Genomic DNA, 57,422 nt, shown 5'->3' with positions numbered 1-57,422 from the left:
TCGCCCGACATCATCCAGGTCGGCGTCGACCACCCGTTGGTCGTGATCACCGCCCTGAGCCCGGGACTCGAGCGGGTGCTCGCGGCCCTGTTCGTGGGGGTGCCCCGCTCCGGAGCACTGATGATCGGGCGGGAGGGCGGGGCCTCCGACGAGGCCATCCTGGCGCTGCTCCGCGCCCTGCGGCCGGCTCTTCTGGTCACCGCCGAGAATGTTCCGGGCCCGGCCCGGATGCCCGAACCGGTCGCCGTGGCACCGCCGCCCAGAATCTGCGTCGACGGGTGCGGGCTCACGGCGGACCTGATCCGCACCCTGATCGGCACCCTGGGTCTGACCCTGGCCAAGACCGACAACCCCGGCACCGGGCTGGCCGTGGTCCTGGGTCACTACGCCCTGGAACCGGAGCGGCACGGGCGCTGGCTGCGCCGGGACATCCCGCACCTGCCCGTGGTCTTCAGCGACAGCGAGGTGCGGATCGGACCCCTGGTCGAGCCGGGGGTCGGCCCCTGCCTGTACTGTCTGGAGCTGGCGCACATGGATTCCGACCCGTCGTGGGCCGCCCTGGCCTGCCAGCTGCTCAGCCGCCGGGCACCCACGGAGACCCCGCGGGCCGGCATCGATGTGGCCGCCCTCGTCGCCGGGATCGGCCACGACCGGCTGGTCCTCGGGCGGTCCACCCTCACGGAGACCGCGCTCATCTTCGACGTGGCGTCCGGCACCCTCAAACGTCGTGGCTACCGGCCGCATGAGTCGTGCGGCTGCCGCACCGTTCCCGGGAACGTGACCGCGCTGCCCGGGGCCGGGCGCCCCGTCCGCGACTGAACGGACAGGTCCAGGTCAGACCCGGTCGCAGACCGGGGCCCAGATCAGGCTCGGGCGAGCCGGATGCCCCACTCCAGCCCCACGACCAGGGTCAGGTCGAGCAGCGGCCGGGCTTCGGCCCAACCGCCCTCGCCGTGCAGCAGGTAGTTGCCCTCCACCACCACGAGGCGCCGGCGTTCAGCCGGGCGACCAGCGCCTCCCCCACGGTCGACTTTCCGATCCCGGGGCGCCGGCCAGGCCGACGAGGGTGCGCGAGCCGGCATCCGTCGCCTGCCGGGTGCGTTCGAGTTCGACCGCCCGGACGACCGCGACAACCTCGTCCAGGCTACGGAGCAGGGCCATCAGGTGCTCTCAGCCGACCGGGCGGTCGAGTCGGAGGCCGGGCGCGGAGTCGAAGACGAACCGGGCCCAGAGGCGGTAGCCGCGCGCGCTCGGGTGGAACTCGTCGCTGGCGAAGAAGCCCTCGACGTAGGGCGGCGGGGTCGGGATCGCGACGACCCCGTCGAGACCCTCGACGGCCAGGCGGGCGCCGGTGTCGAGGCTCGCGGCGTGCCGCGCGAGGGTGGCGCGCAGGGGTTCGGGCAGCAGCGCGAAGCGGTCGAAGCGCGGCATCAGCGACACGAGCACGGCCGCCTGCGGCGCCGCGGCCCGCAGGGCGAGCACGATTCGACGCACATCGTTCGTGAAGGCGTTTCGGGAGCGCAGCCCCAGCGCATCGTTCGCGCCGATGGTCAGCAGGGCCAGGTCGAAGGGCACGGCGGCGGCGTCCGTCAGGAAGCGCTCGCGCACGTCCCGGGCCGTGGCGCCGTTCTCACCGATCGCCCGCCACGTGCTGCCGCGGCCCCAGCGCTCGGCCACCTCGTGGGCGATCCAGCCCGGAAGGGCCTCGCTTTGGGTCTCGGCGCCCACGCCGGCGGCGGTCGAGTCGCCGAGCACGAGGATGCGCAGCGGGTCGGGGCCGGGCCGGGAACCGGTCCACGGGAGGGCGGCGTCGGGCAACCGGGGCGTGTCGCGGCGCAGCCGGCGTGCCTGCGTCACCAGCAATGGCGCGTAGGGCACCGCAGCCAGGCGGGTGAACGGAAAAGTGGGCACGCCCCGAGGCTACCCCGCGCCGGTCTCAGGAGCCGCGGGCGCCGATCTCGGACAGGAACCGGGAACGCTCTCTGGGGCTGCGCTGCTGGTGGCCCGCAGCAGACCAGCTCAGGGACAGCCGTTTGCGTGCCCGGGTGATGCCCACGTAGAGCAGCCGGCGTTCCTCGTCGATCTGCTCGAAAGTGCCTGCGTAGCTGATCGGCACGAGTCCCTCGGACAGACCGATCAGGAAGACGGCGTCCCATTCGAGGCCCTTCGCCGAGTGCAGCGTCGCCAGGGTCACCGCGGACACCGTGGGTTCGTGCTGGCCGGCCTGGCGCTCCATCAGCTCGTCGGTGAACTGGCGGAATGTGGTCTCCGGGGCTGCCTGGTCGACGAGGCCCATGATCGCGTTAAGCGACTCCCACCGGTCGCGCACCGCGCCCTGGGCCTCCGGCGCACTCTGGCTCCAGCCGAGGGAGCGCAGCACGTCACTGACGGATTTGAACAGCGGTTCGCCGATGATCGAGACGGATGCCGCGCGCAGCTGCATCACCGCCTGCTTGACCTCGGCCAGGTCGAAGAAGCGCTTCGACCCGCGGATCTGGTAGCTCACCCCGACGTCGCCGAGGGCAGTTTCGAGGAAGGCGGCTTGCACGTTCACCCGGAACAGCACGGCGATGTCCTCCGGGCGGGTGCCGCCCTCGATCAGCTCGACGATGTTCTGGGCGACGCCGCGGGCCTCGGCCATGTCGTTCGGGTATTCGCGCACACCCGGCTCGGTGCCGATTTCGCTGGCGTGGGCGCGCAGGGTGAGGGCGCCGGTCCGCCCGCGCATGAGCTGGTTGGCCGTGGCGACGATCGACCCCGTCGACCGGTAGTTCTGCTCGAGGCGCACGACGGTGGCGTCCTCCCACCGCTTGGGGAAGTCGAGCAGGTAGTCGCTGCGGGCGCCCGCGAAGGAGTAGATGGTCTGGCTGGCGTCCCCGACGACGCAGAGGTCGCGGCGCTGGCCCAGCCAGAGCGAGAGCAGGTCGTGCTGAAGCGGGGAGACGTCCTGGTATTCGTCGACGACGAAGAAACGGTACTGCTCGCGCACCTGTAGGGCGACGGATGGCTCGGCCTCGATCATCCCGGCCATCGCCAGGAGCACATCCTCGAAGTCGATCTGCTTGCGGTCGTCCTTGAGGCGCTCGTAGGACTCCATCATGGCCAGCACCTGGTCCACGTCGAGCCGGCCGGGCAGGCTGCGCTTGGCGATGCCGGCCCCATACGCCTCAATGCCGATTCCGGAGGTCTTTCGCCACTCGATCTCCGCGGCCAGGTCGCGCAGGGTGGCCGTGTCCAGCTTGAGCTTCAGGGTTTCGGCGGCGTGCCCGAGCAGACGGCCCTTGCCGTCGAGGATGCGGGGCGCCTGGCCGCCGACGACGTGCGGCCAGAAATAGTTCAGCTGCGACAGGGCCGCCGAGTGGAACGTGCGGGCGGCGACGCCCCCGGCGCCGAGTTGGCGCAGCCGGCCGCGCAGCTCCGCGGCGGCGCGCGCCGTGAAGGTGAGGGCCATCACCCGGTTCGGCGAGTACGCGCCGGTCATCACGCCGTAGGCGATGCGGTGGGTGATGGCCCGGGTCTTGCCGGTGCCGGCGCCGGCGAGCATGCACACCGGACCCACGAGCGCCTCGGCCGCCACCCGCTGCTGGTCGTCGAGGCCGGCCAGCAGGGAACCGGCGGTCAGCGCCATCCGTGCACCTTGTCGGGGCCGAAGTCGAGGGGTTCGCCGAGCCAGTGCTCGATGATCGCCCGGGCGATCGAGGAACGGCCGGGCAGGATGATGACGTCGCCGGAGGCCCGTAGCTCGTCGCGGCTGAACCAGCGCAGGTCGAGGATCTCCTCCCCGTCGGGGAGCAGGGCCGCCGGAGCCTGGCCGTCGGCGAGCCGGGCCGTGAAGCCGAACATGATCGAGGCCGGGAACGGCCACGGCTGGGAGCCGAGGTAGACCGGGTCGGCCACGCGCAGGCCGGATTCCTCGAACATCTCCCGGATGACGGCCGCCTCGAGCGACTCGCCCGGTTCGACGAAACCGGCCAGGAGCGAGTAGCGGTTGCCCTCCCAGAGGGCGTTCGAGCCGAGCAGGATGCGGTCGTCGGCGTCGGTGATCAGCACGATCACGGCCGGGTCGGTGCGCGGGAACACCTGGCCGCCGCAGTCGGGGCAGCGCCTCGTCCAACCGGCGTTCTCGATCAGGGTGGCCGTGCCGCAGCGCGGGCAGTGGGCGTGGGAGTCGTGCCAGTTCACGACGCCGAGCGTCTCGGTGAACAGTCCCGCGTCGCGGTCGGACAGGGTGGTCGCCACAGGGCGCAGGGACACCCAGAGGGACTCGTCGGGTTCGAGCGCCAGGGCCTCCTCGTCGGTCAGCACGGCCGCGACCAGCGGGGTGCCCACGGGCTCCGGCGCATCTTCGGCCAGGGAACGGCCGAGGTAGAGCCGGAACTCGCCGGCGGGAACTCGGTCGGGAGCCAGCAGGCGCAGTCGGGCGGGGGCGGCGGCCTCCATCAGCGCGGAGCCTCGCCACAGCACGAGCAGGCGCGTGCCGGCATCCGTCTGCAGCGTGTTGAGCAACCCGGGGGTGGCGCGCGCCTCGCCGTCACGGTCGACCGCGTGACGGGAAAGCGGCAGACGGGAGGTGAACGCAAACGACATGGTGCTCCTCGGTCTCGGACAGACTGCCGAAGTTGTGTCGAGGCGTGGCGAACAACCGCGCCGAGGGGAAGTCGACCTAACCTAGAAGTATGGTCAGATCCCCTCTCACTCTAGCCGCGCTGGCCACTGCCGCCGTCCCCGGTCTCGACGTCGTCCAGGTGCGTCTGCACGGCACCGTCGCGCGTTCTCGAGGAGCCAGCGGCGCGTTCGAATCCGCACTGCTGATCGACCGCGACGACCGTGCCCTCATCATCCGGGTCCCCGCCTCGCAGGCCGCCGAAACCGAGCAGTCCGCCGATCTGGTAGCCCTGCGCGCGCTCACCGTCGGCAACCGCAGCCGGCTCCCCTTCGACGTGCCGCAGTTCGTGGGCCAGGCGCCGCTCAGCGGCACCCGGGCCGTCGTCTACGAGTTTTTGGAGGGCGATTCCTTCGACGCGGATGCCCTCACCGGCCACGCGGGCGTGTCCGGTTCGATCGGCCGCGCCATCGCCGCGGTGCACTCACTGCCGACGGCCTTCGTCGGCACCGCCGGGTTGCCTCAGCAGAGCGCTCAGGAATGCCGTACCGGAACCATCACCTTGATCGACCGGGCGGCCACCACCGGCTACCTGCCCGCCGCGATCCTGCGCCGCTGGGAACAGGCCACCGACGACGACGGGCTCTGGCAGTTCGCGCCCTGCGTGGTGCACGGGTCGTTGTCGGCTGACTCGTTCCTGATCACCGACGACTCCGTCTCCGGGGTTCTCGGCTGGTCCGCCCTGAGCGTGGGCGACCCGGCCCGCGACCTGCACTGGCTGCTTTCCTCCCGCGGGGCGGCCGGCGAGACCGCCGTCGCGTCGTACGCGTCGGCCCGCCAGGGCAACGACCCGAGGATCACGCAGCGCGCGATGCTCTACGCCGAGCTGGAGCTGGCCCGCTGGCTGCTGCACGGCACGGACACGCGCAGCCAGGGGATCGTCGACGACGCCGTGGCCATGCTCGACGGTCTGGTGGACAACGTGCACCAGGCTACGTCGCATCCGTTGTCACCGGCCACCGGCCCGATCCTCGATGTTGCCGGGGTGGAGAGCATGCTCAAGTCCACACCGCGCGGCATCCCCCGCCGCGACCTGGGTGGTTCCATGCACACCGACGCCTACAACCTGTCGGAGTTCGGCGGCGAGTTCGAGGACGACGACGAGACCGGCTCCGGTTCGGGTCCAGGCTCGTCGTCATCGTCATCGTCATCGGCCGACGATGCCACCACCGGCGCGCTCGACACCGTGGGCGATACCGCCTTCAGTCGAACGGACGACCAGGCCCGCACCAGGTCCTCCTCGGAGTAGAGCCGGTCGGGGGCGACGATCGTGTCGTCCGCGACGAAGTAGAACACCGCGTCGACGATCTCCGGGTCGATGCCCTTCCAGCGCGCATAGGCGAGCCGGTACAGGGCCAGCTGGGTCTGCTTGAGCTCGAGGTCCGCGGCGTTCGAAGGCGCCCGGCCGGTCTTCCAGTCGACGACCTGGTAGCCCGTCTCGGTGCGGTAGACCGCGTCGAGCTTGCACACGAAGACCTGCCCGGCCAGCACGTGGTGGATCTCGATCTCGACCTCTTCGGGCTGCACCGACGCCCACGGCGAGTGCTCGAAGGTGCGCTGCAGCCGTTCGAGCTGGGCCTGCTCCAGCGGCTGGTTCTGGTCGAGGTCGAGGTCGAGGTCGTCGGGGCCCTGGTCACCGAGGTCCAGTTCGCTCTCGTCCGCGTCGATCAGGTCGCCGCCCGACGCCCCGCCGGCGCGCTGTTCCACCCAGGAGTGGAACAGGGTGCCCAGCCGGGTGGCCCGGTACGGTCGCTCGGGCATGGGGCGGCGCAGGGCGGCGGCCACCCCCACCGGGTCGTCGATGTAGTCCTTGAACCGGGAAGCCGGAATGCGCGTGGGCAGCGGGACGGCGCCCGCGCCGGCGAGGCGCAGCATCCGTTCCTCGAGCAGCAGGGTGACCGCGTGGGACCACCGGGTGTCGCGTTCGCTCTGCGCTTCGGCGCGCACCCGGGCGGCCGCGGCCTCGACGAGGGGCCGCCGCGTGCCGAGCGGGTCGAAGGGCCAGTGCTCGTCGACGCCCTCCCCGGTGTCGGGTTTCTCGTCGTGCTCGCTGCCCTCCGGCAGCGCGGCGATCAGCCCGGCCTCGGCGAGCTCTTCGAGGTACCGACTGGGGGCGCGCACGGTGCTGCCGCCGCCCCAGTACGATCCGGTGAGCAGCAGCTCCTCCTGGGCGCGGGTCGTGGCCACATAGATCAGGCGCCGCTCCTCGTCGTCGTGGCGGGCGGCGAGCTGCTCTTTGTAGGCTTGAAATTCTGTGTCGAACGACAGCTGGGTCTCATGCTCCTGCCAGGCGAGCTCGGGCAGCTCGGCCCGGTCGCCGCGGAACGGGTAGGGCAGCTCGCCGAACTTCAGCCAGCCGGCCCCGTCCCGGGTCTGAGCCGGCAGGCTCTTCTCGGTCAGGTTGGGGATGGCCACATAGTCCCACTCGAGCCCCTTGGCCCCGTGGATGGTGAGCAGTTGCACGGTGCCGCTCTCGCCCGGCTCGATCCGCGGGCCCAGGTCGTCGTGGGCGGCGGCCCTGCCCAGCCAGCGCAGGAAACCGGCGAGGCTGCCGACCTCGTCGCTGGCAAGGAAGGCGGAGACCGTGTCGTGGAAAGCGTAGAGGTTCGCGAGGCCCAGGCCGTTGGCCTCGTTGGCGACGAGTTCCACGTCGAGCAGGAGCTCCTGCTCGATCAGCCGCACGAAGTCCAGCAGCGGCAGGCCGGCCCGCGCGCGCAGCCAGGCCAGCTGGCGGCCGGCGGCCCGCACCCGGGCCCGGCCGGTGTCGCTGAAGCCCGCGAGCTGCCCGTGGGTCTCGGGGGCGGCAGCCACGAAGTCGAGGGCGTCGACGAGCGACGCGCCCTCGTCGACGGCGACGGATGCCCGCATCCTGTCTTTGAGTTCCTGTGTCACCGCCTGCTGGGCCCAGTCGTGTGCCGCCAGCCAGCGCGCCACGGCCGCGAGGTGCTGCAGGTCGCGGGGGCCGACCCGGTAGCGACCGCTGGCGAGCAGTCGCACCAGTTCGCTGCCGGCGGCGGGATCGTGCACGACCCGCAGCACGCAGATGACGTCGGTGACCTCCGGGGTGGAGAGCAGGCCGCCGAGGCCGAGCACGTGGGCGCGGACGCCTTGCTCCCGCAGCACCTCGGCGAAGAACTCCATCTCGCGCCGGGCCCGGAAGAGCATCGCGCCGGACTTGTCGGTGCCGCTGGTGAGGCGCGTGGCGAACCAGTCCGCCACGACCCGGGCCTCGTCGGCGATGGTCTCAAGCATCGACGCCTCGACCCGCCCGTTCGCCTTACCGGCCGGCACCGCGAGGGTGTCGACCTGGATGCCGTCGGGCCGGGCCCGGAGCGCCTCGCTCAGCGGCGCCACCAGCGCGTTCGCGGTGTCGAGCACCGTGACCGGGTTGCGCCAGGTGACGGAGAGGCTCATCGACGGCGACTGGCGGTTGGAGAGTCCGGCGAAGCTCTGCGAGAAACCCAGCAGGTTCGCCGAGCTGGCCCCGCGCCAGCCGTAAATGGACTGGTGCGGGTCACCGACGGCCATCACCGGATGCCGGCTGAAGAGGGTGTGCAGCAGCTCGGTCTGCAGCACCGAGGTGTCCTGGTATTCATCGAGCAGCACCACCCGGTACTGGTCGCGGTAGCGAGCGACGACCTGCAGGGTCTTCTGGCAGACCTGCAGGGCGAGAGCCACCTGGTCGGAGAACTCGATCAGCCCGAGCCGGCGCTTCTCCACTGCGAAGCGTTCGGCGAGCTCGAACAGAACCGGCAGCGGCTCCACCGCCGCGAGTGACTCGGCGACCGAGGCATACGGGATCTTTTTGCGCGGGTTGCCGTAGGGCAGGTCTCGCAGATAGCCGAAGCCGGCGGAGAGGCCGGTCAGGTCGTGCGGCGCGGCCGGAACGCCCGGAACAACAGGCGGGGGGTTCTCGGCGAGGGAACGGCTGAAGGCGAGCACGGCATCCGTCACCGCGTCGAGCTTCTTGCCGAAGGGTACGAGCCGGCTGTCGCCGTGCTCGATCACCACTCGGCGGGCCAGCAGCCAGGCGCTGGTCTCGCTGAGAAGCACCGACTCGGGTTCGCGCCCGAGGAGCAGGGCGTTGTCGGTGAACAGGCGGCTGGCGAACGAGTTGTACGTCGACACCGTGGGCATGTTGAACAGGTCGGAGGAATCTATCGTGACCACCCCCGCCGCGGGCGCCGGCGGCTTCGGCAGCAGCCCCTGCGCGTCGAGCTGGTCGATGCGGTCGCGGATGCGCTCGGACAGTTCGCCGGCGGCCTTGCGGGTGAAGGTGAGGCCGAGGATCTGGTCGGGCCGGGCGTGCCCGTTGGCGAGCAGCCAGAGCACCCGGTTGGCCATGGTCTCGGTCTTGCCGCTGCCGGCCCCAGCCACCACGAGGGTGGGCGTCAACGGCGCCTCGATCACGGCCTGCTGTTCATCCGTGGGGGGGAACATGCCCAGCGTCGCAGCGATCTGGCGGGCCGAGATGGGCGGCGGGGTGACGGACTGGTTCATGAGCTGACCTGCTTGATGACGTGGATTCGGCAGGACCCGTGCGAGCGCGGGTCGAGGCAGTGGGAACTGATTTCGGCGAGGAAGGTGGCGCCGCCCATGCCGGCGGCGTCCCAACCGACCCGGCTGCGGAAGGCCGCAAGCTCCTCAGGGGTGAAGGTGGACTGGGTGGGATTGCGGTAATTCTGCTTGACCGTGCCGCTGGACACGATCAGGAGGCGAGCGCCGGCGAGCGGCATTCCGGCGGGGATGCCCTCGATGGCACCCTCGCTGAACGCGAGCTGGTAGGCGCCGAGCTGCGGATGCAGGGCCACCCCGGCGTCGCTGATCGGGTCGCCGCGGCCCGTCTTCAGGTCGACGATGACCGCCCGCCCATCGCCGAGCCGCTCGACCCGGTCGACCGTGCCGGACAGCACGGCGCCGTCGACGTCGATCTGGAAGGTGCACTCCGCGCTGAGCAGGCTGCCACCGCCGTGTTCGAAGTCGAGCAGGTAGGAGGCGAGCCGGTCGGTCAGCGCGCGCGCCTCGACTTTCTGCACCCGGGACTGCCAGTCGGCGTCGAACTGAAGCTCACCCCAGCGCGCCTCGACGCCCTTCCAGAGCGCGTCGGGGCTATGAGTGGTGGAGTCCTCCATCACCTTGTGGATGATCGTGCCGAGGTTCGCGGCGGTGTTGGACGTGCCGCCGCCGACCTGCCCGATCACCCAGTGCAGCGGGCAGGTCTCGAAGGCCGCCATCCGCGACGGCGAGACGCGCACCGGGGCGTCGCCGGCCTCCGGGTCGTTGAGCGGGCGCACGGTGCTGGGCTCGTTCAGGCCGTACCACTGGTCGGGGGCGGCACCGACCACGTTCTCCCGGGCCAGCCGGGCCAGGGTCGCTGCGGCATCCGTGGCCCGGCTCGCGGCCTCGTCGCCGTGGGCCGCGGTGCCCCGGGTCAAATCCCGGCGGAGCCGGCCCACCAGGCCGCGCAGGGAGAGCGGGTAGCGGCTGATGTCGCCGGGCTCCGGAGCCGTGCGCGGTGCGGGCTTCGGCAGCAGCCGTAAAAAGACCGACGGCTGGTTCTCCTCGTTGTCGATGGCAGTCACCAGCAGTTCGCTGCGGGCGCGGCTGGTCGCCTGGGCGAACATGCGCAGCTCGTCGTGCAGCACGGTGGTGCGGGCGCCGGCCTCCTCCGGGCGCCGGCCGGCGGCGAGCGCGGCCAGGTCGTCGGCTCCGAGCAGCGAACCACGGATGCGCAGGTCGGGCCAGACGTTCTCCTGCACCCCGGCGATGACGACGACGTCGAATTCGCGGCCGATCAGGCCGCTCGGGGTGGACACGATGACCGCGTCGCCCAGCGCGCGCGGGGCGAGGGTGTCTTCGGGCACGTCGGTGTCGACAAGGTGTTCGAGGAACAAAACCGGCGGGGCGGTCGGGGTGCGCTCCACGTAGCGCTGCGCGGCGGAGAAGAGCTCCACCACGGCGTCGAGGTTGTGGTTGGCCTCGTCGGCGACGATGCCCGTGCCGGTGGACTGGTCCTTCCACTCCCGGGCGAGGCCGCTTCGTTGCCAGAGACCCCAGAGCAGTTCCTCGATTGTGGCGCCGGCAGCGTATTCCACGGCGGCCGCCCGAAGGCTCTCCCCGCAGCTGGCGGCCCGGCGGGCCGTGCGGTTGTCGATGGCGGCGAACAGGCCGGGGTCGCCGAGGGCCTCCACCAGGAGCTCGTCGGCGGAGCGGTTCCGGTCACTGCTGAGTTCCTGTTGGCGCAGCGCGGCACGCAGGCGCCGCAGGGTGATCGGGTCGAGGCCGCCGAGCGGGCCGCGGAGCAGCAGGGTCGCCTCCTCGGGCCCCAGGGGTGTGCGGCCCAGGGTCACCTCGAGCGCGAGGATGAAGGCCCGCACGGCGTAATCGTCGCGGAGCGCGGTCTGCGCCGACGACACCTGGGTGGGCACCTCGAGCGCGGCGAGCCCCTTGGACAGGGCGGGCACGAGCGAGCCGCTGCGCACGACGACCGCCATCTGACCCCACGGAATGCCGCCGAGCACGTGCCGCTCCCGCAGCCGGCGGGCGATCACGGCGAGCTGGTCGGCGGGGCTGTCCGCGAGCATGGTCTGCACGGGTTTCGGCTCCCCGGCAGGCTCGGCCTGGTCCGCCTTCCCTCCGGGCTGGACTGCCTGCGCGGCCGGGTCAGCCACGCCGACGGCGAACCGTTGCGTGCCGGCCGAGGCCGCGCCGATGCGGTGCGTGAGACCCCGCACCACCCCGCGGATGGCCGCGTCGTGCCGGTACACCGTGCTGAGAACCAGGGTCGGCAGCACGGCGCCGGACAGGTACGCGCCCAGCCGGCCGAGGGCATCCGGGTGGGCGCCGTGGAAGGAACCGGTGCTGATATCGGGGTCGCCGAACGCAATGACGCCCACGCCGCGCGCCGCGAACTGGGCGAGGAGGGTCAGGTTGGCCTGGGTAAGTTCTTGCGCATCGTCGAGCAGGATCAGGCGCAGGCTGCCGAGCGAGCCGAGCGCCGCGGAACCGGCCGGGGCCCGGGCCACGATGGCCGCGGCGAACTGGGCCAGTTCGGTGGAGTCGTACTGGCCGGGGCGGGACTGGTCTTTCACGTCGTCGTAGCCGCGGATGAACTCGGCCGCGGCCACCCACTCCGGGCGCTGCTCGCTGCGGCCGAGAGCCGCGAGCGCCTCCGGGGTGACGCCGTATTCGACGGCGCGCATCATCAGGTCGCGCAGCTGCGTGCGGAACCCGCGCAGGCTGCGCACGTCGGCGCCGAGGCTGTCGGGCCAGTCCGGTGCGGCGTGCCGCGACTCAGGGTGTGACTCGATGTGCTGCGACCCGCCCTGCGCTTCGGCCTGCTGCGCTTCGGCGTGGTCCTGCCGGTGCCCCTCGAGCAGCTCCGCGATGATCTGGTCTTGTTCGCCGCCGGTGAGCAGGGTGGGAGCCGCGCCTCCCGCCCGGGCCAGGGCATCCCGCACGATCTGGAACGCGACCGAGTTCGCGGTGCGGGCCAGCGGGCCGTTGGTGGGCACGCCGAGGCGCAGCGCAAGCCGGTCACGCAGGGCCGTCGCTCCCGTGCGAGTGGGCACCAGCACAAGCACCTCGCTGGGCGAATACCCGTGGCCCCGCACGCACTCGGCGACGAGTTCGACCAGCGTGGTGGTCTTGCCGGTGCCGGGTGCGCCGATCACGGAGGCGCTGACTCCCGAGGTGTGGCGTCGACCACCGGGCAGGGCAGGCTGCGCTACCAGCGCAAGAACGGCGCGTTGCGAGTCGTCGAGAACGACCGTTTCTTGCTCGGTACGGAGCGGGAGTCCCAGGGTTGTCACGTTTTCAAACGTAACGGGTTGCGCCGACAGTGAACGATGTCGGCCCGGTGCGCGGTTCTGTCGTAATCTGGGCGCTTAGGCAACGAAAGGCGCATCTGGTGGATATCCGCATTGGCATCTTCAATTCTCCCCGTGAGATTGGCTTCGAGACCTCACAGCCCGCGAACGAGGTCGAGGAAACGGTCGCTGCCGCCCTCGCCGGGCAGACCGGGTACCTGAAGCTCTCCGACAGCAAGGGCAAGGTCTACATCGTTCCGACCGTCGGGCTCGCGTACGTGGAGCTGGGCTCCGAGGAGTCCCGCCGCGTCGGCTTCGTCGCCTGACCAACCGTGGAACTGCTCTTCATCGCCCTCGGCGGTGCGGTTCTGGGGATTGCCGCACGGTATGCCATTCCGGGGCGCCGCGCACACGGTGCAGTCCTCGTCCCGGCGATCGGCACCATGGTCGCGTCCGTCGTCTGGGTGGCGCTGAGCTGGCTAGGCGCGCCCTTGGACGGTGGCTGGATCTGGTGGGTCACCCTCGGGGTGACCGCACTGGCATCCGTCGCAGCCGACCTGGCCCTGGTGCGCACGCGCACCGCCGGCGACGAGCGGATGCTGCACACCCTGATGCGCGACGGGCACCCGGCCCGCGCGTGACGAAGGCTCCCCGTGCGGCCGGCGGTCAGGCGGTCAGGCCGAGTCCGTCCATGCGCCGCGTGTGCGCGGCGATGAGCTCAGTGAACACGGGTTCGATCCGGGACTCCGCTGCGGTGATGCCCTCCATCGGCAGAGCCGAGCGGGCGACCAGCAGGGTGTCCCCGACCAGGCGTCGTCCCCACAGGGCCAGGTGCGACCCGAGCGCCGGGGCGGCGCCGATAGCGGCCTTCAGGTGGGTGACGAGAACCTCCGTGCCGGCGTCCTGGCCGAGCAGGTGCGCCACCCGCGGGCCCACATCGCCGGGCAGCCCGTCGGACAGCCGGATGAAGAAGTCGTCGAGCAGTCCCCCGGCGAGATAGCAGCTGAGCAGCAGTTCGTTCCAGTCGGCGCCGGCCGTCTGCTCGCGGAACGCGTCGAGGTGGGGCGCGAACGGGGCCATCACCTCGGACGGCTCACCGCCGCGGCGGCGGATCTCGGCCACGAGCCCCTGGTGCTTGGCGAGGGCCCGGCCGGCGGCGACGCTCAGCGCCTCCTTCGCGGTGAGGTCCGGAGCGATCGCGATGGCCAGGGCGAGGTTCTCGAACATGCCGAGTTGGAAGTATGCCGCCTGGCCGAAGTAGGGCAGCAACTCCGGCGTGAAACCGGCGATGTCCATTTTCGTGGTCGACTGACGTGCCCGCCGCGCCGGTTGCCGGGGTGCCTCCACGCGCTTCTTGCGCCCATCGGTCCACATGATCACAGGCCCAGCTTAGAACAGTGTCGTGCCGCCACCGCGGGTTCCGGCCCATGCTGGGCGAATCGGCGCGTCCGGGTCCGGTATAAGAGACTTCACAGGGCCGCCCGATAGGCTGGGACCACGCCATCGGCATGGATCGATGGCCAGGTGCCCGAAGCAAAAGACGGGCGCATCCCGCTTCCAGCTAATGACAGGCAATAATTCGTGACTTTCTCCGAACTCAACATCGACCAGGACATGGTTCAGGCTCTCGCTGATAAAGGCATCATCGAGCCCTTCCCCATCCAGGTGCAGACCATCCCCCTCGCCCTGAGCGGCCAGGACATCATCGGTCAGGCCAAGACCGGCACCGGCAAGACCCTCGGCTTCGGCCTTCCGATCATTCAGCGACTCGGGCTCGACCCCGCACCCGGCGTGCAGGTACTCGTCGTCGTCCCGACCCGCGAGCTGTGCGTGCAGGTCTCCGAAGACCTCGAGATGGCTTCCAGCAACCGCAACACCAAGGTTGTCTCCATCTACGGCGGCAAGGCGTACGAAGGTCAGATCGAGGCGCTCAAGGCCGGCGCGCAGATCGTCGTCGGCACCCCCGGCCGGCTCCTCGACCTCGCCAGCCAGCGCCTGCTCAGCCTCGCCAACGTAAGCGAGATGGTGCTCGACGAGGCCGACAAGATGCTCGACCTCGGCTTCCTCGCCGACATCGAGAAGCTGTTCTCGCAGACGCCGCCCACCCGCCACACGATGCTGTTCTCGGCCACGATGCCGGGCCCGATCGTCGCCCTGGCGCGCCGGTTCATGAACCGCCCGATCCACATCCGTGCGTCCGACCCCGACGAGGGCCTGATGCAGGCCAACATCGAGCACCTTGTCTACCGCGCACACAACATGGACAAGGACGAGGTGATCGGCCGCATCCTGATGGCCGAGGGCCGCGGCAAGACCGTGATCTTCACCCGCACCAAGCGCGCCGCCGCCAAGCTGGTCGAGGAGCTCGGCGATCGCGGCTTCAACGCCACGGCCGTGCACGGTGACCTCAACCAGGAACAGCGTGAACGCGCCATGGCCTCCTTCAAGGCCGGCAAGAAGGACATTCTGATCGCCACGGATGTCGCCGCGCGCGGCATCGACGTGGACGACGTCACTCACGTGATCAACCACACCATCCCCGAGGACGAGAAGGCCTACCTGCACCGCGTAGGACGCACCGGCCGTGCGGGCAAGACCGGCATTGCGGTCACGTTCGTCGACTGGGACGACATGCACAAGTGGACGCTGATCAACAACGCGCTCGACTTCGGCACGCCGGTTCCGATGGAGACCTACTCGTCGTCGCCGCACCTCTATGCCGACCTGAACATCCCGGCCGGGTCGAAGGGTCGCCTCCGCGCCTCGCCCATCCGGGAGACCGCCGCCTCGGCTGCACGCACGGGTGGCGCAGGCCGTACCGGCGGCGCCGGCCGCTCCGACTCGGGCCGCTCTGACTTCGGCCGTTCCGGCGGGGGCCGCACCGGTGGCGACTCCTCGCGCTCGGGCGCCGGTCGCTCCGGCGCCGGTCACACCGACGCCGCACGCTCGGGCGCGAGCCACTCCGGCGAACTGGCCGGCAGCCGCCCGCCGCGCTCGCGCACCCGGGTCAGCGCGACCACCAACCCGGATGCCCCGGTCATCACCCCGGCCGCCGGCACTCACGACGGCGGCGGCGCCGAGCACCACGACGGCAACAGCGCCCCGCGGCGTCGAAGCCGCACGCGTCGCCACGCCCCGCAGGCCGGCACCCCCAGCTAGGCACCCCCTGCACGGCAGTTTCGGCCGTAAGCGCCTCCGCTTCGGCGGGGGCGCTTTTCGTTTGACTCCGCGGTGGCTCACGATAGGGCTCGCGGCGCATGGTAGACCGCGCGCCCGGTTCCCTAGGGTGGGCGGCGTCAGCCGTAGACGGGCGGCGAGCCCGTTCCCTGTCCGATGATGCGCTCGAGCACCTCGGGCGTCGTCGTGTTCTCGCCCAGGCGGTTCGGCTTGCCCTCGCCGTGGTAGTCGCTGGACCCGGTGACGAAGAGTCCGTACTTCTCGGCGAGCGCGTAGAGGTGGGCCTTCGCCTCGGGCCTGTTCTCACGGTGCTCGAGTTCGAGCCCGAAAAGGCCGGCCTCGGCCAACCGGGCCAGTTTCGCTTCAGGGATGACGTCGACCGCCCCGCGCGTCGCCGGGTGTGCGATGACCGGCACCCCACCGGCCGCGCGCACGAGGGTGATGGCCCGCAGCGGGTCCGGCGCGTAGTGGGGCTGGTAGTAGCCGGCCTCCCAGTGCAGTATTCCCGCGAAGGCCTCGCTCCGCGTGAGCGCGAACCCGCGGGCCACCAGTGCGTCGGCGATATGCGGGCGGCCGACCGTCGCATCCGGCGTGGTCTGTGCGAGCACGTCTTCCCAGGTCAAGGCGTAGTCGACGCCGATGCGCTCCACCATCTGCTCGGCGCGCACCAGCCGGGCCTGCCGCACCCGGGCGGTTTCGGCCACGATGCCGGCGTTGGACGGGTCGAACAGGTACGCGAGCAGGTGCACGCTGGAGAAGCCCACCCGGGTGCTGAATTCCATGCCGGGGATGAGTGTGAGTCCGGCGGTGCGGGCGGCAACACCGGCCTCGGCCCAGCCGGCGGTCGAATCGTGGTCGGTCAGTGCGACCGTGCCCAGGCCGGCCGCGGCGGCGGCCCGCACGAGCTGCGACGGGGTCTCCGTGCCATCCGACACGCTCGAATGCGTGTGCAGGTCGATCGGACCGCGGAATCGTCGAGCACCAAGCATTCCCCCATGTTAGTCGTGCGGCGGACCCGGACCGTCCCGCGGGGTTCCCAGCCGCCGCCATCGCCGACTCGCCCTCGGCCAGAACGCCGACATCGTCACCCTGCCGGAAACCACCGAGGCCACCGGTGAGGCCATCGCCGAAGCCATGCGCGAGGGCGGACGTCCGATGTGGGTACACACCATCGCCTTCGACCAGATCTCCAAGGCCCGCTCCACGACCCTAATGATCAGCTCCGACCTGGGCGACTACACGGTCAGCGACGAGGCCGGACCGGCGACCGGTGCGGGCGCCGTCGGCACCTGGCCGACTTTCGCGCCGGCCCTGCTCGGCTCGCCGATCGACCACGTGTTGGCCACCGCGAACTGGCAGGTGCAGGGCCTGCGCGTGATCGAGGCGGAGGACGGCGCAGGCAGCGATCACCGCCCGATCGTGGCCGCCCTCGCCCCGACCTCCTAGCTCAATGGGACAATGGGCCATGGCCACTTCCAGCGAAACCGCGATCCCTGCTCCCCGATCGAACGAGAACCGCTCCACCACCCCCGGTTCGGCCGGGTTCAAGGCGTACATCTCCAGCGACTGGGCCGAGCGCACCGAAGAGCTACCGCTCGCCCGCGAGCAGGCGCACTTCGCGGCCGCCCGCCGCGAACTCCTTTCCGCAATGCACCCCGGACAGCGTTTGATCATCCCCGCCGGTCGTCTCAAGCAACGCTCCAACGACACCGACTACGCGTTCCGCGCGCACTCGGCCTTTGCGCACCTCACCGGCTGGGGCAGCGACGCCGAGCCCGGCGCCGTGTTGGTGCTCGAACCCACAGAGACCGGCCACGACGCCACCCTCTACTTCCGAGAGCGGGCCGGCCGCGACTCGGACGAGTTCTACGCGAACCCCGATATCGGCGAATTCTGGATCGGCCCACGCCCCGGGGTCGCCCAGGTTGCCGCCGACCTCGGCGTGCCGGTGCGCGGCATCGCCGACCTGGCCCTGGTCATGAACACGATCGACACCGAGAGCCTCGTGCTGCGGGAGGCCGACCCGCTCTTCACCACCGAGGTCGACGAGGCCCGCCTCCGATTCGCGGCGGAGAAGGTGCTCACGACCGACGCCTCCGACTCGCCGTTCAGCCTCGAGATCAACGGCGACCATGCCGCCGACGAGCAGTTCGCCCGCTGCCTGTCGGAGCTGCGCCTGGTCAAGGACTCCTACGAGATCGCCCAGATGCGCCTCGCCGTCGCCGCCACGGCCCGCGGCTTCGAGGACATTATCCGGGACCTGCCCCGCTCGAGCACCCACCACCGCGGCGAACGGCTCGTTGAGGGCGTGTTCAACACCCGGGCCCGGTCCGACGGCAACGCGGTCGGCTACGACACGATCGCCGCGTCCGGCCCTCACGCCTGCATCCTGCACTGGACCCGCAACGATGGCGCCGTCGTGCCCGGCGACCTGATCCTGATCGACGCCGGCGTCGAGGTCGACAGCTACTACACCGCCGACATCACCCGCACCCTCCCGGTGAACGGCACCTTCACCGACGTGCAGCGCCGTGTCTACGACGCCGTGCGCGAGGCAGCGGATGCCGCGTTCGCCATGGCGCGTCCCGGCGCCGTGTTCCGCGACGTGCACGCCGCGGCGATGGCGGTCATCGCGCGCCGCACGGCCGAATGGGGCATGCTGCCCGTCACCGCCGAGGAAGCCCTGCTGCCCGACAACGGCCACCACCGCCGCTATATGGTGCACGGCACCAGCCACCACCTCGGCCTCGACGTGCACGACTGCGCGCAGGCGCGCCGCGAGATGTACATGGACGGCGTGATCGAGCCCGGAATGGTGTTCACGATCGAACCCGGCCTCTACTTTCAGCCCGATGACCTGACGGTGCCTGCGGAGTACCGCGGCATCGGCGTGCGGATCGAAGACGACATCCTGGTCACCGCGGACGGCCCGGAGAACCTGTCGGCCGGCATCCCCCGCACCGTCGAGGAGGTCGAGGCCTGGATCGCCGCCCTCACCACCTAAACCTCGATCCACCGGTCGAGTTGAGGAGTTAGCGGCGCGTTAAACAGAGAATGCCCTTTTGATCAGGAAAAATAAGGCTTACCACGGCGTTTATTCACCACATCAAGAGGACATCTCGTAGATGCAATCGTTCCATAGATCCACGTCCCTGTCAGCGATCTTCGACGACACCAATCTCGTGTCGGCTGCCGGGCTCATTCCGGCGATGGCCTTGGCGGTCTCGACGGGTCTGGCCGAGCTGGCTAATCGGTGGTTGACGTTGCCCGGCTACTTCGGTGCGAACGCCGGGTTAAAGGTCACCGCTTTGGTCGCGGGGATGCTCGCCGGCGCCGATTCCATCGACGATATGGCCCTGCTCCGGCACGGCGGGATGAAGAAACTCTTCGTCGGCACCTACGCACCCTCCACTCTGGGCTCGTTCCTGCGTGCGTTCACTTTCGGCCACGTCCGCCAGCTCGACGCAGTCGCCAGGCGGTGGCTGGTCAACGTCGCCCAGGTCGCACCGATCGTAGCCGGGATCGATGACTACGCCCTGGTCGATATCGACGACACCATCAAAGAAGTCCACGGTTACAAGAAACAGGGCTCCGGCTACGGATACTCCGGAGTGCGCGGGCTAAACGCGTTGATCGGAATCGTCTCGACTACATCTGCCGCGCCGGTCATCATCGGCGCCCGGCTCCGGAAAGGCGCCGCCGGGTCCCCGCGCGGGGCGGGGAAGTTCGTGGCCGATGTCCTGGCGACCGTGACACGGTTGCGCTCAGGGACCGCGTCCGGGCTGGTGCTGCTGCGCGCCGACAGCGCGTTCTATGGCCATGCTGTGGTCTCGGCCGCGCACCGGGCCGGCGCGAAAGTCTCCATCACCGCCCGCATGGATCCGGCCGTGAAACGCGCTATCGCCACGATCCCTGATGACGCCTGGACGACGATTGATTACACCGACGCGATCCGGGACGAGACCACCGGCACCTGGATTTCCTCCGCCGAGGTCGCCGAGGTGCCGTTCACCGCGTTCAGCTCGAGGAAGATCAGCGAACGAATCACGGGACGCTTGGTCGTGCGGCGGATCCCGGAACTGAACCCGTTCGAAGGCGCCGGACAACCCACCCTCTTCGACACGCACCGGTTCCACGCGTTCTTCACCACCAGCACCCTGGACACCGTCACCGCAGACAAAACCCACCGGCAACACGCGATCATCGAGCAGGTCAACGCCGACCTCAAAGACAGTGCGCTGGCGCACCTGCCCTCCGGGAAATTCACCGCCAACGCCGCCTGGCTGGTGCTGGCCACGATCGCGTTCAACCTCGCCCGCGCCGCCGGCACCATCGCCGGCAGCACCCTCGGCAAGGCACGCACCGGAACCATCCGCCGCAAACTGATTCAGATTCCGGCCCGTATCTCGACCTCGGCCCGGAAACACGTCCTGCATCTCCCGGCCAGCTGGCCCTGGGAAACCGGATGGACAGCCCTGTTCGCGGCGGCCTGCGGCCCGCCACGAACAGCCACCATCTGACCACCCAGCCCCACGGCGCAACCAAACCAGGAACACCACCGGCAGCAGGGCCGGCCGCACCGCCATGCCCACCACCAGAAACCTCAGATCAAACGCCGGTGACCCGGATCAGCCAGGCTGACCGGTGGATCGAGGCTAAACCTGACCGCGGACTGTCAGGGCAGCGGATGCTGCGGAGCCGCGGGCGGCTCTTCGACGCGAGGGGGCTCCGACGGATGCGGCGGGGCCGGCACCGTCTGCTCGGCCTCAGCGAGCCCGGCGAGCAGGTTCCGGGCCCGATTGACCAGGGTGCCGTCGACGATCACCTGATAGGTACTGGCAATCACCTGCATGGTCGATGTGAAGTCGCGGCGACGTCGATTGAGCGCGGCGCTGACGACCCCGAACAGCATGCCGAACCCGGCGCCGATCATCACCGCGGCGAATACGAACGGCAGGCCCGCGCCATCCGGCGAGAAGATGAAGAACAGCAGCCCGAAGAACACGCCCAGCCAGGCGCCGGAGGCCGCACCGGCGAGAGCGACGCGCCCCCAGGTGAGTTTGCCGGTGACCCGCTCGACGGTTTTGAGGTCGTTGCCGAGGATGGAGACCTGCTTCACCGGGAAGTCGGACTTCGCCAGAGTGTCCACAGCTTCCTGAGCCTCGCCATAGGTGGCGTATGTCGCGAGCACCTCCCCCTTGGGTAAAACGGGGAACAATGCGGCCCTGCGCCCGCCGAAGGGGTTCTGATTGCTCATGAGTCCATTCTTTCACAGGACCGATCTGCCCTGAAGGTGGCCTAGATTTGATCTGTGTCTGCCACCAGAGTCTTCGTTGCCCGTTTGGCCGGGTGTACCGTTTTCGACCCCGCGGGAGACCGTGTGGGCAAGGTCAGGGACGTGCTGGTGGTCTACCGAAAAAACGACCCGCCCCTCGTCGTCGGCCTGATCGTGGAGATCCCGGGCAAACGCCGCGTTTTCGTGTCCATCGGGCGCGTCACCAGCATCGGTTCGGGTCAGATCATCACCACCGGCCTAATCAACGTGCGCCGCTTCGAGCAGCGCGGCGGAGAGGTGCGCGTCATTGCCGAGATGCTTGGGCGCACGGTGGTCTTCAACGACGGTTCCGGTGAGGCGACCATCGAAGACGTCTCGATCGAGGAGCTCCCCCAGGGCGGTTGGGCGATCAGCCAGCTCTTCGTGCGCCGCCCCAAGACCAGCCTGTCCCTCTTCGCGAAGGGCGCCACGACCTTCACGGACTGGGCCGAGGTGCGCGAGCAGACCACCGAGGGCCAGGCCCAGTCGGCCGAGCAGCTCATCGCCACCTACTCCGACCTCAAGCCCGCCGACCTCGCGAATACCCTGCTCGACCTCCCGCCGGAGCGCATGCACGAGGTTGCCGGCGAGCTACCGGACGGCCGTCTCGCCGACGCCCTCGAGGAGATGCCGGAAAGTGAGCAGGTCAGCATCCTGACCCGGCTCGGCGACGCCCGCGCCGCCGACGTGCTCGACCACATGCAGCCCGACGACGCCGCCGACCTGATCGCGCAGCTGCCGGAAGAACTCGGCGAACAGCTGCTCGACCTGATGGAGCCGGAGGAAGCGGACGACGTACGCTTCCTGCTCACCTACGCCCCCGACACCGCCGGCGGCCTGATGACGACCGAACCGATCATCGTCTCGGCCGATGCCACGGTCGCGGAGGGGCTCGCGCTCATCCGTCGCCACGACCTGGCGCCGGCCCTCGGTGCGGCCATCTGCGTCACCCTCCCGCCCTACGAGCCGCCCACCGGCCGCTTCCTCGGCATGGTGCATTTCCAACGGATGCTGCGCTACCCGCCCCACGAACGCCTCGGCACACTGCTCGACCAGGGTCTTGATCCTGTCACCGCCGACACCTCGGCCGCGGAGGTCACCCGCATCCTCGCCAGCTATGACCTCGTCTCCGTGCCCGTGGTCGACGAGAACCACCGACTCGTCGGGGTGGTGACGATTGACGACGTCCTCGACTATCTGCTGCCCGACGACTGGCGCAGCCACGATGGCAACGACGACGTGCGCCGCCGGGCCGAGGCCCGCACCGAACTGACCACGGGAAGCATCCCGCTGCACCACGGACGGAGGACCGGCAATGGCCCGAGCTAACCGAGCGGATCTCCGCCTCGACTCCCCCAAGGGCGTGCGCACGCCCGCCCTCGGTCGCAAGCGCCGGCGTAGCCGCGACCGCCCCAGCCGCGACCGCTTCGGCCGGTTCACCGAGGCCATCGCCCGCGGCATGGGCACGCCGTGGTTCCTGCTCGGGCTGACGTTCTTCGCCGTCAGCTGGATCGCCTGGAACACGCTCGCACCGGTGCAGTGGCGCTTCGACTCCGTGTCGCTCGGCTTCATCGCACTGACCCTGGTCTTGTCGATGCAGGCCTCCTACGCGGCCCCGATGATCCTGCTGGCGCAGAACCGCCAGGACGACCGAGACCGGGTGCAGTTCGAACAGGACCGGCAGCGCGCCGAACGCAACCTGGCCGACACCGAATACCTCGCCCGGGAGGTGGTGGCGCTACGCCTCGGCATGAAGGACCTCGCCTCCCGCGATTTCCTCCGCTCCGAGCTGCGCGCCCTTCTCGACAACCTGGAAGAGCGCGAAGACCCGGACAAGCAGACCCGTAAACGCCTCCGCAAGGGCGACCGCGAGCGAGACCGCGACCGCGAGGAGCGATCGCCCAGTGCCTGAGCCCCTCTTTTCCGCCGACCAGGTGCTCACCGCCCTGGCCCGGGTGATCGACCCGGAGATCCGCAAGCCGATCACCGACCTCGACATGGTCGCCGGGGTGCGGATCGTCGACGGCCGCGCCCTCGTGGGGATCCGTCTCACCATCGCCGGCTGCCCGGCGGCCCGGCAGATCGAGCGCGATGTGTTGCGCGCCGTGGAGTCCGTGGCCGGCCCCGGCAACGTGACCGTGGATGTGAGCGTGATGACGCGCGAGCAGCGCCGAGCGATGACGGAGAAGCTGCGCGGCGGCAAGGAAGCCCGCAGCAACCAATTCGGCCCGGACTCGCTCACCCGGGTCTACGCCATCACCAGCGGCAAGGGCGGGGTCGGCAAGTCCACAATCACCGCGAACCTGGCCGTGGCCCTGGCCGAGCGCGGCCTGCGGGTCGGCATCGTCGACGCGGATGTCTACGGGTTCTCCATCCCCGGACTCCTCGGCCTGGTCACCCCGCCTTCCCCCGAGACGGGCAAGTCCGCCGCGGTCAAGCCGACCCAGGTCGGCGAGATGATCCTGCCGCCGATCGCCTTCGACGTGAAGGTCATCTCGATCGGCATGTTCGTGGAGGACGGCTCCGTCGCGGTCGCCTGGCGCGGGCCGATGCTGCATCGCACGATCACCCAGTTCCTCACCGACGTTTACTTCGGCGACCTGGACATCCTGCTGCTGGACCTGCCGCCGGGCACCGGCGACGTGGCCATCTCGGTCGGGCAGCTTTTGCCCCAGGCCGAGGTCATCGTCGTCACCACCCCGCAACCGGCCGCCGCCGACATCGCCGAACGCAGCGGTGTCGTGGCCCGGCAGACCGGCCAGACCATCTACGGCGTGATCGAGAACATGGCCGGGATCGTGCAGCCCGACGGCACGGTGTTGGAGCTGTTCGGTTCCGGGGGTGGCGCCGAGGTCGCGCGCCGGCTCGGCGCCGGGCACGAGTTCCCCGTACCGTTGCTCGCCCAGGTTCCCCTCAGCGTGCCGCTCCGCAGTGGCGGGGACACCGGGGTGCCCGTGGTGCACGGCGACCCGACCGACCCCGCGGCCGTGGCCATCCGTTTGGTTGCCGACCGCCTCGCCACCCGGGCGCGCGGCCTCTCCGGATTGAGCCTCGGCATCACCCCAAAGTAGCGTCGCCGCACCGGCGCCGCGGCGGAGCGCACGCGCCGCCCCCACCTAGACTTTCGGCATGCCTGCCTCCCCCCTCGACCCTGCCGGGATCACGACTCTCACCCGCTCCATACGTTCCACGACGAGAGCCACGGTCACCGTGATCGCGCCCTTCACCGGGGAGGTGCTGCACGAGCTGCCCGTCAGCGGGCTGCCCGACGTGCAGGCGGCCTACGCGCAGGCGCGCCTGGCCCAGCTGGCCTGGGTGCGGGCCGGGTTCGCACGGCGCCGAGCGATCCTGTTGCGCGCGCACGACCTGATCCTCGAGCGACGCGGGCTGCTGCAGGACACCGTGCAGGCGGAGACCGGCAAGACCCGCGGCCAGGCCTTCGAGGAGGTCTTCCAGGCCGCCGGCGTCACCCGCTTCAATGCCCTCGCCGCGCCGCGCGTGCTGCGCGGCGGGCGCCGCCACTCCGCGATCCCGCTCGTCATCACGGCCACTGTGCGCTACCGGCCCAAGGGCATCGCGGGCGTGATCACCCCGTGGAACTACCCGCTCAGCCTCGCCGCCATGGATGTCGTGCCGGCCCTCGCCGCCGGCTGCGGCGTGGTGCAGAAGGCCGACGACCAGGGTGCGCTGAGCATCCTCTCGTTGCGTCAGGCATTCATCGACGCCGGCGTGCCCGAGCAGCTCTGGGCCGTGGTCGTCGGCGACGGCGCGGAGATCGGCGGGGCGGTCACCGCGGAGGCCGACTACGTCTGCTTCACCGGGTCGACCGCGACGGGCAAGCGGGTGGCGGCGCAGGCGGCCGGCAACCTCACCGGCGTCTCGCTCGAGCTGGGCGGCAAGAACCCGCTGATCGTGCTTGACGACGCCGACCCGGCCCGCGCGGCCGCCGACGCGGCCCCGGCCTGCTTCACGGCGATGGGCCAGCTCTGCGTGTCGATTGAGCGCATCTTCGTGCAGCGAGGTGTGGCCGACGCGTTCCTGCACGAATTCGTGGCCGTCACCCGGTCGCTCCGGCTCGGCGCCGACTACGACTACACGACGGACGTCGGTTCCCTCACCTCGCAGGCCCAGCTGGACCGGGTGAGCGCGCAGGTGGCCGACGCGGTCGCCCACGGCGCCACGGTCGAGGTCGGGGGCCGTGCCCGCCCCGACCTGGGACCGTTCTTCTACGAACCCACCGTGCTGACCGGGGTCACCCCGGCGATGGAGTGCTTCGCCGGCGAAACGTTCGGCCCTGTGGTCGCGGTCACCGTGATCGACTCGGAGCAGGAGGCCATCCTGGCCGCCAACGACAGCGACTACGGGCTGAACGCGTCGGTGTTCTCCGGTTCCGTGCGGCGGGCTCTGCGCGTGGGCGGGGCCCTCGAGGCCGGCAGCGTGAACATCAACGAGGGCTATCGCGGGTCGTTCTCCTCGGTGGCGGCCCCGATGGGCGGCCTGAAGCAGTCCGGTCTCGGCCGACGCAACGGCCCGGAGGGACTGCTCAGGTTCGTGGACGCCGTCACCATCGCGCGTCCGACGGGTCTCGTGCAGCTGCCGCGCACCGGCCACGACTTCGAGCGGCTGGCCGGGCCGATGCTGCTGCTGGCGGCCGTGCTGAAGGGCATCCGCCGCCGCTGACCCCGGGCAGCAGAGCCGTGACCCGGCTCCGCGAACCCGGCTCAGACGAACAGCTTGGCCGACGCCGCCGCCTGCTGGGCCGCCTGCTGGGCCGCCTTCTCCGGCGCCAGCTTCGCCGCCTCCGCCTTGGTCGCCTTCTTCGCGTTCTTGTTGATCTTGGCCTTGCCCTTCGGCTTCGCCGTGGGCTTTCCCAGCGTGGTCGTGATGTCCGGCACTGGCCGGTTCAGCTCGCGCGGCGGGCGCTCGTACTCCGAGCCGGCGGGGCGAGTCGGAATGGTCACCTGGGGCGGCTCGCGATGCGTGTAGGGGACGATCGACAGCAGGTGGCTGATCATGTTGAGGCGCGCGGCCCGCTTGTCCTCGCTCTCGACGACCCACCATGGGGCCTCCGGCAGATCGGTGTGCACGAACATCTCGTCTTTGGCGCGGGAATAATCGACCCACTTCGTGATCGAGAAAAGGTCGGTCCCGGACAGCTTCCAGCGGCGCATCGGGTCGTTCAGCCGTGACCGGAACCGCCTCTCCTGCTCGGTGTCGGACACCGAGAACCAGTACTTGACGAGCAGAATGCCGTCTTCGACCAGCATCCGTTCGAAGAGGGGCGCCTGGTGCAGGAACCGGCGGTACTCGTCGGGGGTGCAGTACCCCATCACGTGTTCGACGCCGGCGCGGTTGTACCAGGAGCGGTCCATCAGCACGATCTCACCCGTGGAGGGCAGGTGTTCGATGTACCGCTGGAAGTACCACTGGCCGCGCTCGCGCTCGGTCGGCACCGGCAGGGCGACGATCCGGGCGACGCGGGGATTGAGGAACTCGCTGACCCGCTTGATCGCGGACCCCTTGCCGGCCGCGTCCCGGCCCTCGAAGATCACGACGATGCGGGCCCCGGACTCCTTGACCCATTCCTGCATGGCGACCAACTCGGTCTGCAGATTGCGTAACTCGGCGGAGTAGACGGGCAGCGGCACCCGCTTGGGCTTCGCGTGGGTGTTCGACGGCTTCGACACGGTCACACTCCTCAGATACGTGGGTTCAGCGTAGCGTGCACGCATCGCCCGTATGGCCCGGCCTGCATATTCTGGTGCGCACTGCGCCGCTCACCGCCCGGCCCTCGGCCTCAGCCTCGGGTGGCACATATACCTGTTCGACCCCGGCACGCATTTCTCCTGCTCGAGAATCATCGCCGACGATCTACCGCCCGCCGTCGGACAGGCCGTCGTCTTTTCCCGGCTGGGCGACGACCGAGTGGCCGTGGCGGACACCGGCGAGGGTGCGGCCAACCAGGGGACCTTTCGCGCATCGCTCTTTCCGGCCGGGCGCCTGATCGTGGTCGACGAGGACTTCTCGTCATTCGGGCTGTCCGGCGAGGTCATCGCAGCGGTCGGGAACACGATCCGAGCGCACTCGGCCCGTGTCGCGGGTCTACGTGCCCGACCTGCCCGACCTGCCCAACGTACCCGTTCCCGACGTCCGCCAGCTCGAATACGCCGCGTCCGGTGTGCTCGTCACCTGGTTCGTTTGGCCGCGTGGCTGCGTGGCCGCGTGGCTGCGTGGCCGCGTGGCTACGTGGCTTCGGAGTCGAAGGGCGCCGGCAGTGTGGCGGCCTCCCTGGCGCGCTTGCGTTGCAGATAGGCGCCGTCGGGGTTCGGCACCGCCCGCGACACGGTCGCCGATTGGCCTTTCAGCTCGTCTTCGTCGGTGAGAGCTTCACGGATGATGCGGCGCGGGTCATACTGACGCGGGTCGAGTTTCTTCCAGTCGACGTCGTCGAAATCCGGGCCCATCTCGTCCCGCATCCGGTCTTTGGCCCCGTTGGCCAGGTTCCGGAGCTGCTTCACGAGGCGGGCGAGCTGGGCGGCATAGTGGGGAAGCCGTTCGGGTCCGAGCAGGAAGACGGCGACAATCCCGATCAGTAATATCTTCTCGAAGGTCAAACCGAACATTCCCCCAGAATAACCCCCGGCGAGGCCTCCCCGGACCATGCTCGGCCCCCCTTAGGCTTGACCCATTCATCTACTGGAGTTGCGCTGTGTCTGACAAAGATCTGAACTGGAAATTCTCCGACGACTCAGTCGTGGAGTCCGACGCTGTGGCGCGGGCCAGACAGCAGTCCCTCGAACTCGGAATCGACGCGATTTCTCCGGCGGTCGGCGCTCAATCGGCCGTGATCGCGGCCGCCACCGGGGCCCGGAGCATTCTCGAGGTCGGCACCGGTGCCGGCGTCTCCGGCATCTGGCTGCTCACCGGCGCCCCCGGCGCCACCCTCACCTCGATCGACACCGAGGTCGACCACCAGCAGCACGCCAAAGCCAACTTCGCCGAAGCCGGCATCCCCGTGAACCGGGTACGCCTGATCACGGGCCGGGCAGCGGATGTACTGCCGCGCATGAACGAGAACTCCTACGACATTGTGTTCGTCGACGCCGATCCGCAGTGTGTGATCGAGTATGTCGAGCATGCTCTGCGCCTGGCCCGTCCGGGCGGAACCGTGCTCGTGGCCCACGCGCTCTGGCGCGGCCGAGTGGCCGACCCGGCCCAGCGCGACGATGTGGCGACCGGCTTCCGCACCCTGTTGACCGTCATCGCCTCGTCTACCGCAGTCATCAGTGCCCTCTCCCCTGTGGGCGACGGCCTGCTGCAGATCACCAAGCTCCGCGCCTAGACGGTCGAGCACACCCTCCGGTGGTCGAGCCGATCGGTGGTCGAGCCTGTCGGTGGTCGAGCCTGTCGGTCGTCGAGCCTGTCGAGACCCGGTGCGCCGGCTCCGGAGGCCCACACACCGGCATCCGTTGTCGCCGCCCGCGCTAACGGATGCCCCGGGCCGGGTTCGGAAGATGGCCCGCCTGGTTTCGACGACCTCGACCACCGGGCTCAGGTCGCTCGCGGCCGGGGATTTAAGCTGACGTCGGTCGAGCCGGACGAGACCGGTGACCCGATCCCGGGGACTCACCCTGACGTTGGTCGAGCCTGCCGAGGCCGAGACCGTGCCCGTGCCCGTGCCCGGTTGGCCGGGTTCCCTTCCGCGGCCCGCCAGGTGCGGGTGGGGTCGTAGCAGTAGGGTGCCCTGACTTCGGGTGTGCCGCGGATCATGCGGATGTTCCAGCCGGAGGTGTCGATGCTGTGGTGGTGGTACCAACACAGCAGGACCCCGTTGGTGATCTCGGTTTTTCCGCCGCGGTACCAGGGGATCACGTGGTGTACTTCGCACCAGGCGGCGGGCACGGTGCACCCCGGAATGATGCAGCCGCCGTCGCGGGCGGCGATGGCGCGGCGTTGGGCCCGGTTGAAGAAACGATTCTCGGTGCTGAGCCTGAGCACCTCGTTGTGCGGCCCGAACCGGATCTCCTGAAAACCACCGGCGCAGAGCGCCTGCTTCACACTTGTCAGAGAGATCGGCGCTTCGACGCCGTCGATCCAACCCACCCCATGGTCGGCGGTAAGGTCGGCCTGGTTGACGTGGATCATGACGGTGGGGGCGGCGCCGCCCATGGTCGGGGTCCCCGCGTCACGGGTGGCGGCTTCGAACACACCACGGAGGATGTCGGCGCGTTTCTGACCGCCGTTACGGTCGTCGCTGAGGGCCGCGGCCTCCGCCCCCGGGATCAGCTGCCCGGCCGCCATGCGCGCCTGTTCCTCGGCCGTGGGGAATGCCGGCGCCGCGTGAGCGGAGAGGTACGTGTCGAAGATGGCGTTCATGATGCCGCGGAGCTCCGGCGTGACTCCGCCGCGGAGCGGGTAGAGGCCGTCGCGGAAGAGCCCGAACCCGACAGTGCTGCGGGCCTCGGCGACGGGCTCGTTGGGGGCGGTGCCGTCGGGATCGAGGCGAGCCTGCCACTGGCTGGCCATACCCCGCACCAGGTCCGCAGGGAACGCGAACCCCTCCCCGGGCAGGCCGCGGGTTTCGTCGGTGACGGCGCCGGTGGCACTGGCCACCAGGGCACGTTCGGCAGTGCCGAGCTCGTCGGGCGCGACCCGGGCCGCGACCTGGTCGAGGGCCGTGACGATGTTCTCGGCCGCGTCCACGCCGAGGTCCCCGGCGGTGAGGGAATCGGCCACGGCCGGGTAGTAGGGCGGCAACATGCTGGTGCCCGCCCGGCGCGGCGTGACGTTCTCGCCCAGGCGCACCCGCCGGTTCGCCTCCCGGGAAGAGACGCGGGTCAGACGGGTGATCAGATCGATGCCGCTGCTGGCCCCGTTCTTATACGCGAGGGACTCGTGGCCGAGGATACGGCGGGACCGCACCGAAATGTCGGCGGCAGAGGCGACCCTGGCCGCATCGACCCGGCGGCCGAGGTCTTCGACCGTGCCCAGCACCATCATCGCGTCGGCCTCACCCAGGAGCGAGAAGGAGACCGAGTCGAGCACGGCCGCGGCCAGATCACGGGCCTGCTGCAGCTGCTGCACGAGAGGTGACTGTGCACGGGGTGCCTGCGCGAGGGGCGGCACCGCCTGCGGTGAGGCGGTGGGGTGGTGCGGAGTGGGGGCTCCAGCCATGCCTACATCGTATACACGTTCTAAGTTGAAGTCAATAGATGAGGTAGGATCACTGTCGAGTTTCGTTTTCCTGTTCTAATCGATTCGGTGACAGAAGGGGGTGGCGACGCGGGGCACGGATGGTGCGGCGCGGGTTTGCAGGCTGGACTGCCGGGTTTTGGCACGCTTAACCACCGGCGGCGAGCGCAGCCAGCCCGGGGCATCCGTCGTGACGTCAACTCGGAGAAATACGCGACACGCCGGAACTGATGGCGCCCAAACCGGCGTTTCCTAAGATTCTCCGCGTTTACGTGCCGACGGATGCGGGTGGCGGGCCCGGTGACGGGTACCTCCTACGGGCGGTGCGACGGCTGTCCGCGGGAAACCCATCCGCTCCAGGTCGGCAAAAAAGATCGGCCGCACAACCTGAGCTGCGCGGCCGATCCTGGAACTATACGGTCGGCTGGACTACACCGGCGAGGGCATCGTGAAGCTCTTTGGCTTCAGCGTCGTTCACAGAGACGACAAGTCGACCTCCACCTTCGAGCGGAACACGCACGATGATAAGGCGCCCCTCTTTTACAGCCTCCATTGGCCCGTCTCCGGTCCTTGGCTTCATGGCCGCCATGAACTCCCCTTCCATTCATTCGTCTGAACTTCTATTATCTGCCATTACGGGCTGAGACTGTAATTAGGGAGGTGTCCAGTCCGCTCCGTCGACCCCCCAGCACAGCAGGAGCCAGCCCCACTGTCCGGCGATGAACAGCAGCACGATGCCCACCCGGTAGACGGCGCTCCGCGGCTGCGCCACGGCACCCAACAACGGAAACATCGGCATCAGCAGGCGGAAGGTGCTCGACTGCGGGAAAAACACCGCTAGCAGGTAGAGGCCGTAGCTGGCGAGCCAGAACCGCAGGTCAGTGCCCAGTCGGCGCACCGCCGGCAGCAACAGGGTCAGGCCGAACGCCAGGATGAGCCCCGAGACAACGATGATGCCCAGCGGCATCCCGAGCCACCAGACACCGCCCTGGAACCAGGCGGTGAACGGAACGAGTTCCTGGTAGCCGATGTAGGCCGACCGCCAGGCCAGCTCGGTGTCGGTGTAGGCGGTGATCGACCCCGTGGCGATCCAGGCGATGGCCGGCCAGGCCAGGCCGGAAATGCCGCTGAACACGGCAACGGATGACGCCAGCAACCGTTCGCGCACCGAAAACGGGTCTTGTGTCCGGGCAAGCCAGCGGTGCAGGACGTGCAGCCCCAGGGCGAGCGCGAAGGCCAGGCCGCTGGGCCGGGTCAGCGCCATCACGGCGATCACCGGGAACAGCAGCACATACCGCCGCTCGAGCAGCAGGAGAAGTGCCAACGTGAGCAGGAAGAGGTACAGCGACTCGGCATAACCGAACTGCAGCACGGGCGACAGCGGGGCCACACAGAACAGCACCACCGCGAACAACGCCGTCCCGGAGGCCTGTACCGTGCGCATCAGCCGGTAGAACAGTAGGGCGGCGCCGAGGCTGGCGGCCAGGGACACGAATACGGCCACGGGTGCCCACGGCTGCCCGAGGAGCACCATCAGCAGGCGCACGACCACCGGGTAGCCGGGCATAAAGGCCCAGGCGTTCTCCGCGATCTCCCCGCCGGCGGTGAGCGGCAGTGTCGACGGGTAGCCCGCGACGGCGACGATGTTGTACCAGCGGGCGTCCCACATGTTCGCGAACTCCGCGTAGCCGGGTGACACGCCCGTCCACGGGTTGGCGCCCTGCACATTCGCAAGCAGTAGCACCAGGGTGGTCGTGACGAGCCGGGACGCGGCCCAGATCAGGGCGACCAGGGCCCACCACGGCGTGAGCCGGTAGCCGGCCTTCCAGCCGGACGACGCCACGGCTACCCGACGCTTGTGGTCAGCCACGCGCGAAGGCCGTCCTCGCAGTCCGTGATCTGCGCCAGGGCGACGCGTTCGTCGTCGGCGTGGGCCTTCAGCGGGTCGCCGGGGCCGTAGTTGACGGCGGGAATGCCCAGGGCGGAGAAGCGGGCGACATCCGTCCAGCCGTACTTGGGCTTGGCCTCGCCGCCGACCGCGGTCAGGAACTGCAGGGCCAGCGGGGCATCCAGGCCCGGCCGGGCACCCTCGGCCCGGTCGACGACGGTGATCTCGTAGCCCGCGAAGAGCTCCTCCAGGTGCACGATGGCCTCCGCCGAGGTGCGGCTGGGGGCGAACCGATAATTGATGTGCACCATGCACTCATCGGGGATGACGTTGCCGGCGATGCCGCCGCCGATGCCGACGGCGTTGAGGCCTTCGCGGTAGACGAGGCCTTCGACCTCGACCTGCCGCGGCTCGTAGGCCGCCAGGATGTCGATGACGGGCCCGATCTTGTGGATGGCATTGTCGCCGACCCAGCTGCGGGCGGAGTGGGCGCGCAGCCCGAAGGTGCGGATCTCCACGCGCACGTTTCCGTTGCAGCCACCCTCGATCTGGCTGTTTGTGGGCTCGCCGAGGATGGCGAAGTCCCCCGCGAAGAGGTCGGGCCGGTTGAGGGCGAGGCGGCCGAGACCGTTGAGGTCGTCGGAAACCTCCTCGTGGTCGTACCACATCCACGTTACGTCGACGCTGGACGCGGTCAGTTCGGCGGCCAGCTTCAGCTGCACGGCCACGCCGGCCTTCATGTCGACGGTGCCGCGGCCCCAGAGATAGTCGACGCCATCGATGGTCTCGAACCGGGTCGGCAGGTTGTCGTTCAGCGGGACCGTGTCGAGATGGCCGGCAATGATCACGCGCTGGGCCCGACCCAGGTCGGTGCGGGCGACGACGGTGTCGCCGTCGCGGATGATGTCGAGGTGCGGGTACCCGGCCAGCGCGCGTTCCACCGCGTCTGCGATGGCGGCCTCGTTACCGGACACCGACTCGAGGTCGCAGAGCGCCCGGGTGAGCTCGATCGAGGTCGCGGACAGGTCCAGGTTCACGGTGTTTTGGGGCACTCTACTAACCTAGAGCCATGACCTCCGCCGTGCCCCCGACATCCGTTTCCCCCTCGAACGCGTGGGGCTACGGCCTCGCCACCGTCGCCGGCGACGGCACGGTGCTGGACACCTGGTTCCCCGAACCTCGGCTCGGAACCCTGCCGGCCGGCCGCGACCGCTGGATCGTGCCGTCTGAACTCGAGGAATTCGCCGGGGTGGACCCGAGGCGAATGGTGCGAATCGAGGCCGTGACGATCGAGATCGACCTCACCGCTGCGCCTGCCGGAACGTCGGATGCCTACCTGCGCCTGCACCTGCTGTCGCACCTGCTGGTGCGCCCGAACACCCTCAACCTCGACGGCATCTTCGGCCACCTGCCCGCCGTGGTCTGGACGAATGCCGGCCCGATGCTGCCCGCCGACTTCACCCGACTGCGGCCGGCCCTGCAGCGCCACGGCATCCAGACGACCGGAATCGACAAGTTCCCGCCGCTACTGAACTACGTCACGCCCGACCGGGTGCGGATCGCGGACGCGTCCCGGGTGCGTCTCGGGGCGTACCTCTCCCCCGGCACCACGGTGATGCACGAAGGTTTCGTCAACTTCAACGCCGGTACCCTCGGCACCTCGATGGTCGAGGGCAGGATCTCTCAGGGTGTCGTCGTGGGTGACGGCGCCGACATCGGCGGCGGTGCCTCCATCATGGGCACGCTCTCCGGCGGCGGTACCGAACGGGTGTCCATCGGCGAACGGGCCCTGCTCGGGGCCAATTCCGGGGTGGGCATCTCGATCGGCGCCGACAGCGTCGTCGAGGCGGGGCTCTATGTGACCGCCGGCACCAAGGTGCTGCTGCCGGGCCAGCCGCGCACTGCCGACGGCACGACGCCGTCGGTGAAGGCCGTCGAACTCTCCGGGGTCGCGAACCTGCTTTTCCGCCGCAACTCGGTCTCGGGCGCGGTCGAGGTGCTGGCGCGCACCGGCACCGGCATCGTGCTGAACGCCCAGCTGCACGCCTGACGCCGGGCGGCCGGTCCGACGCTCGAGCGCGACCGAAACAACCCGCACGGCGGCGCCTCCGCTGAGTACGCTGCCAGTCGCAAGGGAGTGGCGTGGGAACGACACACCCGACCATCATCGCCGAGGCGCCGCCCGACTACAGCCCCAGGTCCCTGACGAATTCGACGGAGATTCCGCTCGAAATCGCCCTAAACAGGCCGGAAACCGGCATTTTCGGCAGAATCTCCGTCGAATTGGTTCGATCCCGGCAGCGGGGGCGCGCGGTGCCTCGCGGCGGCTAGCGGCGCGGGAAATCGCGGGCCGGCGACCCGATGTAGAGCTGTTGCGGGCGACCGATCTTGGTCGTGGGGTCCTCGTTCATCTCGCGCCAGTGCGCCACCCAGCCGGGCAACCGGCCGATCGCGAAGAGCACCGTGAACATGCTGGTCGGGAAGCCCATCGCCTTGTAAATGACGCCGGTGTAGAAGTCCACGTTCGGGTAGAGCTTGCGCTCCCGGAAGTAGTCGTCGTTGAGCGCGATGTGTTCGAGTTCCTTGGCGATGTCCAGCAGGTCGTCCTTGACGCCCAGTGCGGCCAGCACCTCGTCGGCGCTCTCCTTGACCAGGGTCGCCCGCGGGTCGTAGTTCTTGTACACCCGGTGGCCGAAGCCCATCAGGCGAACGCCCTGTTCTTTGTTCTTGACCCGTTCAACGAACTTCTCGACGCCTTCGCCGGATGCTTTGATCTCGCCCAGCATCTTGAGCACGGCCTCGTTGGCGCCGCCGTGCAGAGGCCCGGAAAGCGCGTTGATGCCCGCGGAGACCGACGCGAACAGGTTCGCCTCAGTGGAGCCGACCAGGCGAACGGTCGAGGTCGACGCGTTCTGCTCGTGGTCCTCGTGCAGCATCAGCAGGCGCTCGAGGGCCTTACTGACGACCGGGTTCACCTCGTAGGGCTCGGCGAGTGTGCCGAAGATCAGCCGCAGGAAGTTGTCCACGTAGCCGAGCGAGTTGTCGGGATACAGGAATGCCTGGCCGATGCTCTTCTTGTAGGCGTACGCCGCCATCACGGGCAGCTTGGCGAGCAGGTGCACGGTGGCCAGCTCGACCTGCTCCGGGTCGTTGGGCTCGAGCGCATCCTGGTAGTACGCGGCCAGCGCCGAGGTGCCGGCGGAGAGCACAGCCATCGGGTGCGCGTTGTACGGCAGCACGTCGAAGAGGCGGCGCAGGTCTTCGTGCAGCAGGGTGTGCCGACGGATGCGCGTGTCGAAGGCCTCGAGTTCGCTCGCGCTAGGAAGGGAACCGTAAATCAACAGCCAGGCGGTCTCGAGGAAGTTGGAGTTCTGGGCGATCTGCTCGATCGGATAGCCCCGGTAGCGCAGGATGCCCTTCTCGCCGTCGATGAACGTGATCGCCGACCGCGTGGCCGCGGTATTCACAAACCCGGAGTCGAGGGTGATCAGACCCGATTTGCGGGTCAGCGTCGAGATATCGATGCCGGAGGCGCCGGCCGTGCCGCGCACGATCGGGAACTCGGCGGATCCGCCGGGGAACGACAGTGTCGCCTGCTTGGGTTCGATGGATGGCGTTCGCTCGGCGATGTCGCTCACGGCGGCTCCCTGGGTCTGACTGAGTGTCACTGGATATCACTACCTAACCGTCTGGTGGCTGACCGTCTGTGGCGATGGGCCACAGCACACCGGTGTGTCTGGAGACGTCAACGCGGATACAGCCTAATGGCCGCAACCGCCTACTGTTGCATCCACCAAGAATGTCCACTCTTCATTGGAGAGAGTTGACATTTCCCGACAGTGGGGCATTAGCCAGCGTGCAACCGAGTCGCAGCCGCCGCGATGCGTTCGTCCGTGGCGGTGAGGGAGAAGCGCACGTGTCTCGGGTAGCCGTCGCCGTAGAACGGACCGGGTCCGGCGAGGATACCCCGCTCGGCGAGCCGCCCGATCGATTCCCAGGCGGGGCGCCCCTCGGTCGCCCAGAGGTAAAGCCCGGCCTCACTGCGGGTGATGCGGAAGCCCGCCGCCACCAGTGCGGGCAGCAGCACCTCGCGTCGCGCCTGGTAGCGCCGACGCTGCACGATGACGTGTTCGTCGTCGCCGAGCGCGGCCACCATGGCGGCTTGCAGCGGCGCGGGAAGCATGAGGCCGGCATGCTTGCGCACGGTCAGCACCCGGGCGAGCAGGTCCGCGCAGCCGGCCGCGAACGCGCCGCGGTAGCCGGCCATGTTCGACTGCTTGCTCAAGGAGTAGAGCGCGAGCACATCGTGCCGGTCCTGCCCGATGACGCGGGGGTCCAGGATGCTCGGGGTCGGCCGGGCATCCCACCCGTCGGTCCAGCCGAGCTCGGCGTAGCACTCGTCGGAGACGATCACCGCGCCGAGTTTCCGGGCGCGCGCGACGGCCGTGCGCAGCGCGTCGACCGAGAGAACCCGGCCATCCGGGTTGCCCGGGCTGTTCAGCCACACCAGCTTCGTCGTCTCGGGCCAGTCGGCGGGGTCGTCGGCGGCGAGGGCGTCCGCTCCGGCCATGGCCGCGCCGATGCTGTACGTCGGGTACGCGGCAAGCGGATGCACAATGATGTCACCCTCGCCGAACCCGAGCATGAAGGGCAGCAGGGCCACTATCTCCTTCGACCCGATGGTCGGCAGCACGTTCTTCTCGGTGAGGCCGGTGACGCCGCGCCGGCGCTCGTACCAGTCGATGATCGCCCGCCGCAGCTCCGGCGTGCCGGCGGTCTGCGGGTAAGAGTGGGCGTCGGTGGCCTGGGCCAGCGCTCGGCGGATGACCTCGGGCGTCGGGTCCACCGGCGAACCGATCGACAGATCGACGATGCCGCCCGCATGGGCCCGGGCCCGGGCGGCGAAGGGGACCATCTGGTCCCACGGGTAGTCGGGGAGCGGCTTCAGCATGGCTGAATCAGACCTGGGGAGGCAGCACGGCAATGATGGGGTGGTCCTTATGGATCACGCCGACCTTGGCCGCCCCGCCGGGCGAGCCGATGTCGTCGAAGAACTCGACGTTGGCTTTGTAGTACTCGGCCCACTGCTCGGGCACATCGTCCTCGTAGTAGATGGCCTCGACCGGGCAGACCGGTTCGCAGGCACCGCAGTCGACGCACTCGTCGGGGTGGATGTAGAGCGAGCGGTCACCCTCGTAGATGCAGTCGACCGGGCACTCGTCGACGCAGGCGCGGTCCTTCACGTCGACGCACGGCAGAGCAATGACGTATGTCACGTTGGAGGGCTCCCTTCACAAGCGAATATCTAGTCTATGCCGAACGCGGACGGGCCGGGATTCGTGGCCAGGCCAGCACGATCGTGGCCACCAGGGTCGGCACGACGGTCCAGAGCAAACCCGGAATCCCCTCGGGGACCAGGACAGAGCCGCCGGTGCTGCGCAGAGACAGGATGAAGATCGTGCCGAGGAGGCCGATCGCGCAGGAAAAGACGACCAGGCGGTCCCCCAGCATCAGCCGGAGACCTGCCAGGAGCGTCATGATTCCGGCCAGGGCCAGGATCAGCCCGATCGGGATCGTCACGGGCCCGATTGGGAGGGTGGCCTGGTGCGCGATCGTGCCGAGCACGCCGAAGGCGGCCCCGGTCAGGAGGGCGACGACCGCGGCCAGGCCGCGGCTGAGCAGCCCGGGGGTCGCGTCCGGGTCGGGAGCGTGCGCCAGGGGCAGCCGCAGGAAGGTCTCGGTGCCACCGATCGTGACCGGGCGGTCCGCCGGGTCGGCCGGGTCGGCTGCGGCCACCGACTCGACCGGCACGACGGTGTGGTCGGTAACGCTCCAGCGGCGCGCATACGCGGCGAGGGCGCGCAGCTTCTGGTCGACCTGGCCGCTCACATCGATCGCGACGAGCCGCTGGCCGACGGCATCCGTCACCTGGCGGTGCTCGAAGACCGGCACATTCAGGCTGTCGGCGGCCCCGGCGGCCGCCCGGCGGAGGGTGTCGTCGTCGGCGCCGATCACGACCGCGGTGGCGTGCACGCCCGCGAGCACGTCGGCGACGGCCTCGGCCAGTGACTGCGCCCCGGATGCCGCGGGCAGCATCCGCCAGTCGCTTACGTCGAGCGCCGCCATGGCTGCGCGCACGTCGGAGTCGTCCGCGGAGTGGGAGTCCGTGGAGCCGAACAGAACGACGACCTCGGCGTCGTCTGACCGCAGCCGGGCGATGGTTCCGCCGGTCAAAAGGGATTCCTGACCGGGCCGGTCGTGCACGAACACGACTCGTTCTGCACTGCCGGACATGACCATTGCTGAGCTCCACGGAGTTGGGACGGGCGGACACCCGCGCATGAATGATAGCTGGACACGATCGCAGAACCGAAGCTGGAGTCAGGATACTGAGGTTAGCCTCACCAAACTTCTCCCACAAACCCAGGAAGCCTTGTGCTCGCGCAATGACCTGATCCGCCTCCGTAAAGGCCTCGAAGTCGCCCTCATCGTGACCATCCTCGTGGCCTACGTCGTGAAGGTCGGCCGCCGGGACGTGCTCCGGCGTATCCGGACCGGATGCAGCCTCGCCGTGCTGCTGGCGCTCGGCATCGGCGCGCAGCTCACCAACGGCACCTACGGCCTGTCGTTCACGTCCCAGGAGGCCATCGGCGGCGTGCTGTCGATCGTGGCGACGGGCCTCGTGACCTGGATGGTGTTCTGGATGCTGGCGCGAGCCCGCAACCTGTCCGGCCAACTCCGGTGCAGCATCGACCGGTCCCTTGTGGGCTCGGGGCTCGGCCTCGTGGTCCCAGCACCAGCCCCGCGTACGAGCACGCCGCCGAGACCGCGGCGCTCCCCGCTGACCCAGCCCCTCCCGAACCTCGTGCTAGGGACTCCTAAGAACGCCCGCCTCGTTCCCCTCGCCGCAGTTTCCGCGTTCGGCCTGCTCGTCCTCACCGGCTGCGTCGCCAACGCGCCGGCCGGTTCCGCCGGGGCGTCCGTCACGGTCGACAGCAGCGCGGATGCGGCACCGTCTCGGCCGAGGAAGCCCCCGTCGGCAACCTCAGCTTCAGCATCACGAACTCGGGCGACCAGGTCACGGAGTTCTACCTGCTCGCCGATGACGGCCTGCGCATCGACGGCGAGGCCGAGAACATCGGTCAGGGACTCACCCGCGACCTGGTCGTGCAGCTGGCCGCCGGCGAATACGTCACCGCCTGCAAGCCCGGCATGACCGGTGACGGGATCGGCAAGGCCGGCTTCATCGTCACCGCCTCCGACCAGGTCGTCGCGGTCGACGACGACCTCGAGGCGCAGATCGAGACCGCCAACGTCAACGACGCCTCCTCTGTGCGCGACCAGGTGGCCCAGCTGGTCACCGGCACCGACTGGCACCAATCGAGAAGGACCTCTGGCCGGCCGACGCCGTGGCCGGTTTTCTCGCCTATCCGGCCGCGGAGCGCCGACGCCTCGCCGACCGCCTGATGCAGGACACCGCGACCCTGAACGAGGAAGTGCAGACCCTCTCCTTCACGCTGTCGCAGCAGACCAACGGCGCGATCGGCCTTCTCGACGAGGTCGCCACCGGCAAGGTCGCCACCGGCAAGGTCACCGGCGAGGAGGAGTTCTGATCGCACACCGACCTCTGGGATTTCCAGGCCAACGTCGACGGTGCCGCGGTGCTCTACGCCGGCGTGCGGGACATCCTGGTCGACAGGGATGCCGCCCGCGCCGATAGCCTCGACACCGAGTTCGCCGCGCTGCAGACACTGCTGGACGCCCAGCGCGTCGGCGACGGCTTCACCCCGTACACCGAGCTGAGCGAGGCCGAGATCAAGGCCCTCGCCGACCAGGTGGACGCCCTCGGCGAACCGCTCAACCAGCGGACCGCAACCCTGGTGCTCTAGGTGACCGGGCAACAGCAGTCGCGCGGCCTGTCACGTCGCGGGCTGCTCGGCCTCGGCGTTCGACGTTTCCGCGGGCACCATCAGGTCCGGGTTGGTCGACTGCTCCGCGACCGGACCGATGCCGCCGCCGCCATGGCTATGGGGCGTGACATCGGCGATTTCGGGGCCGTCAGCGGCCCTTACGACGCACCCCGGAGGACACCGGCGAGGCGCTCGGCCTGCCGGCCTCCGGGCTGACGATCACGTTCGGGTTCGGCCCGAGCCTGTTCGAGAGCATCGACGGCGCCGACCGTTTCGGCATCGGGAGTCGGAGCCCGGTCGAGCTGGTCGAATGCCGCACTTCCCCGGGGAAAGGCTCGAGCCGGGACGGAGTGGCGGCGACCTCGGCATCCAGGCCTGCGTGGACGACCCGCAGGTGGCCGTGCACGCCAGCCGCAACCTCTCCCGCATCGCCTTCGGGCGCGCGGCCTTCCGCTGGTCTCAATTGGGGTTCGGACCCACTTCCTCGACGAGTACGGCGCAGGCCACGCCGCGCAACCACTTCGGTTTCAAGGACGGCACATCCATTATCACGGCAGAGGAGCCGGATGCCGCCGCCGACCATGTCTGGATCGGCGCCGAAGACGGGCCCGCCTGGCTGGCCGGCGGCTCCTATCTGGTGGCCCGGCGCATCCGGATGACCATCGAGTCCTGGGACCGCACCATCCTGCGCGAGCAGGAGGCCGTGTTCGGCCGCAAGAAGGGCGAGGGTGCCCCGTTGTCGGGCGGCACGGAGTTCACCGCTCCGGACTTCGCCCTCACCGGCCGGGCAGACCTGCCGCTGATCGGCGCGACAGCGCACGTGCGCCTGGCCCGGCACGACGCTCCGAACGAGTACATCCGCCACGTCGGGTCAGCCCTCTGCGCCGTCCCGCCCGGGGCCGCTTGGGGCCGCCCGCGGCTCCTACGCGGGTGCCCCCCTCTTCGCCTGATCCCCCGCGGCTGAGTGAGCCTGCCTTTCGGTCGGCCTGACCCGGTGCAGCAACTCCGGCCCGAACGAATTCGACGGAGATTTTGCCCGAACCACTCCCAAACACGACAAAACAGTCGTTTTTCGAAAGAATCTCCGTCGAATTGGTTCTCAGCTAGGCGGCCGGGGACACCGTGTAGAGCACACCCTCGGGAGTGCCGGCGACGACCACCGACCAGGTCTCGTTCGTCAGGGCCGCGACGCCGGCATTGCCGACGTTCGCGGTGGCGGCGTTGTCGGCGCTGAAACCGGCAGCCTCGAGCATCGCCGTGGCGTCGGCCAGCGGGTCCGCGGCGCTGGTGGTGACGGTGACGACCCAGCCCCGGCCGGCGTCCGCGGTGTTCGCTGCCCCGAAACCGAGATCCCCGTCGATCACGGGGATCTCTTCCGGCCAGCCCTCGGGCAGCTGCCCGCCCAGGCTGACATCGCCTCCGGTTGCCCCGTTCACCGCGCCGTCGACCGCGGAGCCGACGGCCTCGCCGGAGCATCCGGACAGCAGGGCCACGCCCGCGACGGCCAAGGTCACGGCCAGCACACGTACTCGGTTCAACTGCATCAGGGATCCCATCCTTCGGTTCGATCGTTCACGTGCTTAAAAGCGCGAAACCGCAGGGGCAGCACTATGGAAAACCATAACCGCACCCCTACGGTTTCGCTCGTCGCGGCCGCTCAGCCGCACGGTGGCGACGGTTAGTTCGCGTCCTGCTTTTTCAGACGCGAGACGTTGCGCTGACGTGCCGAGGCGGCCAACTCGACCTTGCGGATGCGCACGACGGCCGGGGTGACCTCGACGCATTCGTCTTCACGGGCGAACTCGAGGCACTGCTCGAGCGTGAGCTGCTTGGACGGGGTCATCGACTCGAACGTGTCAGAGGTGGACTGACGCATATTGGTCAGTTTCTTCTCCTTGGTGATGTTCACGTCCATGTCGTCGGCGCGCGAGTTCTCGCCGATGACCATGCCCTCATAGACCTCTTCGGTCGGGTTGACAAAGAACGACATGCGCTCCTGCAGAGCGATGATCGCGAACGGCGTGACCACGCCGGACCGGTCGGCGACGATCGAGCCGTTGGTACGAGTGGTGATCGTGCCGGCCCAGGCCTCGTAGCCGTGGAAGATGGCGTTGGCGATACCGGTGCCGCGGGTGTCCGTGAGGAACTCGGTGCGGAATCCGATCAGGCCACGCGACGGAACGATGAATTCCATCCGGACCCAGCCGGTGCCGTGGTTCGCCATGTTCTCCATGCGTCCCTTGCGGGCGGCGAGCAGCTGGGTGATCGCGCCGAGGTACTCTTCCGGCGAGTCGATAGTGAGGTGCTCGTACGGCTCGTGAATTTTGCCGTCGACGCGCTTGACGACGACCTGCGGCTTGCCGACGGTGAGCTCGAAGCCTTCGCGTCGCATCTGCTCCACCAGGATGGCGAGGGCGAGTTCGCCTCGGCCCTGGACCTCCCAGGCATCCGGGCGTCCGATGTCGATAACGCGGAGCGAGACGTTGCCGACGAGCTCCTTGTCGAGACGGTCCTTGACCATGCGGGCGGTGAGCTTGTGGCCCTTGACCTTGCCGATGAGCGGCGAGGTGTTGGTGCCGATCGTCATCGAGATGGCCGGGTCGTCGACCGTGATGGTCGGCAGCGGGCGCGGGTCCTCTGGGTCGGCCAAGGTCTCACCGATGGTGATGTCGGCGAATCCGGCGACAGCGACGATGTCGCCGGGGCCGGCGCTCTCGGTTGGGTAGCGGTCGAGCGCCTTGGTGATCATGAGCTCGGTGACACGCACATTTGCGATGGTGCCGTCGTGCTTGATCCAGGCGACCGTCTGACCCTTCTTGATGGTGCCCTGGAAGATGCGCAACAGTGCGAGACGGCCGAGGAACGGCGAGGAGTCGAGGTTGGTTACCCAGGCCTGCAGCGGGTGCTGGTCGTCGTAGACCGGCGCTGGAATGTGCTCGAGGATCGCTGCGAAGAGCGGCTCGAGGTCTTCGTTGTCGGGCAGCTGGCCGTTCTCGGGACGGTTGAGGCTGGCGGACCCGTTACGGCCGGACGCGTAGACGACGGGCACGTTGAGAACCAGGTCGAGGTCGAGGTCGGGCACATCGTCGGCCATGTCGCTGGCGAGGCCGAGGAGCAGGTCCTGGCTTTCCTCGACGACCTCGTCGATGCGAGCATCGGGACGGTCAGTCTTGTTCACCAGGAGAATGACGGGCAGGTGGGCCTCGAGCGCCTTGCGCAGCACGAAGCGGGTCTGCGGCAGCGGACCCTCACTGGCGTCGACGAGAAGCACAACACCGTCGACCATGGAGAGGCCGCGCTCGACCTCACCGCCGAAGTCGGCGTGGCCGGGGGTGTCGATCACGTTGATGGTGATGGGGCCATCCTTGGCGTGGATGCCCTTGTAGGAGATCGCCGTGTTCTTGGCGAGGATGGTGATGCCTTTTTCGCGCTCGAGTTCGTTCGAGTCCATGGCGCGCTCTTCGGTGTGTGAGTGCTCGGCGAACGAGTTGGTCTGCTGGAGCATCGCGTCGACCAGCGTGGTCTTGCCGTGGTCAACGTGGGCTACGATCGCGACATTTCGGAGGTTATTGCGCGTGGCAATCGCCATGAAGTAAATCCTTACGAAGAATGGATGCCGCAAAGTACCGCATGCGACGAAGAATGGATGTGTGTGGTCAAAGTCCGACCCAACGGACAATCCTACCGCACTCTCCCCGTCCGGGGGCTGAGAGTCCCTCGGATCCCGACTCGGAGCACGAAAAACGGGGCGGAGGGCTCAAGTCCCCGTCCCGTCCTCCGTGCTGTGTTGCGGGTGTGTCCGCCACTGGGTGGCCCTGTGGTTGACGAGGCCGGACTTCACGGCGTACACGTTCGGCAGCGGCGCGATCGGGATGATGGGCACGTACGCGGCGAGGACCGTGTTGATCTCGTTGGCGATGACGATGCGCTTGTCGGTGTCGAGCTCCGTGTTGGCCACGTCGTAGCCGATTGCGTCGCCCACGTTGTCTTCATATCCCTTTTGACCCGGCATAAAGATGAAGCTGCCCTGGGTGGTGGCGTCGACGCCTACCGGCGTGTTGACCGACTCGGAGATGAGACCGCGGTTGACGGCGTGGCCGATGGCGCGCCGCAGTTCGACGTCCGCGAGCGGGCCCTTCGAGCCGTTCATGGTGACGTGGGTCCAGGTGAGGCCACCGGATGCCTGGATCTCGGCATCCGCGCGCTTCTCAGCCCTCTGGTCGGCATCGGCGTTCGACGAGATGTGGAGCAGGTCGGTTTCGGAGTTGCCGAACGACGTGGCTGCCGATGCGCCGCTGGCCGGCAGCACGCTCGTGAAGATCGACGCCCAGTCGGCGTTGATCGAGTCGAACGTGACCGTGAAATCGAATTCGGTTCCGGTGGATTCGATCGCGCTGATCTGGTCGAAGATGGCCGTGGAGGCTGGGGAATACTTCTCGTTGGTGCCGTTCATGGCCGTCCAGGTGGCCACGTAGTCCTTGTACGTGATCGGAGTGCGCTCTTCCCAGACCGCGGCCGGGTTGAGCTCGGATCAGACCAGTGTGCCGGGAACGGCGACGATCTGCGTACAACGATGCGAAACCATGAAGACTCCTCCATCGTTCCCCCCGCCGGGATACCGGGGGAAGGAACTGCTCTCGTGTGCTTGAGGGGAGAGCCTATGCCTGCGTGAAGCGACTCTGCCCCAGATGCCAGTCTGGGGCACTTTAAGACGGAAAATGTAACAGTTTTGAAACTTTGAGGGCACAATGCGCAAGAACACGATCTGTCCTGGAGCAAAGCTCAGGCGCAACCAGAAAATTCAGGCCAGCGACGACCACGCCAGCTGAACGGCCGGCCCGAGGACGAGCACGGCGCCGACCAGGAACGACCGTCGATGCCAGCGGCGCACCACTCGCTCCCCGGCGCGCTGCGGAGCCTCGTGCCGGTCCCAGAAGCCGCGGATGGCCCGGTGCGCGGACGACCCGGTGATCCGCCCGCTGGCCTCCCGCACCTGCCCGGCCGCCCGAGAGGTCTCCGGCGAAGTCGCCACCGACGACCGGACAGCGGACGGTGCACCCCAGCACACGAGGCGTTCGCCCGATCGGGTCACCACGACGACCTGGTGCCGAAGCACCCGGAACCCGGTCAGCGGCCAAACTGGAAGTTGCCACCGGGGATGGCCGCGAGCAGCTCCTGGGTGTAGGCCTCGCGAGGACTGTCGAAGACCTCGTCCGTGGACGCGGTCTCGACGATCTTGCCCTTCTGCATGACGCAGACGTTGTCGGCGACGAGCCGCACGACCGCGAGGTCATGCGTGATGAACAGGTAGGTCAGGCCCAGTTCAGTCTGCAGCTCGGTGAGCAGGTTGAGGATCTGTCCCTGCACGAGCACGTCGAGGGCGGAGACCGCCTCGTCGAGCACGAGCACGTCCGGCTTGAGCGCCAGGGCGCGCGCCACGGCGATGCGCTGGCGCTGCCCACCGGACAGTTCGCTCGGGTACCGGTACCGGGTGGCCCAGGGAAGGGAGACCTGGTCAAGCAACTCGCGCACGCGGGCCTGCCGCTCCGCGGCGTTGCCGATCTTGTGGGCCAGCAGGGGCTCCGCGATCGTGTTGCCCACGTTGTACTGCGGGTCCAGGGAACCGTACGGGTCCTGGAAGACCGGCTGAACGCGACGCCGGAACTTGAGCAGCGCCGCACCCTTGAGCCCGGCGACATCCTGGCCGTCGAATTCGATCTGCCCGCTGGTGATGCTCTCCAACTGCAGGATGAGCTTGGCCACCGTCGACTTGCCCGACCCGGATTCGCCGACGAGCGCCGTGGTGGTGCCCTTCTTGATGGCGAAGGAGACGTCGTTGACGGCCAGCAGCTCGTTGTACCTCAGACCCTTGGTGCGGATGCGGTACATCTTGGAGATGTTCTGCACCTTGATCAGGTCCTGCGTCGCCGCCGCCTGCTCCCGCTCGGCCGCACGGGCCACGAGGGTCGTGTCGAGCGATCCACCGGAGAAGATCTCCACGTCGTCCGCATCCTGGCTCTTGGCCGACTGGATGCGGCGCGACGCGAGGCTCGGAGCCGCGGCCACAAGGCGCTGGGTATAGGGATGCTGCGGGTTGGCGAGGATCTCCAGCGACGGCCCGGATTCGACGACCTTGCCCTTGTACATCACGACGAGCTGCTCGGCCCGCTCGGCCGCGAGGCCGAGGTCGTGGGTGATGAACAGCACCGAGGTGCCGTAGTCGCGGGTGAGGGTGCCGAGGTGGTCCAGGATCTGACGCTGCACCGTGACGTCGAGCGCCGAGGTGGGCTCGTCGGCGATCAGGAGCTTCGGCCGGGCGGACAGGCCGATGCCGATCAGAACACGCTGGCGCATGCCGCCGGAGAACTGGTGCGGGAACTGCTTGAGGCGGTCCTCCGCGTCGCTGAGGCCCGCCTCCTGCAGCACCTGGATGGTGCGCTGACGCGCCGCCTTGCCCTGAGCCACGTTGTTTGCCCTGATGGCCTCCTCAACCTGGAAGCCGATGTTCCAGACGGGGTTCAGGTTGCTCATCGGGTCCTGCGGCACGTAGCCGATCAGGCGACCGCGCACATCCTGCATCTGTTTGTCCGACAGCCCGGCGAGGTCGCGGCCCTCGAACAGGATCTGTCCGGCCGTAATCTTGCCGGTACCGGCGAGGAGCTTGATGATGGCCTGTGCGGTCGTGGTCTTGCCCGAGCCGGACTCCCCCACGATCGCCAGCGTCTGACCGGCATACAGGGTGAGGCTGACCCCCCGCACGGCGGGGACGAGGCCGTGCTGGGTCTGAAAACCGACCTCGAGGTCGCGGATCTGGAGCAGAGGCTCGGTGGAAACGACGGCGCTCTCGCCGATGGATTCGATGACGGTCTGGCTCATCGGCGGGCCCTCGCTTCGGGGTCGAGGGCGTCGCGCACGACGTCGCCCAGCATGAGGAACGCGAGGACGGTCACGGACAGTGCCGCCGCAGGGTAGAGCAGCACCTGCGGGTTGGTGCGGAGCGAACTCTTCGCCGCGTCGATGTCGTTACCCCAGGACATGATGCCCGGCGGGAGGCCGATGCCGAGGAACGACAGGGTGGCCTCGGCCACGATGAACGTGCCCAGCGAGACGGTGGCGATCACGATCACGGGGGCGATCGAGTTCGGCACGACGTGGCGCAGCAGAATCCGGAATTTGCTGACGCCCAGGGCGACGGACGCCGTGACGTAGTCCGAGTTGCGGGCGGAGAGTACCGCGCCGCGCATGATTCTCGCGATCTGCGGCCAGGCGAAAAGCGACAGCACGAGTGCGATGGTGACGGGGGTTCGCTCCGGCAGGACCGACATGAGCACGATCGCGCCCAGCACGGTGGGGACGGCGAAGAAGATGTCGCCGATGCGGGAGACGATTGAGTCGAGCACGCCACCGTAGTAACCGGCGAGCGCGCCGACGATGATTCCCGTGAAGGTCACCAGGATCGTGGCGAGCAGGCCGACGGTGACCGAGGCCTGCGTGCCGAAGATGATTCGCGCGTAGATGTCGCAGCCCTGACGGGTGTAGCCGAGCGGATGTCCGTCTCCCGGACCAGCGTGGCTGTCGCCGAGGTCGCACTCGGTGGGCGACACCTGGGCGAACAGGCTCGGGAACAGTGCGACGATAACGATCAGGAGGATCAGGGCCGAAGAGATCCAGAAGGTGGGCCGTACGCGCATGGCGTCCCAGGCATCCGCCCAGGTGCTGCGGGCCTTCTGCGATTCATCGAGGCGGTCGACGACTTCGACCGGGGTTTCTTCGAGCGCGGCCACGTAGTGGGTCTGCGCGTTCGGGTTCTTATTTGGCATAACGAATCCTCGGGTCCAGAGCTGCGTAGAGGAGGTCGACGAGCAGATTGGCCAGCACGAAGATCACGACCATCACCGCGATGAACGACACCACGGTGGGTCCTTCGCCGAGCTTGATCGCCTTATAGACGGTGCCGCCGACGCCGTTGATGTTGAAGATGCCCTCGGTGACGATGGCACCGACCATCAGTGAGCCGAGGTCGACGCCGAGGAAGGTGACGACCGGGACCAGGGAGTTGCGCAACACGTGCACGCCCACCACCCGGCGGCGGGAGAGCCCCTTTGCTGTGGCGGTGCGCACGAAATCCGCACTGAGGTTGTCGGAGACACTGGCCCGGGTGAGCCGCACAATGTAGGCGAAGGAGACGGAGGCCAGAACAAGGGCCGGCAGCAGCAGTTCACTCAGGGGAGCTTCGCTGCTCACCGTGGTGCGCGCCCAGCCGAGCTTCACCGCGAAGACGTATTGCAGCACGAAACCGATCACGAACGTGGGGACGCTGATCAGGAGGAGGCTGACCACGAGGGCGCTGGTGTCGAAGAGCTTGCCCTTGCGGAGCCCAGCGACGAGACCGACGAGGATGCCGAAGATGGCTTCTATGGCCAGCGCGAGCAGGGCCAGACGGGCGGTGATCGGGAAGGCCTTCGCCATCACGTCGCTGACCGGGCGGCCGGAGTAGGTGGTGCCAAGGTCACCCTGAAAGAAGTTGCCGATGTAGATGAAGTACTGCACGATGAATGGCTTGTCCAGGTTGTACTGGGCGCGGATCTGCTCGATCACTCCAGGAGCCGGGGGCCGATCGCCGTACAGGGCCGCGATGGGGTCTCCGGGAAGAGAGAACACCATGAAGTAGATCAGGAGTGTCGCACCGAAAAACACCGGGATCATCTGGAGCAGGCGTTTGCCGGTATACCAGATCATCAGGTCCCCAAGCCGGAACGTATGTACATGAAATTCACAATCACTGGTTGAGTCTAGTCACGTGTGGGGTCCGGGGCTGTATGCCCCGAACCCCACACGTGTTATCTGTTTACTGCTGACGAGCTGGTTGAACGAGAGCTACTCGCTCTTGGTGATGTCGGTGTACATCGGCACGGAGTCCCAGCCGAAGACGACGTTCTCGACCGACTCGGACCAGACGCCACTGACGTTGGAGTACCAGAGCGGGATCGTGGGAAGGTCGGCGAGGAGGACTTCCTGTGCTTCCTGGTACTTCGCGGTGGCGTCCTCGACGGAGGACGCGGCTGCGCCTTCCTTGAGCAGCGCGTCGAACTCTTCGCTGGTGTAGTCCTCGTAGTTCGAGCCGGCACCGGTCTGGTACAGCGGAGCGAGGAAGTTGTACAGCGACGGGTAGTCACCCTGCCAGCCGGCGCGGGTTCCACCGGTCAGCTTGTCGGCGGAACGGTCGTCGAGCGCCGCAGCGAACGTCGGGTACGGCTTGCCGATGGCTTCGATGCCCAACGTGTTCTTGATGCTGTTGGTCACCGCGTCGACCCAGGCGGCATGGCCGCCGTCGGAGTTGTAGGCGAGGTCGAACGTGCCGGTGTAAGGTGCGATCGCGTCGGCTTCGGCCCACTTGGCCTTGGCTTCTTTCGGGTTGTATTCGAGGACTTCGGCACCCTTGAGGGAATCGGAGTAACCGTCGATGACCGGCGAAGTGAAGTCGGTCGCAGGGGTGCGCGTGCCCTGGAAGATGACGTCCGTGATTTCCTTGCGGTCGATCGACATCGAGATGGCGGCGCGTCGCAGCTTGCCCTCCTCACCACTCCAGTGCTCGAGGTAGTACGGCATGTTGAAGCCCTGGAAGATGGCGGCCGGCTGGTTCACGAAGCGGTCCGGGAAGTCCGACTCGTAGGACTCGAACGCGGCGTCCGGGACGGCGTCGAGCACGTCGAGGTTGCCACCCTGGACATCCGCGTACGCGGCGTCCATCGAGGCGTAGAAGACGATGTTCAGGCCACCATTGGCGGGCTTGCGCACGCCGTCGTACTCGGGGTTGGTGACGAGGTCGATTCCGACCTCGTGCTCCCAGGCGCCCTCTTTGGCCAGCATGTACGGGCCGTTGCCGATCGGGTTCTCGCCGAAGGCTTCCATGTCCTCATACGCGGCGGAGGGCAGCGGCATGAACGCCGTGTAGCCCAGGCGCAGCGGCCAGTCGGCCTCGGGCGAGGCCAGCTCGACCGTGAAGGTGGATTCGTCGACAACCTTCAGACCGGTCAGTTCGGCGTCAGCGTCGTAGCTGAAGCCGGCGATGTTGTCAAAGAAGTAAGAGGCGCTCTGAGCGTTGCTGAACTTCGCTCCGAAGTTCCAGGCGTCCACGAAGGAGTCAGCCGTGACGGCCTCGCCGTCGGTGAACTCCCAGCCGTCGTTGAGCGTGACGGTCCAGTTCTGGGCGTCGTCGGACTCGATCGACTTGGCGACCTCGTTCTCGATCTCGCCTTTGGCGTTGTACGAGACGAGCCCGGCGAAGATCGAGGTGGTGATCTTGCCGCCTCCGGTCTCGGTGGTGTTCGTCGGGACCAGCGGGTTCTGCGGCTCGGATCCGTTCGTGGTGATGATCGCCGCGGTGTCACTCTCTGCCGGGGCGTCTCCACTGGCGCAACCGGAGAGCACGAGGGCTCCCGCGGCAGCCAAGGCGATGGCAGGTATGCCCAGTCTCCTGATTTTCAATTTTCCTCCAGTGCACAGGGAAATGCCGCGTGACCCTCGGGCGAGCAGACATCTCGGATATACCGACCTTAAAGAGTGGGCGCGGACTTCGCATAATCTATTGGGGAAACGTTACAGATGCGAAACAAACTGCGCAGGATAGTTGCGCCACAGCAGGTTCTTGCGCGCAATCCGCCCACCGAATTCAGCAACCTGCACGTTCCGAGCAGTGGGAAGATGGGAGGATGATCGTGACCGCCCACGCACGCCCTCCGCTGTTGATCTTCGACGGCGACTGCGCGTTCTGCACGACCTCCGTGAACACCATGAAGCGTCTGATTCCCGGCATGCCGGCTTCCGCTCCCTACCAATGGACCGACCTGGCCTCCTATGCGCTGACGACGAAGGATGCCCAGTCCCGGGTTTGGCTGATCGTCGACGACCACCGGTTCGGCGGCGCCGCGGCCGTGGCCGCCCTGCTTCGGCACCAGCCGAATGCGCTCATGCGCGTATTGGGCTGGCTCGGCACCGTGCCGCCGTGGTCGTGGGCGGCCGAAGTGGGCTACCGGCTCGTGGCGCGGTACCGCCACCGGCTGCCCGGGGGAACACCGGCCTGCCGGATGAAGCCGGGCGCGTGACTCTGCGCGGCAATCGAACCGGGCTCCGCTGGGAGGTGGGGATCGTCCTCGGAATGTCGCTCGGGGCATCCGCGCTCTACTCGATCATTTCGATTATCGCCCGGCTGACCGACGCCCGGCCGCTCTCGGAGCAGTCGGCGACCCTGAACGGGTCGCAGTCGCCGCGGGAATGGCTCGACTTCAGCTATCAGTTCCTCGGCATCTTCTTCGCCCTGTTCGCCGTGGCCCTGGTGCTCTACCTCCTGTGGCTGCCGGGGCAGAGCCCGTTCCGGCGGCTGGGCTTCGACTTCACGCAGCCGGGGCGCGACCTACTGCGCGGTTTCGGGCTGGTGCTCGTGATCGGTATCCCCGGACTGGGGCTCTACCTCGCCGGGCGGTCCCTCGGCTTCACCGTGGCGATCGTGCCGTCGCCGCTCGACACGTTCTGGTGGACGATCCCGATCCTGGTGCTCTCGGCACTGCGCTCGGCACTGGTCGAGGAGCTGATTGTGGTCGGCTACCTGTTTACCCGGCTGCGCGAGCTGGGTTGGTCCACCTGGACCATCATCGTGTCCTCGGCGCTTCTGCGCGGCAGCTACCATCTCTACCAGGGCATCGGGCCGTTCTTCGGCAATGCGGCCATGGGGGTGCTGTTCGGCTGGTGCTATCTGCGTTGGGGACGCACGATGCCGCTCGTGATTGCGCACTGGATCCTCGACATAGTTTCCTTCATCGGGTACCCGCTCGCCCTCACCTGGTGGCCGGGGCTCCTCGCCCCCGCTGGCTGACCTGCCGGCCGACCTGACCTGCCTGACCTGCCTGACCTGCCGGCCTGCGAATTCGACGGAGATTTTGCCGAGAATGGCGCGAATCGGGCCAAAACCTGGCCGGACAGGCAAAATCTCCGTCGAATTCGTTAGGGAGTGGCGGTCTACTCGAAGGCCTCGGGGGGCGGGCAGGCGCAGACGAGGTTGCGGTCACCGAAGGCGTTGTCGATGCGGCGCACCGGCGGCCAGTACTTGCCACGGATGAGACTGCGCACCGGGTAGACCGCGGTCTCACGGTCGTAGGCGTGCGTCCACTCCCCCTCGATCACCGACTGTGCGGTGTGCGGGGCATTGTGCAGCGGGTTGTCCTCGGCAGGCCAGCGGCCGGCGGCTACGGCATCCGCTTCGGCCTTGATCGCGATCATGGCCTCGACGAACCGGTCGATCTCGCCCAGGTCTTCACTCTCGGTGGGCTCGATCATGAGCGTACCGGACACCGGAAAGCTCATGGTCGGCGCGTGGAAGCCGTAGTCGACGAGTCGCTTGGCCACATCATCGACGCTGACCCCGGTGGCCTCGGTGAGCGGGCGTAGATCGAGGATGCACTCATGTGCGACCAAGCCGTTGTCACCGGAATACAGCACCGGGTAGTGAGCCTCGAGGCGCTTGGCCACATAGTTGGCCGCGAGAACCGCGGCGCCGGTGGCCGCGTGCAGACCCTCGGCCCCCATCATGCGCACATAGGCCCAGGAGATCGGTAAAATGCTCGGGCTGCCGTACGGCGCCGCCGAGACCGGCCCGCCGGAGTGCACGACCGTGCCGCCCACCGTGCCGCCGACCGTGCCGCCCACCGTGCCGCCGACCGTGCCGCCGACCGTGCCGCCACTTTCATCGACACCGCCGTCGACCGCCGCCGCATCGCCGGAGGCGAGGAGGTAGTGCTCGTCGCTCTGAGCGAGGGGATGCCCCGGCAGGAACGGAGCGAGGTGCGCCTTGGCCCCGACCGGACCGACGCCCGGCCCGCCGCCGCCGTGCGGGATGCAGAACGTCTTGTGCAGGTTCAGGTGCGACACGTCGCCGCCGAAGTCGCCGTAACGGGCGAAACCGAGCAGGGCGTTCAGGTTGGCGCCGTCGACGTAGACCTGGCCGCCGGCGTCGTGCACGGCCGTGCAGATGGCGCCGACCTCGTGCTCGTAGACGCCGTGCGTCGACGGGTAGGTGATCATCAACGCGGCGAGGTTCTCGGCGTGCTTCGCGATCTTGGCGCGCAGGTCCTCCAGGTCGACGTTGCCGAGCTCGTCGCAGGCGACGACGACGACCTTCATGCCGGCCAGCACGGCGGATGCCGCGTTGGTGCCGTGCGCGCTGGACGGGATCAGGCAAACCGTGCGCTGGGTATCCCCGGTGGAGAGGTGGTAGCCGCGGATCGCGAGGAGCCCGGCGAGTTCACCCTGGCTGCCGGCGTTGGGCTGGAGGGACACGGAGTCGTAGCCGGTGACATCCGTCAGCCAGGATTCGAGCTGCCGGATCAGTTCCAGGTAGCCCTCGATGTCGGCACGCGGCGCGAACGGGTGCAGCCCGCCGAACTCGGGCCAGCTGACGGCCTCCATCTCGGTGGCCGCGTTCAGCTTCATGGTGCAGGAGCCGAGCGGGATCATGCCGCGGTCGAGCGCGTAGTCGAAGTCGGCGAGGCGCTTGAGATAGCGCATCATGCTCGTCTCCGAGCGGTGCGTGTTGAACACCGGGTGGGTGAGGAACTCGCTGGTGCGATGAAGTTCGGGCGGAAGGCCGGCCTCGACCATGCTGAAGTCCACCAGGCCGAAGGCATCCCGCCCGCCGAACGCGCCGACGACCAGGGCGAGATCCGCGAGAGTCGTCGTCTCGTCGACGGCGATGCCGACGGTGTCCGCGTCGACCAGGTAGAGGTTGACCCCGCTGGCGGAGGCGGCCCGGGCGATCTCGGCGGCGCGGCCCGGAACGGAGGCACGGACCGTGTCGAAGAACGTCGCGGTGACAACGTCGACACCGGCGGCGAGGAGAGCGACGACGAGTTGCCCGGCGCGCTCGTGCACCTGGGCGGCGATCTTCCGCAGGCCGTCGGGCCCGTGGTAGACCGCGTACATGCCGGCCATCACGGCCAGCAGCACCTGGGCGGTGCAGATGTTCGAGGTGGCCTTGTCCCGACGGATGTGCTGCTCACGCACTTGCAGCGACAGGCGGTAGGCCGGGTGGCCGGCCGCGTCAACGCTGACGCCGACCAGGCGGCCGGGAAGCTGACGCTCGAGGCCACTGCGCACGGCCATGTAACCCGCGTGCGGACCGCCGAAGCCCATCGGCACGCCGAAGCGCTGGCTGGTGCCCACGGCCACGTCGGCGCCGAGCTCGCCGGGCGAGGTGATCAGGGTCAGGGCGAGCAGGTCGGCGGCGACGACGACGAGCGCCCCCTGCGCCTGGGCGGCGGCGATAACCCCGGCCGGGTTCCAGACCCGGCCGGATGCGCCGGGGTACTGCACGAAGAGACCGAAGTACTCGCCGAGGTCCTCAGCGGACCCAGCCAGGTCGACCTCCACGAGGTCGATCCCGACGGCGGCCGCGCGATTGCCCAGCAAGGCCTTCGTCTGCGGCAGCGCGTCGGCGTCGACGAGGAAACGGTTCGACTTCGACTTCGACGCCCGACGGGTGAGGAGCATGCCCTCCACCACGGCGGTCGACTCGTCGAGCATGGACGCGTTGGCCGTGGAGAGTCCGGTCAGGTCGGCGATCATGGTCTGGAAGTTGATCAGCGCCTCAAGACGGCCCTGGGAGATTTCGGGCTGGTACGGAGTGTAGGCCGTGTACCAGCTGGGATTCTCGAACACATTGCGCTTGATCACGGCCGGGGTGACGGTGTCGTAGTAGCCGAGACCAATCATGGACCGCTTCACGGTGTTGCGGCCGGCGAGGTCCCGCAACTCCGCGATGGCCTCCCGCTCGGTGGCGGCGGGCGGCAGGGTGCAATCACCGATGGTGCGGAACTGGTCCACCTGGATCGATTCGGGCACGGCCGCGTTGACGAGGGCGTCGACCGAGTCGTAACCGAGGATCGACAGCATGCGGGACTGCGCGTCGGCATCCGTGCCGATGTGGCGCTGAGTGAAGGGCTGTGACATGTGTGCGGAACCTGGCTTTTCGTTTTCGTTACTCGCCGATGAGGGCGGAGTAGTCGGCGTAACTGAGGAGAGGAGGCAACTCCGCGAACGTGACCTTGAGCAGCCAGCCGGCGCCGAACGGGTCGCTGTTGACGAGCTCGGGGCTCTCGACGACGGCGTCGTTGGTCTCGGCGACGGTGCCCGTGACGGGGGCGAAGAGCTCGCCGACCGACTTGGTGGACTCGATCTCGCCGACGACGGTGCCGCCGGCGACATCGCTGCCGACGGCTGGCAACTCGACGAAGACGACGTCGCCTAGCTTGTCGGCGGCGTAGGCGGTGATGCCGACGGTGGCGGTGTCGCCGTCGACGAGAACCCACTCGTGCTCGGCGGTGTACTGGAGTTCAGACTGTTCGGCCATGGGGGTGTTCCTCTCGAGGGGTGGACTATTTCTGACGCTTGTAGAACGGAAGGGCGGTCACAGTTGCGGGGATGCGGGTGCCGCGCACATCGACGAAGACCTGGGTGCCGAGTCGCGCCAGGCCGGGAGCCACGTAGGCCATGGCGATCGGATGTCCGAGCGTCGGCGACAGCGCCCCGCTCGTGATCACGCCGTCGGCCACGGTCGCGTCGGCACTGCGATATACCGGGTAGTCGGCGCGCCCGGCACGCTTGCCGGCAGATTCCAGTCCCACGAGTACGCGCGCCTCCGCGCTGGGACCCTCTTCGCTGGCCTCGCGGCCGATGAAATCGACCTCCTTGGCGAGGTTCACAACGCGGCCGAGTCCGGCCTGCGCCGGGTAGGTCGAGGTGCTCAGTTCGTGGCCGTAGAGCGGCATGCCGGCCTCGAGACGGAGGGTGTCGCGGCTGGCGAGCCCCGCCGGCACGAGGTGGAAAGAGGCGCCCGCCGCGCGGAGCGCGTCCCAGAGCGCCGCGGCATCCGGCACGTCGACATAGAGTTCGAAGCCGTCTTCACCGGTGTAGCCGGTGCGGGCAATGAGAACGCGGCCGGCCTGGAAGGTACCACCCAGGGCGCGGTAGTACTTCAGCGCTGACAGGTCGCCGTCGACCGTGAGGTCCGCCGTGGCCTCGAGGATGGCGCGCGAATTAGGCCCCTGCACGGCGATCAGGGCGACGTCGTCGCTCTGATCGGTGACGGTGACGTCGAAGCGGGTGGCCCGGGCCGTGAGCGCCGTGACCGCCGGGAAACGGTTGCCCGCGTTGGCGATGACGAGGTACTCGTTCTCGGCCGTGCGGTAGACGACGATGTCGTCGATGATGCCGCCGGCACGGTTGAGGATGAGGCTGTACTTGGCCTGCAGCAGGTCGATCGTGGAGAGTTGGCCGGCGAGGGCATAGTCGAGGAACGCTCCGGCGTCCGGCCCGGCCACCAGGATCTCGGCCATGTGCGAGAGGTCGAAAATGCCCGCGCTGGTGCGCACGGCGTGGTGCTCGGCGAGATCGCTCGAGTAGCGCACCGGCATCTGCCACCCGGCGAAGTCCGTGAAACTGGCGCCGGCATCCACGTGCGCCAGGTGCAGCGGGGAGAACCGCTCCACCGTGGGGGTTGAATCGGTGTGGGCTTCAGTGTCCGAGGTCATGAGTTCTCCAGGTTGTCGCCGGCCGGGGGCCGAGCAAGAATCTCCGGGGCGCGATCGATCGATCGTACCCCTGGGAACTCCCCCTCTGTCGTCAGGCCTGAGAGCTTCACCGCAGCCGTTGGTCGGGCGCGATTTTCACCGTGGGCGAGCCGCTGTCGAGCCGCGACTACTTTTCAGAGTGGCCAGTTCGATGCGGTACGAGTACCTGAGAGATTGTCGGGGAGGATTGCTCCTTCGGTGTTCGACTGCCTGAGGGCGCCGAACTCTCCCGCATCGACCTTGATGGCCCTATATTCACTTGAGGGTGTGCGCTCCGAGCCTAGCGCGTGCGGGCCCGGCAGCGCGGTGCGGCCGCTTCCGTTGCCTCCCGGCGACACCTCCAGCAGGAACGCGTACCCTTGTCACTTCGCCCGCGATTCGTGCGGCCCACACAGAAAGGCGTTCCGTGGACATCACACTCCTTCGGCATTTCATCGCCGTCGCCGAGGAGTTGCACTTCCCGCGCGCCGCGATGAACCTCAATATCTCCACCCCGAAATTGCGCTCCTCAATCGCAAAACTCGAGGCGAACATCGGCGTCGTGCTCATCGACCGCACCACGGAGACCACCCGGCTGACCGCGGCGGGCAACCTATTTCTCACGGATGCCCGCACCGAGCTAGCCGCCTCGGATGAGTCCTGGAAGCCGCCGCTTCCGGCGGGCGGAAAGGCCAAGGCGACGAAGGGCAAGGGCCGCGCGCCCGAGGTGAAGGGCCAGCCGCGTCCCGGCAAGCGCCGCCAGGGCCGCTAGGTGTTGTTCCCACACAGGTTGTGAGCGTGGCGTGAGCTAAAAAGGTGAGGACCTCCGGTATCGATTGGGTTACCACACTCAACACGATGCAACGGAGGCC

Annotated in this window: 50 protein-coding genes, 2 pseudogenes and 1 riboswitch (1 of these 53 running past the window's edge); of the genes and pseudogenes, 22 read left to right on the top strand and 30 right to left on the bottom strand. The window is 68.6% G+C overall.

All coding sequences use genetic code 11. From position 1 onward, the window contains the following. Positions 1-819, top strand: partial view of a TOMM precursor leader peptide-binding protein gene (locus tag E3O54_RS01680; RefSeq protein WP_134400805.1) — the 3' portion only. Its footprint begins 42 nt before the window's first position; 819 of the gene's 861 nt are visible here — the last part of the coding sequence; the start codon falls outside the window, past its left edge; the stop codon is at positions 817-819. 177 nt (positions 820-996) lie between these two features. Here E3O54_RS01680 and E3O54_RS16160 read toward each other — a convergent pair whose 3' ends face one another. Genes E3O54_RS16160 through nudC form a run of 4 tightly spaced genes read right to left on the bottom strand, consistent with a single transcriptional unit; the run spans position 997 to position 4,587 of the window. Continuing rightward, positions 997-1,161 (bottom strand): hypothetical protein, encoded by a 165-nt coding sequence (locus E3O54_RS16160; RefSeq protein WP_158250268.1) that lies wholly within the window; start codon positions 1,159-1,161, stop codon positions 997-999. 9 nt (positions 1,162-1,170) lie between these two features. Further along, positions 1,171-1,911, bottom strand: a complete 741-nt coding sequence (locus tag E3O54_RS01675; RefSeq protein ID WP_104101056.1) for an SGNH/GDSL hydrolase family protein — start codon at positions 1,909-1,911, stop codon at positions 1,171-1,173. 25 nt (positions 1,912-1,936) lie between these two features. After that, the gene (locus tag E3O54_RS01670) at positions 1,937-3,628 is read right to left on the bottom strand and encodes an ATP-dependent helicase (RefSeq protein ID WP_134400804.1); all 1,692 of its coding nucleotides are present in this window, start codon (positions 3,626-3,628) and stop codon (positions 1,937-1,939) included. Then, on the bottom strand, positions 3,619-4,587 hold the full coding sequence (nudC, locus tag E3O54_RS01665) for an NAD(+) diphosphatase (protein WP_134342085.1): 969 nt from the start codon (positions 4,585-4,587) through the stop codon (positions 3,619-3,621). The genes E3O54_RS01670 and nudC overlap by 10 nt, the downstream gene beginning before the upstream one ends. Positions 4,588-4,676: 89 nt before the next feature. On the opposite strand from nudC, the pseudogene E3O54_RS16725 reads away from it, so the two are divergent. Continuing rightward, positions 4,677-5,438 (top strand): annotated as a pseudogene (locus E3O54_RS16725) (phosphotransferase); the annotation flags it as partial. Between the two features lie 284 nt (positions 5,439-5,722). Here the strand turns inward: E3O54_RS16725 and E3O54_RS01655 are convergent. Then, on the bottom strand, positions 5,723-9,163 hold the full coding sequence (locus E3O54_RS01655; RefSeq protein WP_134400802.1) for an ATP-dependent DNA helicase: 3,441 nt from the start codon (positions 9,161-9,163) through the stop codon (positions 5,723-5,725). After that, entirely contained in the window at positions 9,160-12,474 is a 3,315-nt protein-coding gene (locus E3O54_RS01650; protein ID WP_134400801.1) for an ATP-dependent DNA helicase, read from the bottom strand. The genes E3O54_RS01655 and E3O54_RS01650 overlap by 4 nt, the downstream gene beginning before the upstream one ends. Before the next feature lie 98 nt (positions 12,475-12,572). Between E3O54_RS01650 and E3O54_RS01645 the strand changes: the two genes are divergently transcribed. Both E3O54_RS01645 and E3O54_RS01640 read left to right on the top strand, forming a co-directional pair. After that, positions 12,573-12,797 carry a DUF3107 domain-containing protein gene (locus tag E3O54_RS01645; RefSeq protein ID WP_104101050.1) on the top strand — a complete coding sequence of 75 codons (225 nt, stop codon included), beginning with the start codon at positions 12,573-12,575 and terminating at the stop codon, positions 12,795-12,797. Positions 12,798-12,803: 6 nt separating this feature from the next. After that, the gene (locus E3O54_RS01640) at positions 12,804-13,112 is read left to right on the top strand and encodes a hypothetical protein (protein WP_104101049.1); all 309 of its coding nucleotides are present in this window, start codon (positions 12,804-12,806) and stop codon (positions 13,110-13,112) included. Between the two features lie 25 nt (positions 13,113-13,137). Here E3O54_RS01640 and E3O54_RS01635 read toward each other — a convergent pair whose 3' ends face one another. Then, positions 13,138-13,845, bottom strand: a complete 708-nt coding sequence (locus E3O54_RS01635) for a ferritin-like fold-containing protein (RefSeq protein ID WP_241976719.1) — start codon at positions 13,843-13,845, stop codon at positions 13,138-13,140. Positions 13,846-14,052: 207 nt separating this feature from the next. On the opposite strand from E3O54_RS01635, the gene E3O54_RS01630 reads away from it, so the two are divergent. Continuing rightward, positions 14,053-15,630, top strand: a complete 1,578-nt coding sequence (locus E3O54_RS01630) for a DEAD/DEAH box helicase (protein ID WP_104101047.1) — start codon at positions 14,053-14,055, stop codon at positions 15,628-15,630. 137 nt (positions 15,631-15,767) lie between these two features. On the opposite strand, the gene E3O54_RS01625 is transcribed toward E3O54_RS01630, so the two are convergent. Continuing rightward, positions 15,768-16,637 carry a PHP domain-containing protein gene (locus tag E3O54_RS01625; RefSeq protein ID WP_104101046.1) on the bottom strand — a complete coding sequence of 290 codons (870 nt, stop codon included), beginning with the start codon at positions 16,635-16,637 and terminating at the stop codon, positions 15,768-15,770. A gap of 166 nt (positions 16,638-16,803) precedes the next feature. On the opposite strand from E3O54_RS01625, the gene E3O54_RS01620 reads away from it, so the two are divergent. From E3O54_RS01620 to E3O54_RS01610, 3 genes are all read left to right on the top strand, one after another. Continuing rightward, positions 16,804-17,094, top strand: coding sequence for an endonuclease/exonuclease/phosphatase family protein (locus tag E3O54_RS01620; RefSeq protein ID WP_134400800.1), 291 nt, complete (start codon positions 16,804-16,806; stop codon positions 17,092-17,094). Positions 17,095-17,113: 19 nt separating this feature from the next. Continuing rightward, complete coding sequence (locus tag E3O54_RS01615) at positions 17,114-18,652, top strand: aminopeptidase P family protein (RefSeq protein WP_241976712.1); 1,539 nt, start codon at positions 17,114-17,116, stop codon at positions 18,650-18,652. 121 nt (positions 18,653-18,773) lie between these two features. Then, positions 18,774-20,168, top strand: a complete 1,395-nt coding sequence (locus tag E3O54_RS01610; protein ID WP_134400798.1) for an IS1380 family transposase — start codon at positions 18,774-18,776, stop codon at positions 20,166-20,168. A gap of 155 nt (positions 20,169-20,323) precedes the next feature. On the opposite strand, the gene E3O54_RS01605 is transcribed toward E3O54_RS01610, so the two are convergent. Continuing rightward, positions 20,324-20,905 carry a general stress protein gene (locus tag E3O54_RS01605; protein WP_104101043.1) on the bottom strand — a complete coding sequence of 194 codons (582 nt, stop codon included), beginning with the start codon at positions 20,903-20,905 and terminating at the stop codon, positions 20,324-20,326. A gap of 54 nt (positions 20,906-20,959) precedes the next feature. Between E3O54_RS01605 and E3O54_RS01600 the strand changes: the two genes are divergently transcribed. Genes E3O54_RS01600 through E3O54_RS01585 form a run of 4 tightly spaced genes read left to right on the top strand, consistent with a single transcriptional unit; the run spans position 20,960 to position 25,642 of the window. Further along, the gene (locus E3O54_RS01600; RefSeq protein WP_104101042.1) at positions 20,960-22,291 is read left to right on the top strand and encodes a magnesium transporter MgtE N-terminal domain-containing protein; all 1,332 of its coding nucleotides are present in this window, start codon (positions 20,960-20,962) and stop codon (positions 22,289-22,291) included. Next, a complete protein-coding gene (locus E3O54_RS01595) occupies positions 22,278-22,874 on the top strand; it encodes a DUF1003 domain-containing protein (RefSeq protein ID WP_104101041.1) in 597 nt (198 codons plus the stop codon). Before E3O54_RS01600 ends, E3O54_RS01595 begins: the two co-directional genes overlap by 14 nt. After that, on the top strand, positions 22,867-24,033 hold the full coding sequence (locus E3O54_RS01590) for an Mrp/NBP35 family ATP-binding protein (protein ID WP_104169980.1): 1,167 nt from the start codon (positions 22,867-22,869) through the stop codon (positions 24,031-24,033). Before E3O54_RS01595 ends, E3O54_RS01590 begins: the two co-directional genes overlap by 8 nt. A gap of 58 nt (positions 24,034-24,091) precedes the next feature. After that, entirely contained in the window at positions 24,092-25,642 is a 1,551-nt protein-coding gene (locus E3O54_RS01585; protein ID WP_134400797.1) for a succinic semialdehyde dehydrogenase, read from the top strand. Positions 25,643-25,683: 41 nt separating this feature from the next. Here the strand turns inward: E3O54_RS01585 and ppk2 are convergent, their stop codons facing one another. Further along, positions 25,684-26,553, bottom strand: a complete 870-nt coding sequence (gene ppk2 / locus E3O54_RS01580; RefSeq protein ID WP_370247130.1) for a polyphosphate kinase 2 — start codon at positions 26,551-26,553, stop codon at positions 25,684-25,686. A gap of 651 nt (positions 26,554-27,204) precedes the next feature. After that, on the bottom strand, positions 27,205-27,585 hold the full coding sequence (locus E3O54_RS01570; RefSeq protein ID WP_104101037.1) for a Sec-independent protein translocase TatB: 381 nt from the start codon (positions 27,583-27,585) through the stop codon (positions 27,205-27,207). An 86-nt stretch (positions 27,586-27,671) separates the two neighbouring features. Between E3O54_RS01570 and E3O54_RS01565 the strand changes: the two genes are divergently transcribed. Continuing rightward, positions 27,672-28,304, top strand: coding sequence for an O-methyltransferase (locus tag E3O54_RS01565; protein WP_134342188.1), 633 nt, complete (start codon positions 27,672-27,674; stop codon positions 28,302-28,304). 284 nt (positions 28,305-28,588) lie between these two features. Here E3O54_RS01565 and E3O54_RS01560 read toward each other — a convergent pair whose 3' ends face one another. The 4 genes from E3O54_RS01560 to dapE all read right to left on the bottom strand — a co-directional run bounded on the left by E3O54_RS01560 (position 28,589) and on the right by dapE (position 33,094). Continuing rightward, positions 28,589-30,136, bottom strand: coding sequence for an HNH endonuclease signature motif containing protein (locus E3O54_RS01560; RefSeq protein ID WP_134400795.1), 1,548 nt, complete (start codon positions 30,134-30,136; stop codon positions 28,589-28,591). Between the two features lie 430 nt (positions 30,137-30,566). Next, complete coding sequence (locus E3O54_RS01555; RefSeq protein WP_104099180.1) at positions 30,567-30,743, bottom strand: DUF3117 domain-containing protein; 177 nt, start codon at positions 30,741-30,743, stop codon at positions 30,567-30,569. 63 nt (positions 30,744-30,806) lie between these two features. Beyond that, on the bottom strand, positions 30,807-32,024 hold the full coding sequence (locus tag E3O54_RS01550) for a hypothetical protein (RefSeq protein WP_233191089.1): 1,218 nt from the start codon (positions 32,022-32,024) through the stop codon (positions 30,807-30,809). Continuing rightward, entirely contained in the window at positions 32,000-33,094 is a 1,095-nt protein-coding gene (gene dapE, locus E3O54_RS01545) for a succinyl-diaminopimelate desuccinylase (protein WP_134400794.1), read from the bottom strand. The genes E3O54_RS01550 and dapE overlap by 25 nt, the downstream gene beginning before the upstream one ends. 17 nt (positions 33,095-33,111) lie before the next feature. Here dapE and dapD point away from each other — a divergent pair, with 17 nt between their 5' ends. Then, a complete protein-coding gene (dapD, locus tag E3O54_RS01540; RefSeq protein ID WP_134400793.1) occupies positions 33,112-34,092 on the top strand; it encodes a 2,3,4,5-tetrahydropyridine-2,6-dicarboxylate N-succinyltransferase in 981 nt (326 codons plus the stop codon). A gap of 277 nt (positions 34,093-34,369) precedes the next feature. Here the strand turns inward: dapD and E3O54_RS01535 are convergent, their stop codons facing one another. The 4 genes from E3O54_RS01535 to E3O54_RS01520 form a co-directional block, all read right to left on the bottom strand. Beyond that, positions 34,370-35,650: a citrate synthase gene (locus tag E3O54_RS01535; RefSeq protein WP_369827911.1), complete on the bottom strand. Its 1,281-nt coding sequence runs from the start codon at positions 35,648-35,650 to the stop codon at positions 34,370-34,372. A gap of 239 nt (positions 35,651-35,889) precedes the next feature. Then, on the bottom strand, positions 35,890-36,993 hold the full coding sequence (gene dapC, locus E3O54_RS01530; protein WP_134400792.1) for a succinyldiaminopimelate transaminase: 1,104 nt from the start codon (positions 36,991-36,993) through the stop codon (positions 35,890-35,892). 7 nt (positions 36,994-37,000) lie between these two features. Then, the gene (gene fdxA, locus E3O54_RS01525) at positions 37,001-37,318 is read right to left on the bottom strand and encodes a ferredoxin (protein WP_104099174.1); all 318 of its coding nucleotides are present in this window, start codon (positions 37,316-37,318) and stop codon (positions 37,001-37,003) included. A 34-nt stretch (positions 37,319-37,352) separates the two neighbouring features. After that, positions 37,353-38,336: a PIG-L deacetylase family protein gene (locus tag E3O54_RS01520; RefSeq protein ID WP_134400791.1), complete on the bottom strand. Its 984-nt coding sequence runs from the start codon at positions 38,334-38,336 to the stop codon at positions 37,353-37,355. Between the two features lie 139 nt (positions 38,337-38,475). Here E3O54_RS01520 and E3O54_RS16720 point away from each other — a divergent pair, with 139 nt between their 5' ends. The 5 genes and pseudogenes from E3O54_RS16720 to E3O54_RS01510 all read left to right on the top strand — a co-directional run. Beyond that, on the top strand, positions 38,476-39,258 hold the full coding sequence (locus E3O54_RS16720; protein WP_241976710.1) for an FTR1 family protein: 783 nt from the start codon (positions 38,476-38,478) through the stop codon (positions 39,256-39,258). After that, positions 39,255-39,509 (top strand): hypothetical protein, encoded by a 255-nt coding sequence (locus E3O54_RS16150; RefSeq protein ID WP_166805183.1) that lies wholly within the window; start codon positions 39,255-39,257, stop codon positions 39,507-39,509. Before E3O54_RS16720 ends, E3O54_RS16150 begins: the two co-directional genes overlap by 4 nt. Continuing rightward, the gene (locus tag E3O54_RS16145) at positions 39,509-39,655 is read left to right on the top strand and encodes a hypothetical protein (protein ID WP_166805182.1); all 147 of its coding nucleotides are present in this window, start codon (positions 39,509-39,511) and stop codon (positions 39,653-39,655) included. Before E3O54_RS16150 ends, E3O54_RS16145 begins: the two co-directional genes overlap by 1 nt. Before the next feature lie 48 nt (positions 39,656-39,703). Next, positions 39,704-39,931: a hypothetical protein gene (locus tag E3O54_RS16140; protein ID WP_166805181.1), complete on the top strand. Its 228-nt coding sequence runs from the start codon at positions 39,704-39,706 to the stop codon at positions 39,929-39,931. Between the two features lie 52 nt (positions 39,932-39,983). Beyond that, a pseudogene (locus E3O54_RS01510) lies at positions 39,984-40,902 on the top strand (Dyp-type peroxidase); the annotation flags it as partial. Between the two features lie 153 nt (positions 40,903-41,055). On the opposite strand, the gene E3O54_RS01505 reads toward E3O54_RS01510, so the two are convergent. The 8 genes from E3O54_RS01505 to E3O54_RS01470 all read right to left on the bottom strand — a co-directional run bounded on the left by E3O54_RS01505 (position 41,056) and on the right by E3O54_RS01470 (position 50,440). Next, complete coding sequence (locus E3O54_RS01505) at positions 41,056-41,496, bottom strand: hypothetical protein (RefSeq protein WP_134342335.1); 441 nt, start codon at positions 41,494-41,496, stop codon at positions 41,056-41,058. A gap of 134 nt (positions 41,497-41,630) precedes the next feature. Then, complete coding sequence (gene typA, locus E3O54_RS01500) at positions 41,631-43,541, bottom strand: translational GTPase TypA (protein WP_134342334.1); 1,911 nt, start codon at positions 43,539-43,541, stop codon at positions 41,631-41,633. 168 nt (positions 43,542-43,709) lie between these two features. Continuing rightward, entirely contained in the window at positions 43,710-44,423 is a 714-nt protein-coding gene (locus E3O54_RS01495; RefSeq protein WP_134400790.1) for an ABC transporter substrate-binding protein, read from the bottom strand. A 330-nt stretch (positions 44,424-44,753) separates the two neighbouring features. Next, the gene (locus E3O54_RS01490) at positions 44,754-45,044 is read right to left on the bottom strand and encodes a hypothetical protein (RefSeq protein WP_134511330.1); all 291 of its coding nucleotides are present in this window, start codon (positions 45,042-45,044) and stop codon (positions 44,754-44,756) included. Between the two features lie 35 nt (positions 45,045-45,079). Continuing rightward, positions 45,080-46,828, bottom strand: coding sequence for an ABC transporter ATP-binding protein (locus E3O54_RS01485; protein ID WP_134342331.1), 1,749 nt, complete (start codon positions 46,826-46,828; stop codon positions 45,080-45,082). Then, on the bottom strand, positions 46,825-47,772 hold the full coding sequence (locus tag E3O54_RS01480; RefSeq protein ID WP_104100880.1) for an ABC transporter permease: 948 nt from the start codon (positions 47,770-47,772) through the stop codon (positions 46,825-46,827). The genes E3O54_RS01485 and E3O54_RS01480 overlap by 4 nt, the downstream gene beginning before the upstream one ends. After that, a complete protein-coding gene (locus tag E3O54_RS01475) occupies positions 47,762-48,691 on the bottom strand; it encodes an ABC transporter permease (protein ID WP_104100879.1) in 930 nt (309 codons plus the stop codon). The genes E3O54_RS01480 and E3O54_RS01475 overlap by 11 nt, the downstream gene beginning before the upstream one ends. Before the next feature lie 138 nt (positions 48,692-48,829). Then, complete coding sequence (locus E3O54_RS01470) at positions 48,830-50,440, bottom strand: ABC transporter substrate-binding protein (protein WP_104100878.1); 1,611 nt, start codon at positions 50,438-50,440, stop codon at positions 48,830-48,832. A 230-nt stretch (positions 50,441-50,670) separates the two neighbouring features. Here E3O54_RS01470 and E3O54_RS01465 point away from each other — a divergent pair, with 230 nt between their 5' ends. Together E3O54_RS01465 and E3O54_RS01460 are read left to right on the top strand one after the other, a co-directional pair. After that, the gene (locus tag E3O54_RS01465) at positions 50,671-51,057 is read left to right on the top strand and encodes a thiol-disulfide oxidoreductase DCC family protein (protein ID WP_233191391.1); all 387 of its coding nucleotides are present in this window, start codon (positions 50,671-50,673) and stop codon (positions 51,055-51,057) included. Positions 51,058-51,110: 53 nt separating this feature from the next. Continuing rightward, positions 51,111-51,824: a CPBP family intramembrane glutamic endopeptidase gene (locus E3O54_RS01460; RefSeq protein ID WP_134400833.1), complete on the top strand. Its 714-nt coding sequence runs from the start codon at positions 51,111-51,113 to the stop codon at positions 51,822-51,824. 143 nt (positions 51,825-51,967) lie between these two features. On the opposite strand, the gene gcvP is transcribed toward E3O54_RS01460, so the two are convergent. Genes gcvP through gcvT form a run of 3 tightly spaced genes read right to left on the bottom strand, consistent with a single transcriptional unit; the run spans position 51,968 to position 56,532 of the window. Beyond that, the gene (gcvP, locus tag E3O54_RS01455; RefSeq protein WP_134400789.1) at positions 51,968-54,952 is read right to left on the bottom strand and encodes an aminomethyl-transferring glycine dehydrogenase; all 2,985 of its coding nucleotides are present in this window, start codon (positions 54,950-54,952) and stop codon (positions 51,968-51,970) included. A gap of 28 nt (positions 54,953-54,980) precedes the next feature. Further along, entirely contained in the window at positions 54,981-55,352 is a 372-nt protein-coding gene (gcvH, locus tag E3O54_RS01450; protein WP_104100875.1) for a glycine cleavage system protein GcvH, read from the bottom strand. A gap of 25 nt (positions 55,353-55,377) precedes the next feature. Then, a complete protein-coding gene (gene gcvT / locus E3O54_RS01445) occupies positions 55,378-56,532 on the bottom strand; it encodes a glycine cleavage system aminomethyltransferase GcvT (protein ID WP_134400788.1) in 1,155 nt (384 codons plus the stop codon). Positions 56,533-56,715: 183 nt separating this feature from the next. Further along, positions 56,716-56,813: riboswitch (glycine riboswitch) on the bottom strand. A gap of 164 nt (positions 56,814-56,977) precedes the next feature. Here gcvT and E3O54_RS01440 point away from each other — a divergent pair. Next, positions 56,978-57,322, top strand: coding sequence for a LysR family transcriptional regulator (locus E3O54_RS01440; protein WP_134400787.1), 345 nt, complete (start codon positions 56,978-56,980; stop codon positions 57,320-57,322). Positions 57,323-57,422 lie beyond the last annotated feature (100 nt).

Source organism: Cryobacterium sp. TMT2-4 (assembly GCF_004402575.1).
GTDB lineage: Bacteria > Actinomycetota > Actinomycetes > Actinomycetales > Microbacteriaceae > Cryobacterium > Cryobacterium sandaracinum.
This window is presented reverse-complemented; position numbering and strand designations above follow the sequence as displayed.

Excerpts from the sequence above, each read along its gene's own strand:
- E3O54_RS16160 (WP_158250268.1), bottom strand. The coding sequence starts at position 1,161 with ATGGCCCTGCTCCGTAGCCTGGACGAGGTTGTCGCGGTCGTCCGGGCG.
- E3O54_RS01670 (WP_134400804.1), bottom strand. The coding sequence starts at position 3,628 with ATGGCGCTGACCGCCGGTTCCCTGCTGGCCGGCCTCGACGACCAGCAG.
- nudC (WP_134342085.1), bottom strand. The coding sequence starts at position 4,587 with ATGTCGTTTGCGTTCACCTCCCGTCTGCCGCTTTCCCGTCACGCGGTC.
- E3O54_RS01655 (WP_134400802.1), bottom strand. The coding sequence starts at position 9,163 with ATGAACCAGTCCGTCACCCCGCCGCCCATCTCGGCCCGCCAGATCGCT.
- E3O54_RS01635 (WP_241976719.1), bottom strand. The coding sequence starts at position 13,845 with ATGTGGACCGATGGGCGCAAGAAGCGCGTGGAGGCACCCCGGCAACCG.
- E3O54_RS01625 (WP_104101046.1), bottom strand. The coding sequence starts at position 16,637 with ATGCTTGGTGCTCGACGATTCCGCGGTCCGATCGACCTGCACACGCAT.
- E3O54_RS01620 (WP_134400800.1), top strand. The coding sequence starts at position 16,804 with ATGTGGGTACACACCATCGCCTTCGACCAGATCTCCAAGGCCCGCTCC.
- E3O54_RS01615 (WP_241976712.1), top strand. The coding sequence starts at position 17,114 with ATGGCCACTTCCAGCGAAACCGCGATCCCTGCTCCCCGATCGAACGAG.
- E3O54_RS01610 (WP_134400798.1), top strand. The coding sequence starts at position 18,774 with ATGCAATCGTTCCATAGATCCACGTCCCTGTCAGCGATCTTCGACGAC.
- E3O54_RS01605 (WP_104101043.1), bottom strand. The coding sequence starts at position 20,905 with ATGAGCAATCAGAACCCCTTCGGCGGGCGCAGGGCCGCATTGTTCCCC.
- E3O54_RS01595 (WP_104101041.1), top strand. The coding sequence starts at position 22,278 with ATGGCCCGAGCTAACCGAGCGGATCTCCGCCTCGACTCCCCCAAGGGC.
- E3O54_RS01585 (WP_134400797.1), top strand. The coding sequence starts at position 24,092 with ATGCCTGCCTCCCCCCTCGACCCTGCCGGGATCACGACTCTCACCCGC.
- ppk2 (WP_370247130.1), bottom strand. The coding sequence starts at position 26,553 with ATGCAGGAATGGGTCAAGGAGTCCGGGGCCCGCATCGTCGTGATCTTC.
- E3O54_RS01570 (WP_104101037.1), bottom strand. The coding sequence starts at position 27,585 with ATGTTCGGTTTGACCTTCGAGAAGATATTACTGATCGGGATTGTCGCC.
- E3O54_RS01560 (WP_134400795.1), bottom strand. The coding sequence starts at position 30,136 with ATGGCTGGAGCCCCCACTCCGCACCACCCCACCGCCTCACCGCAGGCG.
- E3O54_RS01555 (WP_104099180.1), bottom strand. The coding sequence starts at position 30,743 with ATGGCGGCCATGAAGCCAAGGACCGGAGACGGGCCAATGGAGGCTGTA.
- dapD (WP_134400793.1), top strand. The coding sequence starts at position 33,112 with ATGACCTCCGCCGTGCCCCCGACATCCGTTTCCCCCTCGAACGCGTGG.
- dapC (WP_134400792.1), bottom strand. The coding sequence starts at position 36,993 with ATGCTGAAGCCGCTCCCCGACTACCCGTGGGACCAGATGGTCCCCTTC.
- E3O54_RS01520 (WP_134400791.1), bottom strand. The coding sequence starts at position 38,336 with ATGTCCGGCAGTGCAGAACGAGTCGTGTTCGTGCACGACCGGCCCGGT.
- E3O54_RS16150 (WP_166805183.1), top strand. The coding sequence starts at position 39,255 with ATGACCGGTGACGGGATCGGCAAGGCCGGCTTCATCGTCACCGCCTCC.
- E3O54_RS16145 (WP_166805182.1), top strand. The coding sequence starts at position 39,509 with ATGCAGGACACCGCGACCCTGAACGAGGAAGTGCAGACCCTCTCCTTC.
- E3O54_RS01505 (WP_134342335.1), bottom strand. The coding sequence starts at position 41,496 with ATGCAGTTGAACCGAGTACGTGTGCTGGCCGTGACCTTGGCCGTCGCG.
- typA (WP_134342334.1), bottom strand. The coding sequence starts at position 43,541 with ATGGCGATTGCCACGCGCAATAACCTCCGAAATGTCGCGATCGTAGCC.
- E3O54_RS01485 (WP_134342331.1), bottom strand. The coding sequence starts at position 46,828 with ATGAGCCAGACCGTCATCGAATCCATCGGCGAGAGCGCCGTCGTTTCC.
- E3O54_RS01480 (WP_104100880.1), bottom strand. The coding sequence starts at position 47,772 with ATGCCAAATAAGAACCCGAACGCGCAGACCCACTACGTGGCCGCGCTC.
- E3O54_RS01475 (WP_104100879.1), bottom strand. The coding sequence starts at position 48,691 with ATGATCTGGTATACCGGCAAACGCCTGCTCCAGATGATCCCGGTGTTT.
- E3O54_RS01460 (WP_134400833.1), top strand. The coding sequence starts at position 51,111 with ATGTCGCTCGGGGCATCCGCGCTCTACTCGATCATTTCGATTATCGCC.
- gcvP (WP_134400789.1), bottom strand. The coding sequence starts at position 54,952 with ATGTCACAGCCCTTCACTCAGCGCCACATCGGCACGGATGCCGACGCG.
- gcvH (WP_104100875.1), bottom strand. The coding sequence starts at position 55,352 with ATGGCCGAACAGTCTGAACTCCAGTACACCGCCGAGCACGAGTGGGTT.
- gcvT (WP_134400788.1), bottom strand. The coding sequence starts at position 56,532 with ATGACCTCGGACACTGAAGCCCACACCGATTCAACCCCCACGGTGGAG.